This is a genomic window from Pseudomonas sp. BBP2017 (genome assembly GCF_003024385.1).
Classification (GTDB): Bacteria; Pseudomonadota; Gammaproteobacteria; order Pseudomonadales; family Pseudomonadaceae; genus Aquipseudomonas.
Map to the genome: position 1 here is coordinate 112,474 of NZ_PVZN01000010.1, position 56,529 is coordinate 169,002.

At 60.6% G+C, this 56,529-nt stretch carries 53 protein-coding genes, 1 other RNA gene and 1 pseudogene (2 of these 55 cut by a window edge); 39 read left to right on the forward strand and 16 right to left on the reverse strand.

Annotation, left to right across the window (positions count from 1 at the left end; all coding sequences use genetic code 11):
• Nucleotides 1-23, forward strand: the final stretch of a protein-coding gene (locus tag C6382_RS14305) for an ABC transporter substrate-binding protein (protein WP_107025072.1). Its footprint begins 751 nt before the window's first position; 23 of the gene's 774 nt are visible here — the last part of the coding sequence; its start codon lies off the left edge, out of view; its stop codon occupies nucleotides 21-23.
• 25 nt (nucleotides 24-48) lie between these two features.
• On the opposite strand, the gene C6382_RS14310 is transcribed toward C6382_RS14305, so the two are convergent.
• The 5 genes from C6382_RS14310 to C6382_RS14330 form a co-directional block, all read right to left on the reverse strand.
• Nucleotides 49-675 (reverse strand): transcriptional regulator, encoded by a 627-nt coding sequence (locus C6382_RS14310; protein WP_107025073.1) that lies wholly within the window; start codon nucleotides 673-675, stop codon nucleotides 49-51.
• 74 nt (nucleotides 676-749) lie between these two features.
• Nucleotides 750-1,880 carry an FAD-binding oxidoreductase gene (locus tag C6382_RS14315; protein WP_107025074.1) on the reverse strand — a complete coding sequence of 377 codons (1,131 nt, stop codon included), beginning with the start codon at nucleotides 1,878-1,880 and terminating at the stop codon, nucleotides 750-752.
• A gap of 10 nt (nucleotides 1,881-1,890) precedes the next feature.
• Nucleotides 1,891-2,841 (reverse strand): ornithine cyclodeaminase family protein, encoded by a 951-nt coding sequence (locus C6382_RS14320; RefSeq protein WP_107025075.1) that lies wholly within the window; start codon nucleotides 2,839-2,841, stop codon nucleotides 1,891-1,893.
• A 112-nt stretch (nucleotides 2,842-2,953) separates the two neighbouring features.
• Nucleotides 2,954-4,387: an ATP-dependent RNA helicase RhlB gene (gene rhlB, locus C6382_RS14325; RefSeq protein ID WP_371919622.1), complete on the reverse strand. Its 1,434-nt coding sequence runs from the start codon at nucleotides 4,385-4,387 to the stop codon at nucleotides 2,954-2,956.
• Nucleotides 4,388-4,489: 102 nt separating this feature from the next.
• The gene (locus C6382_RS14330) at nucleotides 4,490-5,146 is read right to left on the reverse strand and encodes an alpha/beta hydrolase (protein ID WP_107025077.1); all 657 of its coding nucleotides are present in this window, start codon (nucleotides 5,144-5,146) and stop codon (nucleotides 4,490-4,492) included.
• A 336-nt stretch (nucleotides 5,147-5,482) separates the two neighbouring features.
• Here C6382_RS14330 and C6382_RS14335 point away from each other — a divergent pair, with 336 nt between their 5' ends.
• From C6382_RS14335 to C6382_RS14350, 4 genes are all read left to right on the forward strand, one after another.
• Nucleotides 5,483-6,511 carry an amino acid ABC transporter substrate-binding protein gene (locus C6382_RS14335; RefSeq protein WP_038607138.1) on the forward strand — a complete coding sequence of 343 codons (1,029 nt, stop codon included), beginning with the start codon at nucleotides 5,483-5,485 and terminating at the stop codon, nucleotides 6,509-6,511.
• A 67-nt stretch (nucleotides 6,512-6,578) separates the two neighbouring features.
• Nucleotides 6,579-7,757, forward strand: coding sequence for an amino acid ABC transporter permease (locus C6382_RS14340; RefSeq protein ID WP_107025078.1), 1,179 nt, complete (start codon nucleotides 6,579-6,581; stop codon nucleotides 7,755-7,757).
• Between the two features lie 10 nt (nucleotides 7,758-7,767).
• A complete protein-coding gene (locus C6382_RS14345) occupies nucleotides 7,768-8,865 on the forward strand; it encodes an amino acid ABC transporter permease (RefSeq protein ID WP_107025079.1) in 1,098 nt (365 codons plus the stop codon).
• 10 nt (nucleotides 8,866-8,875) lie between these two features.
• Nucleotides 8,876-9,640 (forward strand): amino acid ABC transporter ATP-binding protein, encoded by a 765-nt coding sequence (locus C6382_RS14350; protein ID WP_107025080.1) that lies wholly within the window; start codon nucleotides 8,876-8,878, stop codon nucleotides 9,638-9,640.
• 76 nt (nucleotides 9,641-9,716) lie between these two features.
• On the opposite strand, the gene algW is transcribed toward C6382_RS14350, so the two are convergent.
• A complete protein-coding gene (algW, locus tag C6382_RS14355; RefSeq protein WP_107025081.1) occupies nucleotides 9,717-10,874 on the reverse strand; it encodes a Do family serine endopeptidase AlgW in 1,158 nt (385 codons plus the stop codon).
• Nucleotides 10,875-11,109: 235 nt separating this feature from the next.
• Between algW and C6382_RS14360 the strand changes: the two genes are divergently transcribed.
• From C6382_RS14360 to cysN, 3 genes are all read left to right on the forward strand, one after another.
• Nucleotides 11,110-11,868 (forward strand): Nif3-like dinuclear metal center hexameric protein, encoded by a 759-nt coding sequence (locus tag C6382_RS14360; protein WP_107025082.1) that lies wholly within the window; start codon nucleotides 11,110-11,112, stop codon nucleotides 11,866-11,868.
• Nucleotides 11,869-12,004: 136 nt separating this feature from the next.
• Nucleotides 12,005-12,922 carry a sulfate adenylyltransferase subunit CysD gene (gene cysD, locus C6382_RS14365; RefSeq protein ID WP_107025083.1) on the forward strand — a complete coding sequence of 306 codons (918 nt, stop codon included), beginning with the start codon at nucleotides 12,005-12,007 and terminating at the stop codon, nucleotides 12,920-12,922.
• Nucleotides 12,923-12,936: 14 nt separating this feature from the next.
• Nucleotides 12,937-14,838 (forward strand): sulfate adenylyltransferase subunit CysN, encoded by a 1,902-nt coding sequence (cysN, locus tag C6382_RS14370; RefSeq protein WP_107025084.1) that lies wholly within the window; start codon nucleotides 12,937-12,939, stop codon nucleotides 14,836-14,838.
• A gap of 59 nt (nucleotides 14,839-14,897) precedes the next feature.
• On the opposite strand, the gene C6382_RS14375 is transcribed toward cysN, so the two are convergent.
• Complete coding sequence (locus C6382_RS14375) at nucleotides 14,898-15,377, reverse strand: Lrp/AsnC family transcriptional regulator (RefSeq protein ID WP_107025085.1); 480 nt, start codon at nucleotides 15,375-15,377, stop codon at nucleotides 14,898-14,900.
• A gap of 127 nt (nucleotides 15,378-15,504) precedes the next feature.
• Here C6382_RS14375 and C6382_RS14380 point away from each other — a divergent pair, with 127 nt between their 5' ends.
• Both C6382_RS14380 and mdeB read left to right on the forward strand, forming a co-directional pair.
• Complete coding sequence (locus C6382_RS14380) at nucleotides 15,505-16,701, forward strand: methionine gamma-lyase (protein ID WP_107025086.1); 1,197 nt, start codon at nucleotides 15,505-15,507, stop codon at nucleotides 16,699-16,701.
• Between the two features lie 37 nt (nucleotides 16,702-16,738).
• On the forward strand, nucleotides 16,739-19,438 hold the full coding sequence (gene mdeB, locus C6382_RS14385; RefSeq protein WP_107025130.1) for an alpha-ketoglutarate dehydrogenase: 2,700 nt from the start codon (nucleotides 16,739-16,741) through the stop codon (nucleotides 19,436-19,438).
• Between the two features lie 47 nt (nucleotides 19,439-19,485).
• Here the strand turns inward: mdeB and C6382_RS14390 are convergent, their stop codons facing one another.
• A complete protein-coding gene (locus tag C6382_RS14390; protein ID WP_107025087.1) occupies nucleotides 19,486-19,923 on the reverse strand; it encodes a YhcB family protein in 438 nt (145 codons plus the stop codon).
• A gap of 135 nt (nucleotides 19,924-20,058) precedes the next feature.
• Here C6382_RS14390 and C6382_RS14395 point away from each other — a divergent pair.
• From C6382_RS14395 to zapE, 3 genes and pseudogenes are all read left to right on the forward strand, one after another.
• Nucleotides 20,059-20,697 (forward strand): annotated as a pseudogene (locus tag C6382_RS14395) (alpha/beta hydrolase); the annotation flags it as partial.
• 24 nt (nucleotides 20,698-20,721) lie between these two features.
• Nucleotides 20,722-22,071, forward strand: coding sequence for a tryptophan--tRNA ligase (locus tag C6382_RS14400; protein WP_107025089.1), 1,350 nt, complete (start codon nucleotides 20,722-20,724; stop codon nucleotides 22,069-22,071).
• 82 nt (nucleotides 22,072-22,153) lie between these two features.
• Nucleotides 22,154-23,248 (forward strand): cell division protein ZapE, encoded by a 1,095-nt coding sequence (gene zapE, locus C6382_RS14405; RefSeq protein WP_107025090.1) that lies wholly within the window; start codon nucleotides 22,154-22,156, stop codon nucleotides 23,246-23,248.
• 66 nt (nucleotides 23,249-23,314) lie between these two features.
• On the opposite strand, the gene C6382_RS14410 is transcribed toward zapE, so the two are convergent.
• Entirely contained in the window at nucleotides 23,315-24,211 is an 897-nt protein-coding gene (locus C6382_RS14410; protein ID WP_167335136.1) for a GlxA family transcriptional regulator, read from the reverse strand.
• 214 nt (nucleotides 24,212-24,425) lie between these two features.
• Nucleotides 24,426-25,466 carry an NADP(H)-dependent aldo-keto reductase gene (locus C6382_RS14415; RefSeq protein ID WP_107025091.1) on the reverse strand — a complete coding sequence of 347 codons (1,041 nt, stop codon included), beginning with the start codon at nucleotides 25,464-25,466 and terminating at the stop codon, nucleotides 24,426-24,428.
• A 251-nt stretch (nucleotides 25,467-25,717) separates the two neighbouring features.
• On the opposite strand from C6382_RS14415, the gene rplM reads away from it, so the two are divergent.
• The 7 genes from rplM to C6382_RS14450 all read left to right on the forward strand — a co-directional run bounded on the left by rplM (nucleotide 25,718) and on the right by C6382_RS14450 (nucleotide 30,584).
• Nucleotides 25,718-26,146, forward strand: coding sequence for a 50S ribosomal protein L13 (gene rplM / locus C6382_RS14420; protein WP_038607182.1), 429 nt, complete (start codon nucleotides 25,718-25,720; stop codon nucleotides 26,144-26,146).
• A 14-nt stretch (nucleotides 26,147-26,160) separates the two neighbouring features.
• Nucleotides 26,161-26,553, forward strand: a complete 393-nt coding sequence (rpsI, locus tag C6382_RS14425; RefSeq protein ID WP_028943271.1) for a 30S ribosomal protein S9 — start codon at nucleotides 26,161-26,163, stop codon at nucleotides 26,551-26,553.
• Between the two features lie 263 nt (nucleotides 26,554-26,816).
• Nucleotides 26,817-27,410, forward strand: a complete 594-nt coding sequence (gene petA / locus C6382_RS14430) for a ubiquinol-cytochrome c reductase iron-sulfur subunit (protein ID WP_107025092.1) — start codon at nucleotides 26,817-26,819, stop codon at nucleotides 27,408-27,410.
• Nucleotides 27,410-28,621 carry a cytochrome bc complex cytochrome b subunit gene (locus tag C6382_RS14435; protein ID WP_107025093.1) on the forward strand — a complete coding sequence of 404 codons (1,212 nt, stop codon included), beginning with the start codon at nucleotides 27,410-27,412 and terminating at the stop codon, nucleotides 28,619-28,621. The genes petA and C6382_RS14435 overlap by 1 nt, the downstream gene beginning before the upstream one ends.
• Entirely contained in the window at nucleotides 28,621-29,400 is a 780-nt protein-coding gene (locus tag C6382_RS14440; protein WP_107025094.1) for a cytochrome c1, read from the forward strand. Before C6382_RS14435 ends, C6382_RS14440 begins: the two co-directional genes overlap by 1 nt.
• A 117-nt stretch (nucleotides 29,401-29,517) precedes the next feature.
• Nucleotides 29,518-30,135, forward strand: coding sequence for a glutathione S-transferase N-terminal domain-containing protein (locus C6382_RS14445; protein ID WP_038607195.1), 618 nt, complete (start codon nucleotides 29,518-29,520; stop codon nucleotides 30,133-30,135).
• 17 nt (nucleotides 30,136-30,152) lie between these two features.
• Nucleotides 30,153-30,584 carry a ClpXP protease specificity-enhancing factor gene (locus C6382_RS14450; RefSeq protein ID WP_107025095.1) on the forward strand — a complete coding sequence of 144 codons (432 nt, stop codon included), beginning with the start codon at nucleotides 30,153-30,155 and terminating at the stop codon, nucleotides 30,582-30,584.
• 49 nt (nucleotides 30,585-30,633) lie between these two features.
• Here the strand turns inward: C6382_RS14450 and C6382_RS14455 are convergent, their stop codons facing one another.
• The 5 genes from C6382_RS14455 to C6382_RS14475 form a co-directional block, all read right to left on the reverse strand.
• Complete coding sequence (locus tag C6382_RS14455; protein ID WP_107025096.1) at nucleotides 30,634-30,852, reverse strand: YgdI/YgdR family lipoprotein; 219 nt, start codon at nucleotides 30,850-30,852, stop codon at nucleotides 30,634-30,636.
• Between the two features lie 26 nt (nucleotides 30,853-30,878).
• Nucleotides 30,879-31,457 (reverse strand): BON domain-containing protein, encoded by a 579-nt coding sequence (locus tag C6382_RS14460; RefSeq protein ID WP_107025097.1) that lies wholly within the window; start codon nucleotides 31,455-31,457, stop codon nucleotides 30,879-30,881.
• The gene (locus tag C6382_RS14465; RefSeq protein WP_026001179.1) at nucleotides 31,454-32,047 is read right to left on the reverse strand and encodes a phosphoheptose isomerase; all 594 of its coding nucleotides are present in this window, start codon (nucleotides 32,045-32,047) and stop codon (nucleotides 31,454-31,456) included. Before C6382_RS14465 ends, C6382_RS14460 begins: the two co-directional genes overlap by 4 nt.
• A gap of 134 nt (nucleotides 32,048-32,181) precedes the next feature.
• Nucleotides 32,182-32,553: a YraN family protein gene (locus C6382_RS14470; protein WP_107025098.1), complete on the reverse strand. Its 372-nt coding sequence runs from the start codon at nucleotides 32,551-32,553 to the stop codon at nucleotides 32,182-32,184.
• Entirely contained in the window at nucleotides 32,553-34,373 is a 1,821-nt protein-coding gene (locus tag C6382_RS14475) for a penicillin-binding protein activator (RefSeq protein WP_107025099.1), read from the reverse strand. Before C6382_RS14475 ends, C6382_RS14470 begins: the two co-directional genes overlap by 1 nt.
• 186 nt (nucleotides 34,374-34,559) lie before the next feature.
• Here C6382_RS14475 and rsmI point away from each other — a divergent pair, with 186 nt between their 5' ends.
• From rsmI to lpxC, 18 genes are all read left to right on the forward strand, one after another.
• Nucleotides 34,560-35,435, forward strand: coding sequence for a 16S rRNA (cytidine(1402)-2'-O)-methyltransferase (rsmI, locus tag C6382_RS14480; RefSeq protein ID WP_107025100.1), 876 nt, complete (start codon nucleotides 34,560-34,562; stop codon nucleotides 35,433-35,435).
• Nucleotides 35,436-35,502: 67 nt separating this feature from the next.
• Nucleotides 35,503-35,862, forward strand: an RNA gene (gene rnpB, locus C6382_RS14485) — RNase P RNA component class A.
• 310 nt (nucleotides 35,863-36,172) lie between these two features.
• Complete coding sequence (gene mraZ / locus C6382_RS14490) at nucleotides 36,173-36,628, forward strand: division/cell wall cluster transcriptional repressor MraZ (RefSeq protein WP_010220775.1); 456 nt, start codon at nucleotides 36,173-36,175, stop codon at nucleotides 36,626-36,628.
• The gene (rsmH, locus tag C6382_RS14495; RefSeq protein WP_371919623.1) at nucleotides 36,625-37,572 is read left to right on the forward strand and encodes a 16S rRNA (cytosine(1402)-N(4))-methyltransferase RsmH; all 948 of its coding nucleotides are present in this window, start codon (nucleotides 36,625-36,627) and stop codon (nucleotides 37,570-37,572) included. The genes mraZ and rsmH overlap by 4 nt, the downstream gene beginning before the upstream one ends.
• Complete coding sequence (ftsL, locus tag C6382_RS14500) at nucleotides 37,569-37,862, forward strand: cell division protein FtsL (RefSeq protein WP_107025101.1); 294 nt, start codon at nucleotides 37,569-37,571, stop codon at nucleotides 37,860-37,862. Before rsmH ends, ftsL begins: the two co-directional genes overlap by 4 nt.
• A complete protein-coding gene (locus C6382_RS14505) occupies nucleotides 37,862-39,595 on the forward strand; it encodes a penicillin-binding protein 2 (RefSeq protein WP_178082783.1) in 1,734 nt (577 codons plus the stop codon). Before ftsL ends, C6382_RS14505 begins: the two co-directional genes overlap by 1 nt.
• Nucleotides 39,595-41,058, forward strand: a complete 1,464-nt coding sequence (locus C6382_RS14510) for a UDP-N-acetylmuramoyl-L-alanyl-D-glutamate--2,6-diaminopimelate ligase (protein ID WP_107025103.1) — start codon at nucleotides 39,595-39,597, stop codon at nucleotides 41,056-41,058. Before C6382_RS14505 ends, C6382_RS14510 begins: the two co-directional genes overlap by 1 nt.
• Nucleotides 41,051-42,418, forward strand: coding sequence for a UDP-N-acetylmuramoyl-tripeptide--D-alanyl-D-alanine ligase (murF, locus tag C6382_RS14515; RefSeq protein WP_107025104.1), 1,368 nt, complete (start codon nucleotides 41,051-41,053; stop codon nucleotides 42,416-42,418). Before C6382_RS14510 ends, murF begins: the two co-directional genes overlap by 8 nt.
• On the forward strand, nucleotides 42,418-43,500 hold the full coding sequence (gene mraY / locus C6382_RS14520) for a phospho-N-acetylmuramoyl-pentapeptide-transferase (protein ID WP_107025105.1): 1,083 nt from the start codon (nucleotides 42,418-42,420) through the stop codon (nucleotides 43,498-43,500). The genes murF and mraY overlap by 1 nt, the downstream gene beginning before the upstream one ends.
• A gap of 6 nt (nucleotides 43,501-43,506) precedes the next feature.
• Entirely contained in the window at nucleotides 43,507-44,853 is a 1,347-nt protein-coding gene (gene murD, locus C6382_RS14525) for a UDP-N-acetylmuramoyl-L-alanine--D-glutamate ligase (protein ID WP_107025106.1), read from the forward strand.
• Nucleotides 44,850-46,064 (forward strand): putative lipid II flippase FtsW, encoded by a 1,215-nt coding sequence (gene ftsW / locus C6382_RS14530; protein WP_107025107.1) that lies wholly within the window; start codon nucleotides 44,850-44,852, stop codon nucleotides 46,062-46,064. Before murD ends, ftsW begins: the two co-directional genes overlap by 4 nt.
• The gene (gene murG / locus C6382_RS14535; RefSeq protein ID WP_107025108.1) at nucleotides 46,054-47,133 is read left to right on the forward strand and encodes an undecaprenyldiphospho-muramoylpentapeptide beta-N-acetylglucosaminyltransferase; all 1,080 of its coding nucleotides are present in this window, start codon (nucleotides 46,054-46,056) and stop codon (nucleotides 47,131-47,133) included. Before ftsW ends, murG begins: the two co-directional genes overlap by 11 nt.
• Complete coding sequence (gene murC / locus C6382_RS14540) at nucleotides 47,126-48,580, forward strand: UDP-N-acetylmuramate--L-alanine ligase (RefSeq protein WP_038607236.1); 1,455 nt, start codon at nucleotides 47,126-47,128, stop codon at nucleotides 48,578-48,580. The genes murG and murC overlap by 8 nt, the downstream gene beginning before the upstream one ends.
• Nucleotides 48,577-49,536 carry a D-alanine--D-alanine ligase gene (locus C6382_RS14545; RefSeq protein ID WP_107025109.1) on the forward strand — a complete coding sequence of 320 codons (960 nt, stop codon included), beginning with the start codon at nucleotides 48,577-48,579 and terminating at the stop codon, nucleotides 49,534-49,536. Before murC ends, C6382_RS14545 begins: the two co-directional genes overlap by 4 nt.
• 4 nt (nucleotides 49,537-49,540) lie before the next feature.
• A complete protein-coding gene (locus C6382_RS14550; protein ID WP_107025110.1) occupies nucleotides 49,541-50,410 on the forward strand; it encodes a cell division protein FtsQ/DivIB in 870 nt (289 codons plus the stop codon).
• Nucleotides 50,411-50,424: 14 nt separating this feature from the next.
• Nucleotides 50,425-51,678 (forward strand): cell division protein FtsA, encoded by a 1,254-nt coding sequence (ftsA, locus tag C6382_RS14555; protein ID WP_038607245.1) that lies wholly within the window; start codon nucleotides 50,425-50,427, stop codon nucleotides 51,676-51,678.
• A 56-nt stretch (nucleotides 51,679-51,734) separates the two neighbouring features.
• Entirely contained in the window at nucleotides 51,735-52,931 is a 1,197-nt protein-coding gene (gene ftsZ / locus C6382_RS14560) for a cell division protein FtsZ (RefSeq protein ID WP_038607246.1), read from the forward strand.
• 112 nt (nucleotides 52,932-53,043) lie between these two features.
• Nucleotides 53,044-53,955: a UDP-3-O-acyl-N-acetylglucosamine deacetylase gene (lpxC, locus tag C6382_RS14565; protein ID WP_028943297.1), complete on the forward strand. Its 912-nt coding sequence runs from the start codon at nucleotides 53,044-53,046 to the stop codon at nucleotides 53,953-53,955.
• A gap of 130 nt (nucleotides 53,956-54,085) precedes the next feature.
• Here the strand turns inward: lpxC and C6382_RS14570 are convergent, their stop codons facing one another.
• On the reverse strand, nucleotides 54,086-54,541 hold the full coding sequence (locus tag C6382_RS14570; RefSeq protein ID WP_107025111.1) for a DUF721 domain-containing protein: 456 nt from the start codon (nucleotides 54,539-54,541) through the stop codon (nucleotides 54,086-54,088).
• Nucleotides 54,542-54,826: 285 nt separating this feature from the next.
• On the opposite strand from C6382_RS14570, the gene secA reads away from it, so the two are divergent.
• Nucleotides 54,827-56,529 carry the 5' portion of a preprotein translocase subunit SecA gene (gene secA, locus C6382_RS14575; protein WP_107025112.1) on the forward strand. Its footprint extends 1,033 nt past the window's final position, so 1,703 of the gene's 2,736 nt are visible here — the first part of the coding sequence; it begins with the start codon at nucleotides 54,827-54,829; its stop codon lies off the right edge, out of view.

Sequence of the window (56,529 nt, forward strand, 5' to 3'; positions counted from 1 at the left end):
AGTCGGACATCTACGGCGATTGATCGCCACGCTCAGGGCCTGAAGCCTTCAGGCCTTGAGTTCCTTCAGGTGCTTGTAGACCGTCGCCCGCCCCATCCCCAGCACATTGGCCACGTAGTTGGCCGCACTCTTGCCCTTGAACGCCCCTTCGGCATGCAGGGCCAGAACCAGCTCGCGTTTATGTTCGCGGGTCAGCAGGTTCAGGCTCAACTGGCGCTGGCGTAGCCAGTTGTTGAGGAAGGTATTGATGCGCTCCTGCCAGTCGTCGCGAAACAGTGCATCAGGCTGCGGAATCAGCTTGCTCGGCGACAGGAACAGGTCCAGCGCGGCCTTGGCGTTTTCGAACAGGGAAATGTTCAGGTTGATGCACAGCACCGCCAGCGGCGTACCCGCTTCATTGCGCAGTACGGTGCTCAGCGAGCGAATCTTCTGCCCGTCCCAGTTGAGCTTCTCGTAGGGGCCGATGTTGGTTTCGTCGGTGCCTGTCTCGAGCAGGTCTTCCAGCGCTGCGTCATCACCAATCTCGCGTTTCGACAGGTTATTGGCGATGTAGTCGATCTTCTGGCTGCGCAGGTCGTGCAGCACCACCTCGGCGTGAGGGAAGAACAGGGTGGCAATGGCATCGGCGATGGCCCGGTAGTTGTCCAGGACAGGGTCGGGGCGAGGGGTCGACATTCAGGCAGGCTCCAGGCGGTGTCAGCGCCCTTGGCACAAGGGCGCTGCGAGTGTGCCGCAATCGCGGCGGTGCGTCATCCCTGCAGGCGGCGCGGGGATAGCATCGCGGCGTTCAGGCCAAAGCCCTTGAGGGCCTCGGGCAGGCCTTCGCCACGCACCAGGGCAGCGCTGGCCTGGCCCATGGCGGGTGAGGTCTGGATGCCATAGCCACCTTGCGCCGCGACCCAGAACAGGCCGGGCACTTGCCGGTCGAAACCGGCCACCAGATCACCGTCGGCAACGAAGCTGCGCAGGCCGGCCCAGGTGCGGGTCGGCCGACGAATGCTCAAGGTGGTGGCTTCTTCGATCTGGTAGATGCCCATGGCAATGTCCAACTCTTCGGCCTGCACGTCATGCGCTTCGACCGGGTCGGCGTTGGCTGGCGAGCCGAGTAGCATGCCGGCGTCGGGCTTCATGTAGAACGATTCGTCGAGACTGACCAGCATCGGCCAGGCGTGGCTGTCGACGCCTTCGGGGCCGGCGAAGATGAAGGCGGCGCGACGTTTGGGCTGCAGGCCAAGCGCTTGCGCACCGGCCAGTGCGCCGATCTGGTCGGCCCAGGCGCCAGCGGCGTTGATCAGCACCGGCGCGCTGAAGGTGCCACGGCTGGTTTGCACCTGCCAGAGACCGTCACTATCGCGGTTGAGTTGCTGGACTTCGCAATCGCTGTGCACTTCACCCTGTTGCCGACGGATACCGCGCAGGTAGCCTTGATGCAGAGCATCGGTGTCGATGTCGCTGGCGCTTGGGTCATAGAGTGCGCCATAAACTTTTTCGCGGCGCAGCACCGGCAGGCGAGCGCAGGCCTGGTCGGCGCTGAGCAGTTCGACCTCGGGGACACATGCCTTGGCACTTTGATACTGACGCTGCAGCTCCTCTGGATCGCCAGTGAGATCGACGGTCATTTCCCCGCGCGGGCTGAGCAGCGGGTGCTCGGCAAAGCCGGCAGGCGGGTGGTCGAAGAATTCCCGGCTGGCCAGGGTCAGGGCGCGCACCTGCGGGGTGCCGTAGGCCGCGGTGTAGAGTGCTGCCGAACGGCCGGTGGAGTGGTAGCCCGGCTGCGACTCGCGTTCGAGCAGCAACACCCTGCCGTGACCGGCCAGCCAGTAGCCGGTGGAAGCGCCAGCGATACCGGCGCCGATGATGATGAAGTCAGCCTGTTGCATGGAGATCTCCTCAGTCGGCGCGCTGCAGGCGGTACAGGGCGTTGGCCAGGGCGATGTCTTCCAGACCCAGGCCGATGGAACGGAAGAAGGCGTGGCGCTGGTAGGCCGGGGCAGGGGCCTGGTTGCTCAACAACTGCGCCAGATCGCCGACGATTACTTCGGGTTGCCAACCATATTGCTCAGCCGCGATGCGCATCTCCCCCGCGCTGCCTGGGGTGGTTACCCGGTAGTCGCAATACACATCCATGGCGCTGAGGCTGGCAGGCGGTACTTCATGGGCGCGTACGGCATTGGTGCTGATCGAGGTGATCAGGGCCGGTTTGCTCAAGGTGGCCGGGTCGATAACCGGGGTGGCCGACGAGGTGCAGAGCATGATCACGTCGGCATCCTCCAGCGCCTGGCCGAGGCTGTCGCTGAGTGTCAGGCGAGGATCGAGGTCAAGCAGCGACTGACGCTGCTCCATGCTCTGCTCGGCCAGGCTTGGCGAGTACAGACGAATGTCCTGCCACTCGCGCAGGCCGCGAACATAGTGCAGATGGGCACGGGCGATCGGGCCGCTACCGATCACCGTCAGGCGCCGGGCACTGGCGGCTGCCAGAACATCGACCGCCACCGCGGTGGTGGCGGCGGTACGCGCGGTGGTCAGTTCGCCTGCATCGCACAGCAGCAGCGGCTGGCCGCTGTCCATGGACATCAGCAGGGTCCAGGCGGTAACTAACGGGCCTTGCTCGCGGACGATGTAGGGCGAGGTTTTCACCCCGTAGACACGCTCTTGCGCCAGCACGCCGCCGTAGTTGATGAAATCACCCTGGCCAGCAGGGAACTCCACCAACTGTTGTGGCGGCTGCACAGCTTGCCCGGCCGCCAGGTCACGGAACAGATTGCGCAGGATCTTCGGGACATCCACCTGCTTTAGCAGTTGGCGAGCGAGCTGTTGGTCGATGACGAGAGGCGCGGACATACGAGACTCCAGATAAACTATTTTGTCTATTATGGACTATCTGTATATGTGGGCAATATCAACGGCATAAAAAAACGCAGCCAAAGCTGCGTTTTCAGGCGACCGTCAGTACTCAGTGATGCTTGCGCGGCACTGGCTTGAGCAGCTCGGTTGGCGGCATTTCGCAGCTGATCTTGCGACCCAGCAGCGCTTCGATGGCCGGCAGCTGGTAGGAGTCATCCTCGCCTGCGAAGCTGATCGACACACCGCTGGTGCCGGCACGGCCGGTACGACCGATACGGTGCACATAGTCGTCGGGATCTTCCGGCAGGGTGAAGTTGATCACATGGCTGATGCCGTCGATGTGGATACCGCGACCGGCGACGTCGGTCGCCACCAGCACGGTGATACGGCCTTCGCGGAAGTTTTCCAGGGTCTTGATGCGCTTGTGCTGAGGCACGTCACCTGACAGCTGGGCGGCGTTGACGCCATCGCGCACCAGGCGTTCTTCGATGCGCCGCACTTCATCCTTGCGGTTGGCGAAGACCATTACCCGTTCCCATTTGTTCTCGGTCACCAGGTTGTACAGCAGCTTGTACTTGTCGCTACCGGCCACGGCATAGACATGCTGCTCGACGGTTTCACTGGCAACGTTTTCCGGCTCGATCTCGACGATGGCAGGATCGGTGGTCCACTGCTTGGCAAGGTTCATCACGTCTTCGGTGAAGGTCGCGGAGAACAGCAGGGTCTGGCGTTCGCTCTTCGGCGGGGTCTGGCGGATGATCTGCCGTACCTGCGGGATGAAGCCCATGTCGAGCATGCGGTCGGCTTCGTCCAGTACCAGTACCTCGACCATGTCCAGGTGCGCTTCACCGCGCTGGTTGAAGTCCAGCAGACGGCCAGGGGTGGCGACCAGGATGTCGCAGTGGCGTGCTTCGAGGGCCTTGAGCTGCTTGTCGAAGTCCATGCCGCCAACGAAGGTCATCACGTTCAGACCGGTGTACTTGGTCAGCGCCGCGGCGTCTTTGGCGATCTGTACCACCAGCTCCCGGGTCGGGGCGATGATCAGTGCCCGTGGCTCGCCCATGTAGCGCTCTTTCGGCGGTGGGGTCTGCTGCAACTGGGTGATGATCGAGATCAGGAAGGCCGCGGTCTTGCCGGTGCCGGTCTGGGCGCGGCCAATGGCGTCCTTGCCGCGCAGGGTATAACCCAGCACTTGCGCCTGGATCGGCGTGCAATAAGGAAAGCCCAGGTCGTGGATCGCATGCATCAGCTCAGGCGAGAGCTTGAAGTCATGGAAGCGGGTCTTGCCTTCTTGCGGCTCGACCACGAAATCTTCCAGCTTCCAGGTGGAGGCTGCAGGTTTTGGCTTGCGCTCACGGCGCGGTTTGGGCTCGGCCGGCTTTTCGGCGCGTGCCGGCTTGGCGGCCTCGACTTCGGTTTTGAGCGGGGCGGCCGGGGCAGGGGCCTGGGGTACTGCGGGTGGCTGCTTCACAGGGGCAGCGCTTTCGGTGGCGAGTTGCTCAACCTCGCTCTTGCCGAACATCTTCTTGAGTGCTTTGAGCACGGTCATCTCATCAATTGGTTAAGGAATGTACGCCGGCCAGTGTAATGCAAGAAACGGGCGCGGCGTAGTGGATTGCACTGACAACTACAGGGAAGTTTTCATTTAGCGCAGGCGCTCGGTGAGCCAGACGGCGATATCGCGGATCTCCTCGTTCAGCACTTCGTGCTCCATCGGATATTCCTTCCACTCGGCGTCGACTCCCCAATGCTGGAGGTGCTCAAAGGCGGTACGGCCCATCGCTGGCAGCACCACGGAGTCATAAACACCGTGCAGGCACAGGGCTGGGGTGCGCTGCTGGCAAGCGCTCAGTTCGCGCTCCTGGGCAAAGGTCGGTGCATAGGTCGACAGGGCGATCACCCCGCCCAGGGCTTCTTGCCACTTTATATAAGCAGTGTGCAGCACTACCGCACCACCTTGGGAAAAGCCGGCGAGGATGATGCGGGCCAGGTCGATGCCCTTTGCCTGTTCGGCCTTGATCAGTTCGATCACCTGATCCGCCGAGGCCTGCAACTGATCTTCATCGATCGCCCGCGCCGGGGTCATGGCCTTGATGTCGTACCAGCTGGGCATTTCATAACCACCGTTGATGGTCACCGGACGGGTTGGCGCCTGGGGCATGACGAAGCGGGTGGTCAGCAGCACTTCCTGCAGGGCTTCAGCCACTGGCATGAAGTCGTAACGATCGGCCCCCAGGCCGTGCAACCAGATCACACAGGCGTCTGCTGTTTTTTGTGGTTCGAGGATCAACGGGTGGCTCATGACTGCTCCGAAAGTGTGCGCGCGCTCTTGTTTGCGTGCATGAAATGAAGGCGCGTCGGGTAAATCCGGGAAAAACCTGTCGCAACGTTGCAAGTTTTCCTATTGACGTTAACTGAAACGCTTTAGCCGCTCAGTGTGGTACGCGCTTTGCTATGAAATCCCTGATGCGAGGTTACACGTTTTGGACGGTAACACCCGTTAGCGGTCCCCAAGGCTGTCACAGAACAGCGCATTGCGCCAATTGACCCAAAAACAAGCCAACACGGGTCGGATGCGCCTCATAAGGGTGCGGTGCAATCCCGGCTCAACACAATAAGAGCAAGACTGGAGGTTTGAATGAAGATGTTGAAATCCACCCTTGCAGTGGTTACCGCTGCTACCGTACTCGGTATCAGTGGTATCGCACAGGCAGGTGCGACCCTGGACGCGGTACAGAAGAAGGGCTTCGTTCAGTGTGGCGTCAGTGACGGCTTGCCGGGCTTCTCGGTTCCGGATGCCAAGGGCAATATCGTCGGTATCGACGCAGACGTCTGCCGCGCAGTGGCCGCAGCTGTGTTCGGCGATGCCAAGAAGGTCAAGTTCAGCCAGCTCAACGCCAAGGAGCGTTTCACCGCGCTGCAGTCCGGCGAAGTTGACGTGCTGTCGCGTAACACCACCTGGACCAGCTCGCGTGACGCGGGCATGGGCCTGGTGTTCGCCGGTGTTACCTATTACGACGGTATCGGTTTCCTGGTCAACAAGAAGCTCGGCGTTTCCAGCGCCAAGGAGCTGGACGGTGCAACCATCTGCATCCAGGCCGGTACTACCACCGAACTCAACGTTTCCGACTATTTCCGCGCCAATGGCCTGAAGTACACCCCGATCACCTTCGACACCTCTGACGAAAGCGCCAAGTCGCTGGAGTCCGGTCGTTGCGACGTGCTGACTTCGGATAAGTCGCAGCTCTACGCACAGCGCTCCAAGCTGGCCGCCCCGGCCGACTACGTAGTGCTGCCGGAAACCATTTCCAAGGAACCGCTGGGCCCAGTGGTACGTAAAGGCGATGAAGAGTGGTTCAGCATCGTCAAGTGGACCCTGTTCGCCATGCTCAATGCCGAAGAAATGGGCATCAACTCGAAGAACGTCGAGGCAGAAGCCAAAGCCACCAAGAACCCTGACGTGGCCCGCATGCTCGGCGCCGACGGTGAGTACGGCAAGGACCTGAAGCTGCCGAAGGACTGGGTAGTGCAGATCGTCAAGCAGGTCGGTAACTACGGTGAAGTCTTCGAGAAGAACCTGGGCAAGGAAACCCCACTGCAAATCGACCGCGGCCTGAACGCTCTGTGGAACAACGGCGGCATCCAGTACGCGCCACCGGTGCGCTGACGGTTGCGGCCTGCGGCGGCACATGGCCGCCGCAGGCTGTTCGCATCCCTTCCTTGCGGGGCATTACATGCAAAATCAAATCGGCGCACCTAAGGGGCTTTCCCTTAACGATCCACGTGTGCGTGCGTGGCTATTCCAGATACTCACCATCGTCTTCGTGGTCGGCCTGGGCTGGTATCTGTTTCACAACACCCAGACCAACCTGCAACACCGCGGGATCACTTCGGGCTTCGACTTTCTCGAACGCAGTGCCGGCTTCGGTATTGCACAGCACCTGATCCCCTACACCGAGCAGGACAGTTATGCCCGGGTATTCGTCATCGGCTTGCTCAACACCCTGCTGGTGACCTTTATCGGCATCATCCTGGCGACCCTGCTGGGGTTCATCATCGGTGTGGCCCGGTTGTCACCGAACTGGATGATCAACAAGCTGGCCACTGTGTATGTCGAGACTTTCCGTAACATCCCACCGCTGTTGCAGATCCTGTTCTGGTACTTCGCGGTGTTCCTGACCCTGCCGGGACCGCGGGGCAGTATCAATATCAGCGACGCCTTCTTTATCAGCAACCGCGGCCTGAACATGCCCGGTGCCTCCATGGCCGAAGGATTCTGGCCATTCGTCATCAGCCTGGTGCTGGCTATCGTTGCCATTGTGGTGATGGTGCGCCTGGCCAACCGGCGCTTTGAGGCCACTGGCGAGCCGTTCCACAAGTTCTGGGTCGGATTGTTCCTGTTTTTCGGCATTCCAGCGCTCAGCGTGGTGCTGTCGGGTAGCCCGTTGCACTGGGAAATGCCGCAGCTCAAGGGGTTCAACTTCGTTGGTGGCTGGGTGCTGATCCCCGAGCTGCTGGCCCTGACCCTGGCCCTGACCATCTACACCGCAGCGTTCATCGCCGAGATCGTGCGTTCGGGTATTCGTTCGGTCAGCTATGGCCAGACCGAAGCGGCCCGCTCCCTGGGGCTGCGTGAAGGTCCGACCCTGCGCAAGGTGATCATTCCCCAGGCGCTGCGGGTGATCATTCCACCGTTGACCAGCCAGTACCTGAACTTGGCGAAGAACTCTTCGCTGGCGGCCGGTATCGGTTATCCGGAAATGGTCTCGTTGTTCGCCGGGACCGTGCTCAACCAGACCGGCCAGGCTATCGAGGTGATCGCCATCACCATGAGCGTCTACCTGGCCATCAGCATCAGCATTTCCCTGCTGATGAACTGGTACAACAAGCGCATTGCGCTGATCGAGCGGTGAGGACACGCGCATGACTACCCATGTTTTCAAACCTGATATGCCGCCACCGGTGAGAACCGTCGGCGTGCTGGCCTGGATGCGCGCCAACCTGTTCTCCAGCTGGCTCAACACCCTGCTCACGCTGTTTGCCCTGTACCTGGTGTGGCTGATCGTGCCGCCGCTGCTGCAGTGGTCGATCTTTGACGCCAACTGGGTCGGCACCACCCGCGCCGATTGCACCAAGGACGGCGCTTGCTGGGTGTTCATTCAGCAGCGTTTTGGCCAGTTCATGTACGGTTACTATCCGACTGAACTGCGATGGCGCGTCGACCTGACCGTGTGGCTGGCAGTGATCGGCGCAGCGCCGCTGTTCATCGCGCGTTTCCCGCACAAGGCGATCTACGGTCTGAGCTTCCTGGTGCTGTACCCGATCATCGCCTATACCCTGCTGCACGGCGGTTATCTGGGCCTGGCCACGGTGCCGACCAGCCAATGGGGCGGGCTGATGCTGACCCTGGTGATCGCCACTGTCGGTATCGTCGGCGCCTTGCCGCTGGGTATCCTGCTGGCGCTGGGGCGGCGTTCGAACATGCCGGCGGTGAAGGTGGTGTGCGTGACCTTCATCGAGTTCTGGCGCGGCGTACCGTTGATCACCGTGCTGTTCATGTCATCGGTCATGCTGCCGCTGTTCCTGCCTGAAGGCATGAGCTTCGACAAGCTGCTGCGGGCGATGATCGGGGTCATTCTGTTCCAGTCGGCGTATATCGCCGAAGTGGTGCGCGGTGGTCTGCAGGCCATCCCCAAAGGCCAGTATGAAGCCGCCGCGGCGATGGGCCTGGGTTACTGGCGCTCAATGGGCCTGGTGATCCTGCCGCAAGCCCTCAAGCTGGTGATTCCCGGCATCGTCAACACCTTCATTGCCCTGTTCAAGGACACGAGCCTGGTGATCATCATCGGCCTGTTCGACCTGCTCAACAGCGTCAAGCAAGCCGCTGCCGACCCGACCTGGCTGGGCATGGCGACCGAGGGCTATGTGTTTGCCGCCCTGGTTTTCTGGATTTTCTGTTTCGGTATGTCCCGCTACTCCATGCATCTGGAGCGCAAGCTGGACACAGGCCACAAGCGTTAGGAGTGTTCCCATGAGTGAAGCGATCAAACAGCCTGTGAGCCCTGAAGGCATTATTCAGATGCAGGGCGTGAACAAATGGTACGGCCAGTTCCACGTGCTCAAGGACATCAACCTGAATGTGCGCCAGGGCGAACGTATCGTCCTGTGCGGGCCGTCGGGCTCGGGCAAGTCCACCACCATCCGCTGCCTCAACCGCCTGGAAGAGCATCAGCAGGGCCGCATCGTGGTCGATGGCGTGGAGCTGACCAACGACCTCAAGCAGATCGAAGCGATCCGTCGTGAAGTCGGCATGGTGTTCCAGCATTTCAACCTGTTTCCGCACCTGACCATCTTGCAGAACTGCACCCTGGCGCCGATGTGGGTGCGCAAGATGCCCAAGCGCAAGGCCGAGGAAATCGCCATGCACTACCTGGAGCGGGTGCGGATTCCGGAGCAGGCCAACAAGTTCCCGGGGCAATTGTCCGGAGGTCAGCAGCAGCGGGTGGCGATTGCCCGTGCGCTGTGCATGAAGCCGAAGATCATGCTGTTCGACGAACCGACCTCGGCGCTCGATCCAGAGATGGTCAAGGAAGTGCTCGACACCATGGTCAGCCTGGCGGAAGACGGCATGACCATGCTTTGTGTGACCCACGAGATGGGCTTTGCCCGCACTGTGGCGAACCGGGTGATCTTCATGGACAAAGGCGAGATCGTTGAACAGGCGGCGCCGGACGACTTCTTCGACCGGCCGCAGAACGAGCGGACCAAGCTGTTCCTGAGTCAGATTCTGCACTGACATTATTGGGGCTGCTTCGCCCCCCATCGCCAGCACTGCTGGCGATGGGGGGCGAAGCAGCCCTGGTTTTAGCGGATCAGTTTTCTTCTTTAGCCACCGGTGTCGGCGGTGGACGCAAGCCGATTTCCGCGGTCAGCTTCAATTCCTTGCCGTTACGTATCACCTGGATCGCCACCTTGTCGTTGGGTTTGATCCGCGCCACCTGGTTCATCGAGCGACGACCATCTCCGGCCGGTTCGCCGTTGATGCTGAGAATCACATCACCCAGTTGCAGGCCGGCCTTTTGCGCCGGACCGTCGCGGAAAATCCCTGCCACCACGATCCCCGGACGCCCCTGCATGCCGAACGATTCGGCCAGCTCCTGGCTCAGCGGCTGCACTTCGATACCCAGCCAGCCACGAATGACCTGACCGTGCTCGATGATCGCCTTCATGACCTCCAGCGCCAGCTTGGTCGGGATTGCGAAGCCGATGCCTTGGGAACCGCCGGACTTGGAGAAGATCGCCGTGTTGATGCCGGTCAGGTTGCCGTTGGCGTCGACCAGCGCACCACCGGAATTGCCTGGGTTGATCGCCGCGTCGGTCTGGATGAAGTCTTCGTAGTTGTTCAGACCCAGCTGGTTGCGGCCGGTAGCACTGATGATACCCATGGTGACGGTCTGGCCGACACCGAAGGGGTTGCCGATGGCCAGGGCGACGTCGCCGATATGAATGTTGTCGGAGCGGCCAATGGTGATCGACGGCAGGTTCTTCAGGTCGATCTTGAGGACCGCAAGGTCAGTTTCCGGGTCGCTGCCGATGACCCGCGCCAGGGTTTCGCGGCCGTCCTTGAGCGCCACCACGATCTGGTCGGCACCGGAGGTCACATGGTTGTTGGTCAGCAAATAGCCTTCCGGGCTCATGATCACCGCCGAGCCCAGGCTTGACTCCCAGCGCCGCTGTTTGGGCAGGTTGTCGCCGAAGAAACGGCGGAACTGCGGGTCTTCGAACAGCGGGTGCGCGGTTTTGTTGACCACTTTTGTGGTGTACAGGTTGGCCACCGCTGGCGCGGCAATGCTCACGGCGTCGGCGTAGGACACCGGGCCCTGCATGATCCGCGTGGTTTGCGGTGCCTGCTGCAGGTTGACGTCCTGGCTGGGCAGGCCGACCCATTGTGGAAAGCGCTGGATGACCAGCAGGGCGATCAGCACGCCGACCAGCAGCGGCCAGGCAAAGTAACGCAAAGCCTTGAACATTGAGCGAATCCTGGGAGTGGGCAGAGGGCCGTTAAACTGCGTGGGAGCGAGCGCGCGCGATCATACTGCGACCGAAGCGGTGCAGGAACTGTTAAATCGCAGTCGAGCCGTGGCAACAGCGTGCAGGCCCCCAGGCAACCGCCGTCGGTTTCCCCAAACCCGGCGACGGCCCATAATGGCGGTCATTATACGGGGCCTTGCGCCGCGCTGAACTGCTGAATTGAGGAGTCTTTTCATGGCTGTTGCCCTGAGCACCCTGGTCGAGGAAGCTGAACGCTACCTTGGCAGCACAAAAATCCAGGATTACTGCCCCAATGGCCTGCAGGTTGAAGGGCGCCCGCAGGTGACCCGCATCGTCAGTGGCGTTACCGCCAGCCAGGCGTTGCTGGATGCGGCGGTCGAGGCCGAAGCCGACCTGGTGCTGGTGCACCACGGATATTTCTGGAAAGGCGAGAACCCGTGTATCACCGGGATGAAGCAGCGCCGGCTGAAAACCTTGTTGAAGAATGATCTGAGCTTGCTGGCCTATCACCTGCCGCTGGACCTGCACCCTGAAGTCGGCAACAACGTGCAGCTGGCTCGTCAGCTCGATATCACCGTCGAAGGCCCGCTGGACCCTGACGACCCGCGGGTGGTCGGCCTGGTCGGCTCGCTGGCCGAGCCCATGTCGGCGCGGGACTTCGCCCGCAAGGTGCAGGAGGTCATGGGTCGTGAGCCACTGGTGATCGAGGGCGAGCAGATCATCCGTCGGGTTGGCTGGTGTACCGGCGGCGGCCAGGGTTACATCGACCAGGCAATCGCCGCTGGTGTCGACCTGTTCCTCAGTGGTGAGGCGTCTGAGCAGACGTTCCACAGCGCCCGGGAGAACGGCATCAGTTTCATCGCCGCCGGCCACCATGCCACCGAGCGTTATGGCGTGCAGGCGCTGGGTGATTACCTGGCACGGCGTTTCGCCCTGGAGCACCTGTTTATCGACTGTCCGAACCCGATCTGAGACTAAAACGGCAGGGCATATTCTTATATTGTTTCGTTCTAGTCGGGCGCCTAAATAGAATCGGGCGCTGTGATAAAGTGACCCGCTCGAACACGGCCCGCTGGCCGTCCATAAGATCGTATTTCCGTGAGTAGCCATGGTCGACAAACTGACGCATTTGAAACAGTTGGAGGCGGAGAGCATCCACATCATTCGTGAGGTGGCCGCCGAGTTCGATAACCCGGTGATGCTGTACTCGATCGGCAAGGATTCGGCCGTGATGCTGCATCTGGCACGCAAAGCCTTCTTTCCGGGCAAATTGCCGTTTCCGGTGATGCATGTCGACACCCAGTGGAAATTCCAGGAGATGTACAGCTTCCGCGACAAGATGGTCGAGGAAATGGGCCTGGAGCTGATCACTCACGTGAACCCGGACGGCGTCGCCCAGGGCATCAACCCGTTCACCCATGGCAGTGCCAAGCACACCGACATCATGAAGACCGAGGGCCTCAAGCAGGCACTCGACAAGTACGGCTTCGATGCCGCCTTCGGTGGAGCCCGGCGCGACGAAGAGAAGTCGCGGGCCAAGGAACGCGTGTACTCGTTCCGCGACAGCAAGCACCGCTGGGACCCGAAAAACCAGCGCCCGGAGCTGTGGAACGTCTACAACGGCAAGGTCAACAAGGGCGAATCGATTCGCGTGTTCCCGCTGTCGAACTGGACCGAGCTGGACATCTGGCAGTACATCTACCTTGAAGGCATCCCGATCGTGCCGCTGTACTTCGCCGCCGAGCGCGATGTGATCGAGAAGAACGGCACCCTGATCATGATCGACGACGAGCGCATCCTCGAGCACCTATCGGAGGAAGAAAAAGCCCGTATCGTCAAAAAGAAAGTGCGCTTCCGTACCCTTGGCTGCTACCCATTGACGGGTGCGGTGGAGTCCGAGGCCGAAAGCCTCACCGACATCATCCAGGAAATGCTCCTGACCCGTACGTCCGAGCGTCAGGGCCGTGTCATCGACCATGATGGCGCAGGCTCGATGGAAGACAAAAAACGTCAAGGCTATTTCTAAGTTAGGGTCAGACCATGTCGCACCAATCTGAATTGATCAGCGAGGACATCCTCGCCTACCTGGCCCAGCACGAGCGTAAAGAACTGCTGCGCTTTTTAACCTGCGGCAACGTCGATGACGGCAAGAGCACCCTGATCGGGCGCCTGCTGCACGACTCGAAGATGATCTACGAAGACCATCTGGAAGCTATCACCCGCGATTCGAAGAAAGTCGGCACCACCGGTGACGACATCGACCTGGCGTTGCTGGTCGACGGCCTGCAGGCCGAGCGCGAGCAGGGCATCACAATCGATGTCGCGTACCGCTATTTCTCTACCGCCAAGCGCAAGTTCATCATTGCCGACACTCCTGGCCACGAGCAGTACACCCGCAACATGGCCACCGGTGCGTCCACCTGTGACCTGGCGATCATCCTCGTCGATGCCCGTTACGGCGTGCAGACCCAAACCCGTCGGCATAGTTACATCGCCTCGCTGTTGGGCATCAAGCACATCGTCGTGGCGGTGAACAAGATGGACCTCAAGGGCTTCGACGAGGGCGTGTTCGAGAGCATCAAGGCCGACTACCTGCAGTTTGCCGAAGCCATTAACATGGCCCCGAGCAGCCTGCACTTTGTGCCGATGTCGGCGCTCAAGGGCGATAACGTGGTCAACCGCAGCGAGCGTTCGCCGTGGTACACCGGCCCTGCGCTGATGGAAATCCTCGAAACCGTGGAAGTGGCAGCCGACCGCAACTTCACCGATCTGCGTTTCCCGGTGCAGTACGTCAATCGGCCGAACCTGAACTTCCGTGGCTTTGCCGGCACCCTGGCCAGCGGCGTGGTGCACAAGGGCGATGAAATCGTCGTGCTGCCGTCGGGCAAGAGCAGCCGGGTCAAGTCCATCGTCACCTTCGAAGGTGAGCTGGAAAACGCTGGCCCAGGCCAGGCCGTGACCCTGACCATGGAAGACGAGATCGACATCTCCCGTGGCGATCTGCTGGTACACGCCGACAACGTCCCGCCGGTGACCGATCAGTTCGACGCCATGCTGGTGTGGATGGCTGAAGAGCCAATGCTGCCGGGCAAGAAATACGACATCAAGCGCGCTACCAGCTACGTGCCGGGCTCGATTGCCAGCATCGCCCACAAAGTCGATGTGAACACCCTGGAGCAGGGCGCTACCAGTGCGTTGCAGCTCAATGAAATCGGCAAGGTCAAGGTCAGCCTCGACGCGCCGATCGCCTTGGACGGCTATGACAGCAACCGCACTACCGGTGCCTTTATCGTCATCGACCGCCTGACCAACGGCACTGTTGGTGCCGGCATGATCATCGCGCCGCCGGTCGTACCGCACGGCACCATCGGTCAGCACGGCAAACTGGCTCACGTCGACACCGCAGAGCGTGCCCTGCGTTTTGGCCAGCAGCCAGCCACCGTGTTGTTCAGCGGCCTGTCGGGCGCGGGCAAGAGCACCCTGGCCTACGCCGTTGAGCGCAAATTGTTCGACATGGGGCGCGCGGTTTATGTGCTTGATGGTCAGAACCTGCGTCACGACCTGAACAAAGGCCTGCCACAGGACCGCGCCGGACGTACCGAGAACTGGCGTCGTGCCGCCCATGTGGCACGTCAGTTCAACGAAGCCGGCCTGCTGACCCTGGCGGCCTTCGTTGCCCCGGATGCCGAAGGCCGTGAACAGGCCAAGGCGCTGATCGGCAAAGAGCGCTTGCTCACCGTTTACGTTCAGGCCTCGCCAATGGTCTGCCGCGAGCGTGACCCGCAAGGCCTGTACGCTGCCGGTGGTGACAACATCCCGGGTGAAAGCTTCCCGTATGACGTGCCGCTGGATGCTGATCTGGTGATCGATACCCAGAACGTCAGTCTGGAAGACAGCGTCAAGCAGGTGCTGGAGCTACTGCGCAAGCGTGGCGCGATCTAAGCACTGCGGATGAACAAGAAACCCCACCTTGGTGGGGTTTTTTGTTGTCCGCGATGCGGTCAAATATGCTTCTCCGACACCGGAATCACCCGCTTTTCCTTCACCGCCTTGAACGAGAAGCTCGAATAGATCTCCTTCACTCCCGGCAAAGTCTGTAACACCTCCCGGGCGAACTCACCGAACGACTCCAGATCCCGCGCCAGAATCTCCAGCAAAAAGTCATAGCGACCGGAGATATTGTGACAGGCGACTATCTCGGGAATCTCCATCAGCCGCTGCTCAAACGCCCGCGCCATTTCCTTGGAGTGCGAATCCATCATGATGCTGACGAATGCAGTGACGCCAAAGCCCAGGGCCTTGGGTGAAAGGATGGCTTGGTAGCCGGTGACGTAGCCGTTCTCTTCCAGCAATTTGACCCGCCGCCAGCACGGCGAGGTGGTCAGCGCGACTGTGTCGGCCAGTTCGGAAATGGTCAATCGCGCATTGTCCTGCAGAGCAGCCAGCAGGGCGCGGTCGGTACGGTCGATGGCGATAGGCATGATTTGCCCTCCGTGGCCTGAATTCATTGTTTTTTTGTTAATAACCACATTCGGCAGTGGTCATATTTGGAAAAAAATCAGCACCTCAGTGGCATAAGCTTATAACAAACCACAAGAGGCTGTTGTCATGAGCGGCTCCACCAAGGATTCAGGTTTTGCTACCCGTGCCATCCATCACGGCTACGACCCAATGAGCCACCAGGGCTCATTGGTTCCGCCGGTCTACCACACCGCAACCTTTGCGTTTCCCACCGTTGAGTACGGCGCCGCCTGCTTTGCCGGGGAAGAGGGCGGACATTTCTATACGCGTATATCTAACCCCACCCTGGCGTTGCTGGAAGCGCGAATGGCCTCGCTTGAAGGGGGGGAGGCCGGGCTGGCTCTGGCTTCGGGCATGGGCGCGATCACCGCTACCTTGTGGACCCTGCTGCGCCCGGGTGATGAGGTGTTGGTCGGGCGTACGTTGTACGGCTGCACCTTCGCCTTCCTGCACCATGGGATCGGCGAGTTCGGGGTCAAGGTCCGCCATGTCGACATGAGCGACCTGCAGGCGCTTGAGGCGGCGATCAGTGCGCAAACCAAGGTGATTTATTTCGAAACGCCGGCCAACCCGAACATGCAGATGGCCGATATCGCCGCAGTGGCAACACTTGCGCACAAGCACGCTATCACCGTGGTGGTCGATAACACCTACTGCACCCCGTACCTGCAGCGGCCGCTGGAGCTCGGCGCAGACCTGGCGGTGCATTCGGCGACCAAATACTTGAGCGGCCATGGTGATATTACCGCCGGCCTGGTGGTCGGACGCAAGGCGCTGGTGGACCGGGTTCGACTCGAAGGCCTCAAGGACATGACCGGTGCGGTTATGTCGCCCCAGGATGCCGCCTTGTTGATGCGCGGTATGAAGACCCTGAACCTGCGCATGGAGCGTCACTGCAGCAGCGCCCAGACCATTGCCGAGTACCTTGAGCAGCATCCGGCAGTGGAGCTGATCAACTATCCGGGCCTGCCAGGTTTCCCGCAATACGAGCTGGCTCAGCGGCAGATGCGTTTGCCCGGCGGCATGATCGCCTTCGAACTCAAAGGCGGGATCAGTGCCGGGCGACGCTTCATGAATGCCCTGCAACTGTTCTGCCGCGCCGTCAGTCTTGGCGATGCCGAATCCCTGGCTCAGCACCCGGCAAGCATGACTCATTCCAGCTATACCCCTGAGGAGCGTGCCCAGTACGGCATCTCGGAGGGATTGGTGCGGCTGTCGGTCGGGCTTGAGGATATCGACGACCTGCTGGCCGATATCGAGCAGGCACTGAAGGCCTGCGCCTGAAACCATCAAGGATGAGGTCAATGCTATGGTGGCCATGATGAGCCTTGTGCCAGGTGAAGGTGTACCGCGCCGCCTGGGAGATGATCCACAAGCTGACAGTGATCCGGGCGAAACCGCTGAGTGGCTCGACGCGCTGGATTCGACCCTGCAGCACTGTGGCCCTGAGCGTGCGCGCTTTCTGCTTGAGCAACTGCAGGCGCATGCCCGCGAATTGGGCCTGGAGCAAGGCGTCCAGGCCTTCTCGGCCTACCGCAATACCTTGTCAGTGGAGCAGCAGGGCGCCTACCCGGGCGATCTGGAGCTGGAAGAACGGATCACCAGCCTGCTGCGCTGGAACGCTCTGGCCATGGTGGTGCGGGCCAATCATGCCTATGGCGATCTGGGCGGGCATATCGCCAGCTATGCCTCGGCAGCGGAAATCTTCGAGGTCGGTTTCCAGCACTTCTTTCGTGGCGAGTCCGGCAGTGGGCCACGCAGCGCCGACCTGGTGTTTTTCCAGCCGCATTCAGCCCCGGGGATTTATGCCCGGGCGTTTATTGAAGGGCGGCTGAGTGAAGCGCAACTGGCCAGTTACCGGCAGGAGGTCGTGGGCAATGGTTTGTGCTCTTATCCACATCCCTGGCTGATGCCTGACTTCTGGCAGTTTCCTACCGGCTCCATGGGTATCGGCCCGATCAATGCGATCTACCAGGCGCGGTTCATGCGCTACCTGCACAACCGCCAACTGCTCGACACCCGCGCCCGGCATGTCTGGGGTGTGTTTGGCGATGGTGAGATGGACGAGCCGGAATCCATTGCCGGCCTGACCCTGGCCGCGCGCGAGCAGTTGGATAACCTCACCTTTGTGGTCAACTGCAACCTGCAGCGCCTGGACGGCCCGGTGCGCGGCAATGGTCAGATCATCCAGGAGCTTGAAGCGCTGTTTCACGGTGCTGGCTGGAACGTGATCAAGGTGCTCTGGGGCTCGGAGTGGGACGCGCTGTTTGCGCGGGACAGCGAACACGTTCTGCTGCGCCAGTTGGCGGCGACCCCGGATGGCCAGTTCCAGAACCTGGGTGCCAAAGATGGTACCTACAACCTCGAACACTTCTTCAGCCAGCAACCGGCCCTGCAGAAACTGGTCGAGCACATGAGCACCGAGGAGATCAATGCGCTCAAGCGGGGCGGCCACGATTTTCGCAAGTTGTACGCTGCATTTGCTGCGGCCAAGGCTTGCAAGGGCCGTCCGAGCGTAATTCTGGCCAAAACCAAGAAAGGTTATGGGATGAGTGCCGCTGGCGAGTCGAAGATGACTGCGCATCAAGCCAAGAAACTCGATGTTCAGGCCTTGCTGGCTTTCCGTGATCGCTTTCATCTGCCACTCAGCGACAGTCAGGTCGAGCAGTTGCAGTTCTATCGCCCGGCTGACGACAGCGCCGAAATGCGCTACCTGCGTGAGCGCCGCGCTACGCTCGGCGGGCCGTTGCCCGCACGGCGCAGCGAGGCGCGCCCGGTGCCGGTGCCCGCGCTGGAGGTTATGGGCAGCTTTGCCTTGCAGGCCGACGGTAAGGAAATGTCCACCACCATGGCGGCGGTACGCATGCTCAGTGCCTGGCTCAAAGCCCCGGAGCTGGGACCGCGAGTGGTGCCGATCGTCGCCGATGAGGCGCGGACCTTCGGCATGGCCAGCCTGTTTCGTCAGATTGGTATCTATTCACCCCAGGGACAGTGTTACGAGCCCGAGGATGCCGGTTCGTTGCTGTCTTACAAGGAGGCCCGTGACGGTCAGTTGCTGGAGGAGGGGATCGCCGAAGCCGGGGCGATTTCCTCCTGGGTGGCGGCGGCAACCTCTTACGCGGTGCACGGTGAGCCGATGCTGCCGGTATACATCTACTACTCGATGTTCGGTTTCCAGCGTGTCGGCGACCTGATCTGGGCCGCCGCCGACCAACGTGCCCGTGGTCTGTTGCTGGGGGCTACTGCCGGTCGTACGACCCTGGGCGGAGAAGGCTTGCAGCACCAGGACGGTTCGAGTCTGGTAATGGCCTCGATGGTGCCTAACTGCCGGGCCTGGGAGCCATGCTTTGCCGGTGAGCTGGCAGTGATACTCGAATATGCGGCGCGCCGCATGCTCAGCGAACAGCGCGACGAGTTCCATTACGTGGCGGTGATGAACGAAAACTATCCACAACCGTCCCTGCCAGCGCAGGTGCATGAAGAGGTGTTGCGCGGCATGTACCGCTATGTTGAACAGCAGGTGGCGGCGGCGCAGGGGCGCGTGCGTCTGCTGGGTTCCGGGGCGATCCTGCGCGAGGTCATCGCTGCCAGCGAGCTGCTGGCTCGCGATTGGCAGGTTGCGAGCGAGGTGTTCAGTGTCACCAGTTTCAGCGAACTGGCGCGTGAGGCGCGGGATATGGATCGCACCAGTCGCCTGGGTCAAGACGGCGCGGGTGTCAGTCACCTGCAGCGTTGCCTGCAAGGCAGTGAGCCGGTGATTGCTGCCAGCGATTATGTGCGTGCCTGGCCGCAGCTGATTGCCGAGTATGTGCAGGCGCCCTACGTGACCTTGGGGACTGATGGCTTTGGTCGCAGCGATACACGGCAGCAACTTAGGCGATTTTTCGAAGTCGATCGCTTCAGTATCGTGCTGGCCAGTTTGCACAGTCTGGTGCGCCAGGGAAGTGTGGAGCGGCAGGTGCTGGATCAGGCACTGGAGCGCTATGGGCGCGGCTCGGAGGCAGCACCCTGGTACTGCTGAAAAAATTGCAGAACTAAAAAAGCCCCGCCAATCGGCGGGGCTATTTGTCAGTTACGCTTGAGCCCGTAATGCTCATCGAGCATGCCCGGCGAGTTCGGCACTTTCGGTGCATAGTCGCGCGGCACTTCGGTGTCCTTGGGCGGTGTCAGGCGATCACGCGGGGCCTGTATGGCTTCCGAGTGCAGGGAGGCCAGCAGGCGCTGGCGGGTCAGTTCGTCCAGGGCCAGGCGGTTGGCGCCTTCGGCCAGGTGGTCCTGAACTTCCTGATAACTTTGGGTCAGTTTCTTGACCAGCGCAGCCGTACTGTTGAAGTGAGTAACCACCTCATTCTGGTAGCTGTCGAAGCGTTCCTGGATATCATCCAGCTGCCGCTGCGTGCTGCTCGGGGCGGCATTGGGCAGCAGGCGGGCGACCAGGAAACCAACGACAACGCCCACGACGAGGGCCAGGGTCGGCAACAACCAAACTAAGAGCGAGAGTTCCACGAGTCCTTCCTCTATAAACGGCTTTGCTTTACGTTAACGGCTCGGACCTGCGCTGTATACCGCGAACGATCGCAAATATCTCAGACAGAATCATTCAGCTAGACGAGTCGACCCTTTCCGAGGTCACGGAGTTTACCCTTGCTTATCCGCGAAACCCCCGTATTCATCGATGGCCCGGTCGGCCAACTGGAAGCCTTGTACCTTGATGTTGCCGACGCCCGTGGCGTGGTGTTGCTGTGTCACCCTAACCCGGTGCAGGGCGGGACCATGACCAACAAGGTGGTGTCGATGCTGCAGCGCACCGCCCGCGATGCCGGTTATATTACCCTGCGCTTCAACTACCGTGGCGTCGGCGCTAGCGCTGGCAGCCATGACATGGGTAGCGGTGAAGTGGATGATGCTCAGGCGGCAGCGACCTGGCTGCTGGAAAAACATCCACAGCTGCCCCTGACCCTGATGGGTTTTTCATTCGGCGGTTTCGTTGCGGCCAGCCTCGGTGGTCGCCTGGAAGCAAACGGTAGCGAACTCAAGCAGCTGTTCATGGTTGCGCCAGCGGTCATGCGCTTGCAGGATCACGACACCTTGCCACACGCCTGCGCGCTGAGCGTGATCCAGCCGGAAACCGACGAAGTGATCGATCCGCAGCTGGTCTACGACTGGTCCGACGCACTCGCACGCCCCCATGAGCTGCTGAAAGTGGCAGAATGCGGACACTTTTTCCATGGCAAGCTCACCGACCTCAAGGAACTGGTGCTGCCGCGCCTTTCGAATTGATACAAGCCTGATAAGCGATTACCCATGACTACGCGCATCCTTACCGGTATCACCACCACGGGCACGCCTCACCTGGGCAACTATGCCGGTGCCATCCGCCCGGCGATCCTCGCCAGCCGTGAGCCAGATGTCGACTCGTTCTACTTCCTGGCCGACTACCACGCCCTGATCAAATGCGATGACCCGCAGCGCATCCAACGCTCGCGTCTGGAAATCGCCGCGACCTGGCTGGCCGGTGGTCTGGACCCTGAACGTGTGACCTTCTATCGCCAGTCCGACATTCCAGAAATCCCCGAACTGACCTGGCTGCTGACCTGCGTGGCGGCCAAGGGTCTGCTCAATCGCGCGCATGCCTACAAGGCTTCGGTGGACAAGAACCTGGAAAACGGTGAAGACCCGGATGCCGGTATCAGCATGGGCCTGTACAGCTATCCGGTACTGATGGCCGCCGACATTCTGATGTTCAACGCCAACAAGGTACCGGTCGGCCGCGACCAGATCCAACACGTGGAAATGGCCCGTGATATCGGCCAGCGTTTCAACCATCTGTTCGGTCAGGGCAAGGAATTCTTTGCCATGCCGGAGGCGCTGATCGAAGAAAGCGTGGCCACTTTGCCGGGCCTGGATGGCCGCAAAATGTCCAAGAGCTACGACAACACCATTCCGTTGTTCACCAGCGCCAAAGACATGAAGGACACGATTTCGCGCATCGTCACCGACTCCCGCGCTCCGGGCGAAGCCAAGGACCCGGACAATTCGCACCTGTTCACCCTGTTCCAGGCCTTTGCCACCCCGGCACAAGCCGATGAGTTCCGCAGCGAGCTGCTGCAGGGGCTGGGTTGGGGCGAGGCCAAGCAGCGTTTGTTCCAGCTGCTCGATGGCCAGCTGAGCGAGCCGCGCGAGCGCTATCATCAACTGATCAGCCGCCCGGCAGACCTGGAAGACATCCTCCTGGCCGGTGCCCAGAAAGCCCGCAAAGTGGCCACTCCGTTCCTTGAGCAACTGCGTGAGGCCGTTGGTCTGCGCTCGTTCCGCAGCATTGAGCAGGGCACTGCCCAGGTCAAGAAGAAGGCCGCTAAGACTGCGCGCTTTGTCAGCTTCCGGGAAGACGACGGCAGTTTCCGCTTTCGCCTGCTGGCGGCCGACGGTGAACAACTGCTGCTGTCGCGCAACTTTGCCGATGGCAAGACCGCAGGCGCGGTGAGCAAGCAGCTGCAACTGGGCGGCGAGCTGGACGTACGCACTGAAGGCTTGGGCTTCAGCCTGTGGCTGGAAGGCGAGTGCGTTGCCGACGGACCGCAACTGGCAGACGAAGCTACGCGCGATGCGGCGATCGAGAGCCTGCGCGCCGCCTTGCAGCCGCAGCAGGACTGAACGGTCTGACGCAAGTCTGATTGCCATTATCCAGGGCCGTCGCTACAGTGACGGCCCGTTTTTGTTACCTTGCTAACGAATTATGACGCCCCTAGAACGATATCAAGCAGATCTGAAACGTCCCGAATTCTTCCATGATGCAGCGCAGGAAACTGCGGTGCGTCATCTGCAGCGCCTGTACGACGATCTGATCGCGGCGCAGAACAACAAGCCGGGAGTGTTCGGCAAGCTGTTCGGCAAGAAGGAGCAGGCACCGGTCAAGGGCTTGTACTTCTGGGGTGGGGTAGGACGCGGCAAGACTTATCTGGTCGATACGTTCTTCGAGGCACTGCCGTTCAAGCAGAAGGTGCGTACGCACTTCCACCGCTTCATGAAGCGCGTGCACGAAGAAATGAAAACCCTCAAGGGTGAGAAGAACCCGCTGACCATCATCGCCAAGCGTTTTTCCGATGAGGCGCGGGTGATCTGTTTCGACGAGTTTTTCGTCTCCGATATTACCGACGCGATGATCCTGGGCACGCTGATGGAGGAGCTGTTCAAAAACGGCGTAACCCTGGTGGCCACTTCCAACATCGTTCCGGATGGCCTGTACAAGGACGGCCTGCAGCGCGCGCGCTTCCTGCCAGCCATTGCCCTGATCAAGCAGAACACCGAGATTGTCAACGTCGACAGCGGCGTCGACTATCGTCTGCGTCATCTGGAACAAGCCGAGTTGTTCCACTTCCCGCTGGACGAGGCGGCTCACGAAAGCCTGCGCAAGAGCTTCCGTGCGCTGACGCCGGAGTGCGCCCAGTCGGTGGAAAACGACGTTCTGGTTGTCGAGAACCGCGAGATCCGTGCCTTGCGCACCTGTGACGACGTGGCCTGGTTCGACTTCCGCGAACTGTGCGACGGCCCGCGTAGCCAGAACGATTACATCGAACTGGGCAAGATTTTCCATGCCGTGCTGCTCAGCGACGTCGAGCAGATGAGTGTGGCCACTGATGACATCGCCCGGCGTTTCATCAACATGGTCGACGAGTTCTATGACCGCAATGTCAAACTGATCATCTCGGCTGAGGTTGAGCTCAAGGACCTGTATACCGGTGGCCGGTTGACCTTCGAATTCCAGCGCACCCTCAGCCGTTTGCTGGAAATGCAGTCTCACGAGTTCCTGGCGCGGGCGCACAAGCCTTGATCGATCGCGGGGCAAGCCCGCTCCTACCGATTCCGGTGGGAGCGGGCTTGCCCCGCGATAAGGCCCTCAAGCCTCCTGCATGAACTGCTGCCGATACTGGTTCGGCGACAACTCCGTGTGCTGTCTGAATAACCGCGCAAAGAAACTCGCATCGTCATAACCGACCTCATAGCTGATGGTCTTGATGCTCTTGCGCGTGCCTGACAACAAGCCCTTGGCCGTCTCTATCCGCAGTCGTTGCAGGTAGTGCAGCGGCTTGTCACCGGTCGCAGTCTGAAAACGGCGCATGAAGTTGCGGATGCTCATGCCATGGTTGCGCGCCACGTCTTCAAAGCGGAACTTGTCGGCAAAGTGCTCTTCGAGCCACTGCTGGATCTGCAGAATGATCAGGTCCTGGTGCAGTTTTTGCCCGCCAAAGCCCATGCGCCCCGGGGTGTAGTTGCGCTGCACCTCGTAAAGGATGTCGCGGGCGACCGCCTGGGCGACGTTGGCGCCGCAGAAGCGTTCGATCAGATAGATGTACAGATCGCAGGCCGAGGTGGTGCCGCCAGCGCAGTAGAGGTTGTCGGCGTCAGTCAGGTGCTTGTCCTGATTCAGGCTGACCTTGGGGAAGCGTTCGGCGAACTGGTTGAAGAAGCGCCAGTAAGTGGTCGCCTCCTTGCCATCGAGCAAACCGGACTCGGCCAGCCAGAACACGCCACTGGCCTCGCCGCAGAGCACGGCGCCGCGGGCGTGCTGCTCGCGCAGCCAGGGCAGGACCTGGGGGTAGCGCTGGCAGAGTGCGTCGAAGTCGTCCCAGAAGGCCGGCAGAATGATCACATCGGCTTGCTCCAGGCCACTGTCCACTGGCAGCAGGACGTCGCTGAAAGTCCGCACAGGCTGCCCGTCAGGGCTGACCAGGCGGGTCTCGAACATCGGTTGCAAGCCCAGGCCCAGCTGTTTGCCGTAGCGCAGGCTGGCCAAGTGGAAGAAGTCCTTGGCCTGCATCACTGTCGAAGCAAAGACGTTATCGATGGCCAGGATACTGACGCGCCGCAAGGACGCGGTGGGTTGGGTAAACATCATTTTCGTTATTCTTATAGGGTAGAGTGGTCAATCACCGGCTGGATCGTCTTATTTTTTGGCCGTTGTGTCTACCCTCGGTTCCCGCGCGATGCACGGGAACCGCTAGCGCGCCTCAGGGCGCCGGGTTGGGTTGGTCCTGATGAATGGCTTCGATACCTGCCAACAGCTCGTCAGAGAGCTTGAGGTCGAGGCTGGCGAGGTTGCTGTCGAGTTGTTCCAGGGTGGTGGCGCCGATGATGTTGCTGGTCACGAATGGCTGGCGGGTGACAAACGCCAGGGCCATTTGCGCCGGGTCCAGGCCGTGCTCGCGGGCCAGTTGCACATAGCGGCTGCAGGCGGCGACGGTCTGCGGGTTGGAATAGCGCGAGAAACGGCTGAACAGGGTCAGGCGGCCCTTGGCGGGACGCGCACCGTTCTCGTACTTGCCCGAGAGCATACCAAAGGCCAGTGGCGAGTAGGCCAGCAAGCCGCACTGCTCGCGGATGGCAATCTCCGCCAGGCCCACTTCGAAGCTGCGGTTGAGCAGGTTGTAAGGGTTCTGGATCGACACGGCGCGGCTCCAGCCCCGGCTTTCGGCCAGTTGCAGGAATTTCATGGTGCCCCAGGGCGTTTCGTTGGACAGGCCGATATGGCGGATCTTGCCGGCCTTGACCTGCTCGTCGAGTACTTCCAGGGTTTCTTCCAGCGGCGTGAAGTGATCCTGGGGCAGGTGCTGGTAACCCAGCTTGCCGAAGAAGTTGGTGCTGCGCTCGGGCCAGTGCAATTGGTAGAGGTCGATCCAGTCGGTCTGCAGGCGTTTGAGGCTGGCGTCCAGGGCAGCGACGATGTGCTGGCGGTTGTGCTTGAGCTGACCGTCGCGAATGTGGCTGATGCCATTGCCCGGGCCGGCCACCTTGCTGGCCAGAACCCACTCGGCACGATCACCGCGCGCCTTGAACCAGTTGCCGATGATGCGCTCGGTGGCGGCATAGGTTTCCGGGCGCGGCGGTACCGGGTACATCTCGGCGGTGTCGATGAAATTGATCCCGGCAGCCTTGGCGCGTTCGATCTGGGTGAACGCTTCGGCCTGCTCATTCTGCTCGCCCCAGGTCATGGTGCCCAGGCACAAAGCGCTGACGTTGAGGTCGGTGCGGCCCAGCTGGCGGTAGTCCATTGGCTTGTCCCTGACAAAAGAAGCATAAAAGCAGGTTGAATTTTTTTTCGCAATCTGGATAATTCAGCCCCTCTCCGTGTTGTGGGAGTGATGCCCCGCTTCATAGAAGAACCCTGCCGAATATTGGACGCGCTGACCCGAGCCCCCGATAGCGTCCGTGTGCGGCTGTGTCCTTGACTTGTCAAGGTGCGCACTATCCAGTAAGATCCGCCGTCTTATTTTCGCTTGGGCGGCCCCTGAGGCTATAAAGAATGAAAACTTTTACTGCTAAACCGGAAACAGTAAAACGCGACTGGTTCGTAGTTGACGCCGCTGGTCAGACCCTGGGTCGTCTGGCTACCGAAATCGCTAGCCGTCTGCGTGGCAAGCACAAACCAGAATACACTCCTCACGTTGACACCGGCGACTACATCGTCGTCATCAACGCCGAGCAGATCCGTGTCACTGGTGCCAAGACTTCGGACAAAATGTACTACTCCCACTCCGGCTTCCCGGGCGGTATCAAGGAAATCAACTTCGAGAAGTTGATCGCCAAGGCCCCAGAGCGCGTGATCGAGACCGCGGTTAAAGGCATGCTGCCTAAAAACCCACTGGGTCGCGACATGTACCGTAAGCTGAAAGTCTATGCGGGCGCTACTCACCCTCATACTGCTCAGCAGCCCCAAGAACTGAAGATTTAACGGAATAGTTCATTATGTCGGCGACTCAAAATTACGGCACTGGCCGTCGCAAGACCGCAACCGCTCGCGTTTTCCTGCGTCCAGGTACCGGTAACATCTCCATCAACAACCGTTCTCTGGACGTGTTCTTCGGTCGTGAAACCGCGCGCATGGTAGTACGCCAGCCGCTGGAACTGACCGAAACCACCGAGAAGTTCGACATCTACGTCACCGTTATCGGTGGTGGTGTCAGCGGCCAGGCCGGTGCAATCCGTCACGGTATCACCCGTGCACTGATGGACTACGACGAAACCCTGCGTGGCGCTCTGCGCAAAGCTGGCTTCGTTACCCGTGACGCTCGTGAAGTTGAGCGTAAGAAAGTGGGTCTGCGTAAAGCACGTAAGCGTCCTCAGTACTCCAAGCGTTAATTTCGCTTCGGCGTTCAAAAAAAGCCCGGTTCCTGGTGGAATCGGGCTTTTTTTATGTCTTGAATAACTATGCTGTTCTTTACTGTGACAACTTGCCGCATAGACGCAAGTCAAGAGCTACAAGGGATTGCGCCTTGGTTGCAGGCTAATCACCTTGTCAGAGAAGGGTCTTTTCATTACCATGCGGCAAATTTTTAGCAGTTCAGAAATTACTTAGTAGATGCCTGTTGTAACAGGCCATAAAGCTGATGGGAGAGGACTGAATGAGCAATGACGGCGTCAATGCAGGCCGGCGTCGCTTCCTCGTAGCAGCCACATCCGTGGTGGGTGCTGCAGGAGCGGTGGGGGCTGCGGTCCCGTTCGTGGGGTCATGGTTCCCCAGTGCCAAGGCGAAAGCCGCAGGTGCACCGGTGAAGGTCAATATCGCCAAGGTAGAGCCAGGTCAGCAGATGATTGCTGAATGGCGTGGCCAGCCGGTCTTCATCGTCCGTCGCACCGAAGAGATCCTCGGCAACCTCAAGAAGATCGCTGGCGACCTCTCCGACCCTGAATCCAAGGCATCGGTTCAACCCACCTACGTCAATCCGGAGAACCGTGCGATCAAGCCGGAGATCCTGGTGCTGGTCGGTCTGTGCACCCACCTGGGCTGCTCGCCAACCTTCCGTCCTGAAGTCGCCCCGGTCGATCTGGGCCCCAAGTGGGTTGGCGGTTACTTCTGCCCGTGCCACGGCTCGCACTACGACCTGGCTGGCCGCGTCTACAAGTCCCAGCCGGCGCCGCTCAATTTGCCAGTGCCGCCGCACTCTTATGAGTCGGACGACATCATTGTCGTCGGCGTCGATCAGGAGAACGCGTGATGAGTAAGTTCATGGACTGGGTTGACGCCCGCTTCCCCGCGACCAAGATGTGGGAAGACCATCTCAGCAAGTATTACGCACCGAAGAACTTCAACTTCTTCTACTTTTTCGGCTCCCTGGCACTGCTGGTGCTGGTTAACCAGATCGTCACCGGCGTCTGGCTGACCATGAGCTTCACGCCGTCGGCCGAAGAGGCGTTTGCTTCGGTCGAATACATCATGCGTGATGTCGAGTACGGCTGGATCCTGCGCTACCTGCACTCCACCGGCGCGTCGGCATTCTTCATTGTCGTCTACCTGCACATGTTCCGCGGTCTGCTGTACGGCTCGTACCAGAAACCGCGCGAACTGGTCTGGGTGTTCGGCATGCTGATCTACCTGGCACTGATGGCTGAAGCCTTCATGGGCTATCTGCTGCCATGGGGTCAGATGTCTTACTGGGGGGCCCAGGTGATCATCTCGCTGTTCGGTGCGATTCCGGTGATCGGCGATGACCTGACCCAGTGGATCCGTGGTGACTACCTGATCTCCGGCATCACCCTGAACCGCTTCTTCGCTCTGCACGTTGTGGCCCTGCCGATCGTGATCCTTGGCCTGGTGGTGCTGCACATCCTGGCGCTGCACGAAGTGGGTTCGAACAACCCTGATGGCGTCGATATCAAGAAGCTCAAGGACGAGAACGGTGTGCCGCTCGATGGCATTGCCTTCCATCCTTACTACACCGTGAAGGATATCGTCGGCGTCGTCGTGTTCCTCTTCGTGTTCTGTGCGGTGGTGTTCTTCTTCCCGGAAATGGGTGGTTACTTCCTGGAAAAACCGAACTTCGAGCAGGCTAACGCCTTCAAGACCCCTGAGCACATTGCTCCGGTCTGGTACTTCACTCCGTTCTACGCGATCCTGCGGGCGGTTCCGGACAAGCTCCTCGGCGTTATCGCCATGGGCGCTGCGATTGCCGTGCTGTTCGTCCTGCCATGGCTTGACCGCAGTCCGGTCAAGTCCATGCGCTACAAAGGCTGGATGAGCAAAGCGTGGCTGGTGGTGTTCTGCGTTTCGTTCGTGATCCTCGGTGTGCTCGGCGTGCTGGCGCCAACCCCGGGCCGTACGCTGCTGTCGCAGGTATGCACCTTCCTGTATTTCGCCTACTTCCTTCTGATGCCGTTCTACACCCGGCTTGAGAAGACCAAACCGGTTCCGGAAAGGGTGACTGGCTGATGAAAAAGCTATTTGCAGTATTGATTCTGGCAGTGATGCCCTCGTTGACCTTCGCGGCCGGAACCGGCGTGGTACTGGACAAGGTTGATATCGATCTGACCGACAAGGCCGCCATGCAGGATGGCGCACGCACCTTTGCCAACTATTGCATGGGTTGCCATAGCGCCAAGTTCCAGCGTTACGAGCGCGTTGCTGACGATCTGGGTATTCCTCACGAGCTGATGCTCGAGAAGCTGGTGTTCACTGGCGCCAAGATTGGCGACCACATGAAGATCGGCATGAAGCCTGAAGATGCCAAGACCTGGTTTGGTGCTGCGCCGCCTGACCTGACCCTAGTCGCGCGGGTGCGGGGCACTGACTGGCTGTATACTTACCTGCGCAGCTTCTACGAGGACAAGTCGCGTCCGTACGGGGTGAACAACAAGGTTTTCCCGAACGTCGGCATGCCTAACGTGCTGGTTGGCCTGCAAGGCAATCAGGTCATCGGCTGCAAACAGGTGCAGACTGTCGTCGATGGCAAGAAGCAATTCGACCCGCTGACCGGCTCGCCGTTGACCCATGAAGCGTGCGACCAGCTGACCGTGGAGCCGAAATCCGGTACCCTGACCGCAGAGCAGTTCGACGAGAAGGTCAAGAATCTTGTGACCTTCCTGGCCTACTCGGCCAACCCGGTCAAACTGGAAAGTCAGCGTATCGGCACCTACGTGCTGCTGTATCTGGCCTTCTTCTTCATATTCGCTTATCTGCTCAAGCGCGAATACTGGAAGGACGTGCACTGATCACGCAGTAGTTTCTGGTAGTTGAGCGCGCCCTGGGGGGCCTCTGGATAACGGAGGTTCCCGCAGGGCGCGTTTGCATTTGCAGCTTCTATAATTTCATCTGCGAGGAGGACCACTATGGGCGTGACCAACCGGTTAGCCTGCTACTCCGACCCCGCTGACCATTATTCTCATCGGGTGCGCATCGTTCTCGCCGAGAAGGGTGTCAGCGTCGAGATCATCAATGTCGATCCCGGACGCCTGCCGCCCAAGCTGGTCGAAGTGAACCCCTATGGCGGCGTGCCGACCCTGGTCGATCGCGACCTGGCGCTGTACGAGTCGACGGTGGTGATGGAATACCTCGACGAACGTTACCCGCATCCGCCACTGCTGCCGGTTTACCCTGTGGCGCGGGCCAACAGCCGGCTACTGATTCATCGTATCCAGCGCGACTGGTGTGCACTGGTTGACCTGATTCTCGATCCGCGCAGCAAGGAGGCCGCTCGTGTTCAGGCGCGCAAGGAGCTGCGCGAAAGCCTGACCGGTGTGTCGCCATTGTTTGCCGACAAACCTTGTTTCCTCAGCGAGGAGCAAAGTCTGGTTGATTGTTGTCTACTGCCCATACTCTGGCGCTTGCCAGTGTTGGGTATTGAACTGCCGCGGCCGGCCAAGCCGTTGCTCGATTACATGGAGCGACAGTTTGCCCGTGAAGCTTTCCAGGCAAGCCTGTCCGCTGCTGAACGTGAAATGCGCTAGGTTTTAAGGAGCTGTCGATGAACTCCAGTCGCCCCTATTTGGTACGTGCACTCTATGAGTGGATCGTGGATAACGACTGCACCCCGCATATGCTGGTCAACGCCGAGTACCCGAAGGTGCAGGTGCCCCAGGGCTTCGCCAGTGATGGCCAGATCGTCCTGAACATCTCGCCCAATGCCGTACGTCATCTGCATATGGATAACGATGCTGTGAGCTTCGAGGGGCGCTTTGGTGGGGTTGCCCATACCCTGTTCGTGCCTGCGGGCGCGATTCTTGGTATTTATGCTCGGGAGAATGGCCAGGGCATGGTCTTCGAGCTTGAGCCGCCAGTGCTTGAGGATGATGAATATGAAGAGGGCGACGGTGTCGAGCCGGACGATGACGGCCCGCCTGCCGGTGGACAGCCGCCGCGGCCAAGCGGGCGTCCGAGCCTGAAGGTGGTGAAGTAACAAAAAAGGCGATCCTGGTGGATCGCCTTTTTTGTGTGCGTCAGTTGGATTACAGATCGGTGATGGTGCGGATCTGGTCCTTGTTGACGCGGGTTACTTTGCCGTCCAGCTGTTCGAACTCATAGAAGCCGGAGCTGCGCTCGTAGCGAGGGGCGTCGACTGCCTGAAACTCGCGGCCGTCGTTGAGGGTGATCAGGCTAGGGCTGGAACAGCCGGCCAGGGTGGCGAAGGCGCCAATCAGCAGGGTTGGCAGCAGGCCGTTTTTCATGGGTACTTCCTTAGAAAGATAAAAAATCAGTCGATGTACTCGAACAACTTGACGATCTTCTGCACGCCCGACACGCCCTGCACCAGATTGGTGGCGCGGGTGGCTTCCTGCTGGGTCAGCAGGCCAAGCATGTAAACGATGCCGTTCTCGGTGATCACCTTGATGCGCGAACCGGGAATGTTGTTGTCGGTGAGCATCTGGGTCTTGATCTTGGTGGTCAGCCAGGCATCGTTGTTGCGCGCCAGGATCGAGGAGGGCGGCAGTACCTGCAGTTCGTTATGCACCTTTTTCACCCGCTGGACCTGACCAGCGGCCTGTTCGGCCAGGCTCTTGAGGTCGGCGCGCGGGGTTTGCCCGGCGAGCAGGACAATGCCGTTGAAGCTGCTGACAACAATGTGCGAGTTCTTGTCCAGGTCGGGACTTGCCTTGGCAACGTTGACCGAAACCTTGGTTTCGATCAGCGAGTCATCGATTTTGCTGCCGAAGGTGCGGGTGCCGCGGTCATCTTCAATCGGCGTGTCGCGGGTGGCGGTGAGGACCGAGCTGCAGCCGCTAAGGCTCAGGCACAGGGTCAGGGCCATCAGGCCGATGCGTTTAGGGGTCATTCTTCACTCCCGAACAATTGGCTGTCGATCAGATCGCAGAGGCAGTGGATCGCCAGCAGGTGGACTTCCTGGATACGTGCGGTGACGTTGGCCGGGACGCGAATCTCGACGTCTTCAGGCAGCAACAGTGAGGCCATGCCGCCACCATCGCGTCCGGTCAGAGCTACGACAATCATTTCGCGATCATGTGCGGCCTGGATCGCCTGAATTATGTTTGCCGAGTTACCGCTGGTCGAAATTGCCAGCAGAACGTCACCGGGTTGGCCCAGGGCGCGAATCTGCTTGGAGAAAATTTCGTTGTAGCTGTAGTCGTTGGCAATCGAGGTGATGGTCGAGCTATCGGTGGTCAGGGCGATGGCTGGCAGGCTCGGGCGCTCGCGTTCGAAGCGGTTGAGCAGTTCGGAAGAGAAGTGCTGGGCATCGCCGGCCGAGCCGCCGTTGCCGCAGGCGAGCATCTTGCCCTCGTTGAGCAGCGCGTTGACCATGACCTGACTGGCTTGCTCGATGTGCGGTGCAAGGACTTCCATCGCCTGTTGCTTGGTATTGATGCTGGCCTGGAAAAGCTGGCGAATTCGGGATTGCATGTCCATCAGTGAGACCTTAAGTAGGGCGGCTGGCCGGGCGTGTCGGGAGTGTACAGAAAAGCTCCCGGCACATGACTGTGCAGCCCGCGAAGCAAAGAGCAAAAAAGTTGTTGGGGTAAACGTGCAGGGTCAGGACGGGCTCAGCATCCAAAGGCGTCTTTCAGCCATTGCAGCGCTTGGCCCGAGTGGCCTCTGCCTTGCACGGCGATCACATCGAAACGGCAGGGATGGTTGGCCCAGCGTGTTTCCTTGTGCAGAAAAGACTCGGCGGCTAGTACCAGTTTGTCCTGCTTGCGCCCGTCGATACTACCGAGCGCGCCGCCAAAGTCCGCATGCAACCGATAGCGAACTTCGACGAATACTACTGTATCGCTGTCGAGCATGACCAGATCAAGCTCGCCGCGTTTGCATCGCCAGTTCTGCGCCAGCAGGCGCAGGCCTTGCCCTTGAAGGTACTCAAGGGCGTGCCGCTCGGCGGCCTGGCCTGCGTGTTGGCGTGAACTGTCGGGCATCAGCGTGGGGTGTCAGGCAGACGTATGATCTGCCCGCCAGAGAACTCGGCCCACGGCAGCTGACGTTCGATGCGCTGGTTCGGGTTCATGCTCAGGCTGCCGGAGAAGCCTTCGATACGGTTATCCGGTAGGGTCTTGAGCTGGCCCAGGCGTGGCGCCAGGCTGTAGGCGTCGATACCCATGGCGTACAGGCGGCCAAGGCTACCGTTGGCTTGCGGCCACTGGCTGACGACTTGCTGGCGCAGGGCGTTGTTGGTATCGAGCAGCCACGGGGTTTCGCAGAAGCGGATGCCGTTCATGTCGTTGTACTGGTTGACGTCACCGCTGGCGCTGTACAAATGTGAAGTGGCGTAGACCGGCACGTCACCGGCGTACTGGAAGTTCAGGGTCGGCTTGATCTGCTGGCCTTGCTGTGGGGTGGCGGCGAGGAAGATGAAATCGATGTCCTGACGACGCGACGGCTGTGCCGAGACGTTGCCGCCGACGGTATTCTGCAGGCTCTTGGCACGGCCTTCGCTCTGGCGCAGCTGGAACAGGTCAGCAATCTGCTGGGCCAATGCTACCGGTTGGTCGACGTGCTCGGCGGCGAGCAGGGTGCCGCCGTTGGCTTCCCAATCCTGACGGAATGCCTTGAGCACACGGTCGCCCCATTCGCCACGAGGGACCAAGGCAACGGCGCGAACCATGCCGTCGGCGCGGGCGCGACGCGACACTTCGCGGGCTTCGTCTTCGGCGGCCAGGCCAAACTGGAACAATTGTGCTGGGCCTTTCTGGCCGGCATCGCTGTAATTCAGGGCCAGGGTGGTGATCGGCAGCTGTGGGCGCGAAGCGAGTTGCTTGACCAGTGGTTTTTCCAGCGGGCCAACCACCAGTTGCACGCCAGCGGCCTGGGCCTGGCGATAGAAGTCATCCAGGGACGTCAGGCGCGAGCTATCGAACACTTCGACGGCGGGTGGCTTCTGTCCCGCTTGCTGGGCCTGGAAGTGCGCAGCCATGAAGCCATCGCGCAGGGCGCGGGCAACGCCGGCCAGCTGGCCTTCCTGTGGCAGCAGCAGGGCAATCTTGGTCAGCGGCTGGCTGGCCATTTCTTTGAGCTTGACCAGCGCCAGTGGCAGTTGCAGGGCTGCCGGGTGCTCAGGGTGCTGCTTGCGCCAGGTCTCGATCGCTGCCTGTTGCTGTTCCAGGGTGCCGGCGCTTTTTACTGTCAGGGCCAGGCTGGCCCAGCCAGCCAAGGGGTCGGCCCCGGTGCTGGCGCCTTGCAGTTGATCGCTGGGCAGGGCTGCAACCAGGTTCCAGATGGCATTCTGGTTGTCGCTGGCGGCGTTGCCGCTGAGCAGTGGCGCCAGTTCGACGCGGGCCTGCGCTGCGGCCAGGGTCTGGCCATTGGCTTCCAGTACGCTGGCCTGCACGCTGCGGGTGCGCCGTTGTTGTTCGTCCGGCAGTTCACCCAGGCGCGCGAGGCTTGGGTGGCTCAGGGCGGTCAGCGCGGCTTTGGGCTGGTTGCGGCTCATGGCCAGCTCGGCGCTCAGCGTGCTGGCGAAGATCTGTTGGGCCGGTTTGAGTTGCGCCACAGGCACTTGCTCGAGGATTCGCGCTGCGCGCACATTATCCTTTTGTTGGTGAGCCAGGTCGGCAGCGCTCAAGCGCAGCAGCGCGGCTTGTTCCGGTGTCTTGCTGGTGGTGGCCTGTTCAAGCAGTTGCTCAATGCTGGCGTCTGGGGTGCGCGGCAGTTCGCCGAGGCTCGACGAAGGCGAGCTGGCGCAGGCTGCCAGCAGGGCGGCGAGGCAAAGGGCTGTGAACAGCCGCAGGCAAGCGATCATGTAAGGGTCCTGTTACTCGATCAAATTAACTGGCAATTGTACCCAAGCACTGGCCGGGGCGCGATGTTGCTGGCGTTAATCCTTCAATATAGGTGGTGGAGCGCAGTGTGCGGGCGGTGCAGGTTACGCATTGTTGCCGTCAGTCGGGCTACAATGGCGCTTTGTTCAACACGACAGGTGTGTGCTGTGACTGATGTTCCAGGGGCTTCCCATTCCACTGCTGGCACGCTTTACGTGGTGGCCACGCCCATCGGCAACCTGGATGACATGAGCGCGCGGGCGCTGAAAGTGCTCAGCGATGTGGCCCTGATCGCTGCGGAAGACACGCGTCATTCCATTCGCTTGTTGCAACACTTCGGTATCAATACCCCCTTGGCGGCCTGTCACGAGCACAACGAACGAGAGGAGGGCAGCCGCTTTCTCACGCGTCTGCTGGCTGGCGATAACGTGGCGCTGATCTCCGATGCAGGTACGCCATTGATTTCCGACCCTGGCTACCATCTGGTGCGCCAGGCGCGTGCTGCGGGGGTCGCCGTGGTTCCGGTGCCCGGTGCCTGTGCTTTGATTGCCGCGCTGTCGGCTGCGGGGCTGCCGTCTGATCGCTTCATCTTTGAGGGCTTTCTGCCGGCCAAGGCGGTCGGACGCAAGGCGCGTCTGAGTCAGGTCAAGGAAGAACCGCGGACCTTGATCTTTTACGAGGCGCCGCATCGGATTCTCGAATGCCTGCAGGATATGGAGGCAGTGTTTGGTGCCGAGCGTCCCGCTTTGCTGGCGCGTGAGCTGACCAAGACCTTTGAAACCCTCAAGGGGTTGCCGCTGGGAGAACTGCGTGCGTTTGTCGAAGCCGACAGTAATCAGCAGCGCGGTGAATGTGTGGTGCTGGTAGCCGGCTGGACTGCGCCGGAAGATGAGCAGGCAGTAAGCAGCGAAGCCATGCGCGTGCTCGACCTGCTGCTGGCAGAGATGCCACTCAAGCGAGCGGCGGCCCTGGCAGCGGAAATTACCGGCGTGCGCAAGAATGTGTTGTATCAGGCGGCTCTGGAAAAACAGAAAGACAACTAGTGGCTTGGTGCTACGATTTGTTTTATCGCTTGTTCTTGAGCGTCTCTGCCGTTAACCTTTGCGGCGGAGAGTCGATCGGACAGTCGCTGCCTTCTTTTGTTCTGCAAAAGAGGGGGGAGGAAAGTCCGGGCTCCATAGGGCAGAGTGCCAGGTAACGCCTGGGAGGCGCGAGCCTACGGAAAGTGCCACAGAAAACAACCGCCTAAGCACTTCGGTGCCGGTAAGGGTGAAAAGGTGCGGTAAGAGCGCACCGCACGACTGGCAACAGTTCGTGGCTAGGTAAACCCCACTCGGAGCAAGACCAAATAGGGTTCCATATGGCGCGGCCCGCGTTGGAACCGGGTAGGTTGCTAGAGGCGTCCAGTGATGGCCGTCGTAGAGGAATGACTGTCCTCGACAAAACCCGGCTTACAGATCGACTCTCCACCTCATCCCCCTCCTGCTTGAATCGATAGCAGATGTGTCTTGGTAATACCAAAAAAATCTTACTCTTAATAAATCACTTTAAGTTCGGACTCTATTTGTCTGAATGAGTTTGATTTTTTCTGTCAGAAATTTCCCCGAATGGTCCTTTCATCTTCCTTTCCTGCGCTAAATCACCGATCTGTAAGGGATTTCCTTGTAGGCGCGCCTTGACGGTGTGGTGGGCGGATTCCTATAGTGTGCGCAAGTGGCAGAAAGTGGCATGAAGTGGGTTTTCTGATTACAAAAAAGCTGACAAGTGGGGAATCGCAGCCGTGTTCCGCGGAGCAAACGCTATCAACCTCGACGCAAAGGGCCGTCTCGCAATGCCGAGCCGGTACCGTGACGAGCTCGATTCGCGTAGTTCCGGGCAGTTGATCGTGACCATCGACGCAGTAGACCCCTGCTTGTGTGTATACCCGCTCGATGAGTGGGAGCTGATTGAGGCCAAGTTGCGCGCCTTGCCGTCATTGCGTGAAGAGAACCGTCGCCTGCAGCGTCTGCTGATCGGCAATGCGGTGGATCTGGAGCTTGATGGCAGTGGGCGTTTCCTGGTGCCTCCGCGTTTGCGCGAGTACGCCAAGCTCGACAAGAAGGCAATGCTGGTGGGGCAACTGAACAAATTTCAGCTGTGGGACGAGGACGCCTGGAACGCAGTTTCGGCAGCCGACCTTGCAGCTATCCAACAACCGGGCGCCATGCCTGATGAACTGCGTGATTTGATCCTGTGACTATAGATAGCGGCTTTAACCACATCACCGTACTGCTTGACGAAGCCGTCGAGGCTCTCGCCGTACGCGCCGGTGGCTGTTATCTGGATGGCACCTTCGGGCGCGGCGGGCACAGCCGGCTGATTCTCAGCAAGCTCGGGCCACAAGGAAAGTTGCTCGGTTTTGACAAAGATCCTCAAGCGATTGCCACCGGGCAAGCGCTGGCGGCCGAAGACGGCCGCTTTGTCATTGTGCAGCGCAGTTTTGCCGAGCTGGGCGATGAAGTTGCCCAGCGCGGCCTGGCCGGCAAGGTCAGCGGCATCCTGATGGACCTGGGCGTTTCTTCGCCACAGCTCGATGACCCGGAGCGCGGTTTCAGCTTTCTCAACGACGGTCCGCTGGATATGCGCATGGACCCGACGCGTGGTATCAGCGCTGCCGAGTTTATCGCCAGCGCCCCGGCCGAAGAAATCGCCAGGGTGTTCAAGGAATATGGCGAAGAGCGTTTTGCCAAGCGCATGGCCAATGCTGTCGTGGCGCGTCGCGAAATTCAGCCTTTTGAGCGCACCGCCGATCTGGCTGAAGTGCTCAAGGTTGCCAACCCTGCCTGGGAAAAGGGCAAGAACCCGGCGACCCGCGCCTTCCAGGGCCTGCGCATTCACGTTAACAATGAACTCGGCGACCTTGAGGCCGGCCTTGAAGCCGCGCTTGAAGCGTTGGAAGTCGGCGGGCGTCTGGTAGTGATCAGCTTCCACTCCCTGGAAGATCGCATCGTCAAACTGTTCATGCGCAAGCTGGTCAAGGGCGAATCCGATAACCTGCCGCGCAACCTGCCTGTGCAGCACAAGCATTTCGAACCGAAGATCAAGGTCCACGGCAAGGCCCAATTCGCCTCCGAAGCCGAACTCAAGGCCAACCCACGTTCGCGCAGTGCCGTTATGCGCGTTGCCGAGAAACTGCGGTGAGCCGCTTGTTCGCCAAGCCTTTGCCAGGCGGAAGCTTGCTGATGCTTTTGCTGTTCATTGCCGTGCTCGTTTCATCGGTGGCGGTATCGTACAGCGCGCACTGGAATCGTCAGTTGCTCAACACCCTGTACGGTGAGCTCAGCGAGCGCGACAAGGCCCAGGCCGAATGGGGTCGGTTGATTCTTGAACAAAGCACCTGGACGGCCCACAGCCGCATCGAGAACCTGGCCAGCGAACAGCTGCAGATGCGCATTCCGGCTGCCGATGAAGTGCGGATGGTGGCGCCATGATGAAGCTCGAAGGCGCTCTCTACCCGTGGCGGTTCCGCGTGGTCATCGCCTTGCTGGCGCTGATGGTCGGTGCGATTGCCTGGCGCATCATCGATCTGCAGGTAGTTGACCGTGACTTCCTCAAAGGTCAGGGCGATGCCCGCAGCCTGCGTCATATTCCGATTCCTGCGCACCGCGGACTCATCACTGACCGCAACGGTGAGCCGTTGGCCGTCAGTACTCCGGTCACCACCCTGTGGGCCAATCCCAAGGAAATGCAGGCATCCAAGGAGCGTTGGCCGGCACTGGCCGCCGCGCTCAAGCAAAGCCCACAGCAGCTGACCCAGCGCCTGGAACAACAGGCCAACAAAGAATTTATCTATCTGGTCCGTGGCCTGACCCCGGAGCAGGGGCAAGCAGTGCTTGATCTTAAGGTTCCCGGTGTCTACGGCATCGAGGAATTTCGACGTTTCTACCCGGCCGGCGATGTTGCCGCGCATATGGTCGGCTTTACCGACCTCGATGACCACGGTCGCGAAGGGGTCGAGCTGGCCTACGATGAGTGGCTGGCCGGCGTTCCCGGCAAGCGCCAGGTCATCAAGGACCGGCGTGGCCGGCTGATCAAAGACATCCAGGTAACCAAAAACGCCAAGGCCGGAAAGACCTTGGCGTTGTCCATCGACCTGCGCCTGCAATACCTGGCGACTCGCGAGCTGCGTAATGCGATTGCCGAACAGGAAGCCAAGGCCGGCAGTCTGGTGATTCTGGATGTGAAAACCGGTGAAGTGCTGGCCATGGTCAACCAGCCCACCTACAACCCCAACAACCGCCGCAGCATGTTCCCGGCCGCCATGCGTAACCGTGCGATCATCGACGTATTCGAGCCCGGCTCCACGGTCAAGCCGCTGTCCATGAGTGCTGCGCTGCAGAGTGGGCGCTGGAAGCCGACCGACAAGGTTGAAGTCTATCCGGGCACTTTGCAGCTGGGGCGTTACACCATTCGTGACGTGTCCAAGAGCGAAGGTCCGATCCTTGACCTGACCGGCATTCTGATCAACTCCAGTAACGTCGGCATGAGCAAGATCGCCTTCGATATCGGTGGCGAATCCATTTATCGGGTGATGTCCCAGCTCGGTCTGGGTCAGTACACCGGCCTGGGCTTCCCCGGTGAGCGGGTCGGTAACCTGCCGAACCACCGTGAGTGGCGCAAGGCGGAAACCGCCACGTTGTCCTACGGCTATGGCTTGTCGGTGACCGCGCTGCAGCTCGTTCATGCCTATGCTGCGCTGGCCAACGACGGCAAGATGGTGCCGTTGAGCATCCTCAAGGTCGACAAGACGCCAGAATTCACCCAGGTGGTACCGGTAGAAGTCGCCAAGACCATCCAGGGCATGGTTCAGCAGGTTATCGAAGCGCCGCGCGGCGTGTTCCGTGCCCAGGTGCCGTTCTATCACGTCGGTGGCAAGAGTGGTACGGCGCGTAAAGCCACGATCGGCTCCAAGGGGTACACCGAAAATTCCTATCGCTCGCTGTTCGCCGGTTTCGGCCCGATGAGCGACCCGCGTTATGCCGTGGTGGTGGTCATCGATGAGCCGAGCAAAGGCGGCTACTTTGGTGGCCTGGTTTCAGCGCCGGTCTTCAGCAAGGTCATGTCCGGCACGTTGCGGCTTATGAACATTCCGCCGGATAACCTTCCGCCGCCGGTTCCACAGCAGCAGGTTGATGCTGCGCCCGCCAAAGGAGGGCGCGGTTGATGACAATGCCATTGAGTAAGCTTTTCACCCAGGCCAGTAGCGATCCGTCGATTCGCGAGTTGACACTGGACAGCCGAAATGTGCGTCCGGGCGACCTGTTTCTGGCAGTCCCCGGTGCGCAGGTTGACGGTCGTGAGCACATTGCCGATGCGCTCAAGCGCGGCGCGGCAGCTGTTGCCTATGAAGCGCAAGGCGCGAGTGTGCTGCCGATTAGCAAAGTGCCACTGATTCCGGTCAAAGGCCTGATTGCCCAGTTGTCGGATATTGCCGGGCGCTTCTATGGCGAGCCGAGCCGTCAGCTGGATCTGGTCGGCGTCACCGGCACCAACGGCAAGACCAGCGTGACTCAACTGGTGGCCCAGGCCCTGGACAAACTCGGTCAGCGCTGCGGCCTGATCGGCACCCTGGGCACGGGGTTCTATGGCGAACTGCAAAGTGGCCGCCTGACCACGCCTGATCCGATCGCCGTGCAGGCGACCCTGAATGATCTGAAGAAGGGCGGGGCGAAAGCCGTCGCCATGGAGGTTTCTTCGCATGCCCTGGATCAGGGCCGGGTTGCGGCGCTGGAATTCGATATCGCGGTGATGACCAACCTGTCGCGCGATCACCTTGATTATCACGGCAGCATGCCGGCCTACGAAGACGCCAAGGCGCGTCTGTTCGCCTGGCCGAACCTGCGCTGCCGGGTAGTCAACCTGGATGATGACTTCGGTCGTCGCCTGGCAGGTAAGCATGCCAAGTCGCGTCTGATCAGCTACAGCCTTAAAGACAGCGGCGCTTCGCTGTACTGCCGCGAAGCGCATTTTGACGACGATGGTGTGCGTGCTGTGATCGTCACTGCCCAGGGCGAACGCACCCTGCGCAGCCGCCTGCTTGGCCGTTTCAACTTGAGCAATATGCTGGCGGCGGTCGGTACCCTGCTGGCGCTGGACTATGCGCTGGATGAAATTCTCAAGGTCACCCCGTTGCTGGAAGGGCCGATCGGCCGCATGCAGCGCCTGGGTGGTGGCAGCAAACCGCTGGTGGTGGTCGATTACGCCCACACCCCAGATGCGCTTGAGCAAGTACTTCAGGCCCTGCGCCCGCACGCCAAAGGCCAGTTGTTGTGCCTGTTCGGCTGCGGAGGTGATCGTGATCGCGGCAAGCGTCCATTGATGGCCGAAGTGGCCGAGCGTCTGGCTGACCGCGTGCTGGTCACCGATGACAACCCGCGTACAGAAGACCCGCAGCAGATCTTTGCCGACATCCGGCCAGGTTTTATCAAGGCCGATGCAGTCGAGTTCGTCGCCGGGCGCGGCGCGGCCATCGCCCAGCTGATTGCCAGTGCCGCTGTTGACGATGTCATCGTCCTGGCCGGCAAAGGCCACGAGGACTATCAGGAAATCAACGGTCAGCGTCACGACTTTTCCGACTTGGTTGAAGCCGAGAAAGCGCTCGCAGTCTGGGAGGCCCCTCATGCTTAAGCCATTGACCCTCAGCCAGTTGACCGCACCGCTGCAAGGCCGCCTGCTGGGTGCTGATGCCACCTTCAACGGCGTCAGCATCGACAGTCGCGCAATCATTGCCGGGCAACTGTTTGTCGCCTTGGCCGGGCCGCGTTTTGACGGTCACGATTACCTCAATGAAGTTCAGGCCAAGGGCGCCGTGGCGGCCTTGGTCGAGCGCGAAGTGCCGGGTAGCGACCTGCCGCAACTGCTGGTTGCCGATTGCCGACTGGCCTTGGGGCAACTCGGCGCGCTCAATCGTGTTGCGTTCGACAAGTCGGTCGCCGCCATTACCGGCTCCAGCGGCAAAACCACGGTCAAGGAAATGCTTGCCAGCATCCTGCGCACCCGTGGTCCAGTCCTGGCGACCCGCGGCAACCTGAACAACGACCTCGGTGCACCGCTGACCCTGCTTGAAATCGCCCCGGAGCATAGCGCGGCGGTCATCGAGCTGGGTGCCTCGCGCATTGGCGAGATCGCCTACACCGTTGGCCTGACCAAGCCGCAGGTGGCACTGATCAATAACGCCGGTACCGCGCATGTCGGCGAGTTCGGCGGCCCGGAGAAGATTGTCGAAGCCAAGGGCGAGATCCTCGAAGGTCTGGGTCAGGATGGCGTGGCTGTATTGAACCTTGATGACAAGGCCTTCGGCACCTGGAAACAGCGCGCCGGTAATCGTCCGCTGCTGACTTTCGCCCTGAACAACGCGGGCGCAGATTTCCATGCCGCTGACCTCGCCCAGGATGAGCGTGGTAGCCCGTCTTTCGACCTGCACAGTCCATTGGGTGTAGCGCGGGTCCAGCTCAATCTGCTCGGTACTCATAACGTCAGCAATGCACTGGCCGCCGCTGCCGCCGCACATGCCTTTGGTCTGACGCTGGACGGAATCGTCCAGGGCTTGAATGCCGTGCAACCCGTCAAGGGCCGAACTGTCGTACAGATGGCGCCGAGCGGCGTGCGGGTGATTGACGACACTTATAACGCAAACCCCACCTCCATGTGCGCTGCCGTTGATATACTCGCTGGCTTTTCCGGGCGCACCGTTCTGGTGCTCGGGGATATCGGCGAATTGGGCCAGTGGGCTGAGGAAGGGCATCGGCAGGTAGGCGACTACGCCAAAGATAAAGTTTCGGCGCTGTATGCGGTGGGGCCGAACATGGCTCACGCAGTGGCAGCGTTTGGCGCCAATGCCCGGCATTTCGCTAATCAAGCTGACCTGATCGACGCAGTTCGCGGCGAGCAGGCCACTAACACCACTATTTTGATCAAGGGTTCGCGCAGCGCTGCGATGGAAAACGTCGTGGCGGCTTTGTGCGGTTCCAGCGGGGAGAAACATTAATGCTGCTGCTGCTGGCTGAGTATCTGCAACAGTTCTACAAAGGCTTCGCGGTCTTTCAGTACCTGTCCCTGCGCGGGATTCTGGGTGTGCTGACCGCGTTGTCGCTGGCCCTGTGGTTGGGCCCCTGGATGATTCGTACCCTGCAGATTCGCCAGATCGGCCAAGCGGTTCGTAACGACGGCCCGCAATCGCACCTTTCCAAATCCGGTACCCCGACCATGGGCGGCGCCCTGATTCTCTCGGCTATCGGTATCAGCACCCTGCTGTGGGCTGACCTGACCAACCGTTATGTCTGGGTAGTACTGATCGTTACCTTGCTGTTCGGCGCCATCGGCTGGGTTGATGACTACCGCAAGGTGATCGAGAAGAACTCGCGTGGCCTGCCAAGCCGCTGGAAGTATTTCTGGCAGTCGGTGTTCGGCCTGGGTGCGGCGATCTTCCTGTATATGACTGCTCCGAGCAGCGTCGAGACCACGCTGATCGTGCCGATGCTCAAAGATGTCACTATCCCGCTGGGTATCGGTTTCGTGGTACTGACCTACTTCGTCATCGTCGGTTCGAGCAACGCGGTGAACCTGACCGATGGCCTCGATGGCCTGGCGATCATGCCAACGGTCATGGTCGGCGGTGCTCTGGGGATCTTCTGCTACCTGTCGGGCAACGTGAAATTCGCCGAGTACCTGCTGATTCCTTACGTGCCAGGCGCCGGTGAGCTGATCGTATTCTGCGGTGCACTGATCGGTGCCGGTCTGGGCTTCCTCTGGTTCAACACCTATCCGGCCCAGGTATTCATGGGCGACGTCGGTGCCCTGGCACTGGGCGCAGCGCTGGGCACCATCGCCGTCATCGTTCGCCAGGAAATCGTCCTGTTCATCATGGGCGGCGTGTTCGTCATGGAGACCCTGTCGGTAGTGATCCAGGTGGCCTCGTTCAAGCTCACCGGCAAGCGTGTGTTCCGCATGGCCCCGATCCACCACCACTTTGAACTCAAGGGTTGGCCCGAGCCGCGGGTGATCGTCCGTTTCTGGATTATTACCGTGATTCTGGTGCTGATCGGCCTTGCCACCCTGAAACTGAGGTAGAAACGCGTGTCACTGATCGCTTCTGACCACTTCCGCATCGTTGTCGGCCTCGGCAAGAGCGGCATGTCCCTGGTTCGCTTCCTGGCGAACCAGGGCGTTGCCTTTGCGGTCGCCGACACCCGTGAGCAACCACCGGAACTGGAAACCCTGCGCCGCGATTACCCGCAGGTGGAAGTACGCTGTGGCGAGCTGGATGTAGAGTTTCTCTGCCGCGCCGACGAGCTGTATGTCAGCCCGGGTCTGGCCCTGGCCACCCCGGCGCTGCAGCAAGCCGCTGCCCGTGGTGTGAAGCTGTCCGGTGATATCGAGCTGTTTGCCCGTAACGCCAAAGCGCCGATCATCGCCATCAGCGGTTCCAACGCGAAAAGTACGGTGACCACGCTGGTCGGCGAAATGGCGGTCGCGGCTGGTAAGCGCGTGGCTGTCGGCGGCAACCTCGGTACCCCGGCGCTGGACCTGCTCAGTGACGACGTTGAGCTGTATGTGATGGAGCTGTCGAGTTTCCAGCTGGAGACCACCGATCAGCTCAACGCTGAAGTCGCCACCGTGCTCAACGTCAGCGAAGATCACATGGACCGCTACAGCGGCCTGCCGGCCTATCACCTGGCCAAACACCGGATCTTCCGTGGTGCGCGGCAAGTGGTGGTCAATCGTCAGGACGCCCTGAGCCGTCCGTTGCTGGCCGAGAACCAGCCGGTGTGGACCTTCGGCCTGAACGTGCCTGACTTCAAGGCCTTTGGCCTGCGTGAAGAGAATGGCGAGAAGTATCTGGCGTTCGAGTTCCAGAACCTGATGCCGGTGCGCGAGCTGAAAATCCGTGGTTCGCACAACCAGTCCAACGCCCTGGCCGCACTGGCCCTGGGGCATGCGGTCGGCTTGCCGATGGACGCTATGCTGTCCAGCCTGCGCACCTTCGCCGGTCTGGCGCACCGTTGCCAGTGGCTTCGTGAGCGCGACGGCGTGAACTGGTACGACGACTCCAAGGCCACCAACGTCGGTGCTGCTCTGGCGGCTATCGAAGGTTTGGGTGCCGATATTGACGGCAAGCTGGTGCTGGTCGCTGGCGGTGATGGCAAAGGTGCAGATTTCAGCGCCCTGCGTGCGCCGGTAGCCGCGCATTGCCGCGCTGTAGTGCTGCTGGGTCGCGATGCCGAGCGCCTGGCTGAAGCGCTGGGTGACAGCGTGCCGCTGATCCGGGTGAAAACCCTCGATGAAGCCGTGCAGCAATGTGCCGAACTGGCCCGTCCTGGCGATGCCGTGCTGCTCTCGCCAGCTTGCGCCAGTCTCGATATGTTCAAGAATTTTGAAGAGCGTGGGCGTCTGTTTGCCCAGGCCGTAGGAGGGCTGGCATGATCTTCGGCATCATCAAGCCCTATCCGTCGCCACTGATCAGTGGTCGCGGCATCGACCTCGATTTCGCCATGCTCGCCGGTTGTCTGGCGCTGCTGGGCCTTGGCCTGGTGATGATCACTTCGGCGTCCTCGGAAGTGGCCGCTGCGCAGTCGGGCAACCCGCTGTATCACATGTTCCGCCACCTGGTGTACGTGGCCATTGGCGTATTCGCCTGCATCGTCACCATGATGGTGCCGATCGCCACTTGGCAGAAGATGGGCTTCACCATGCTGGTCGGCGCCTTTGGCTTGCTGGTGCTGGTACTGGTGCCAGGCATCGGCCGCGAAGTGAACGGTTCGATGCGCTGGATCGGTTTCAGCTTCTTTAACGTGCAGCCTTCGGAAATCGCCAAGGTCTTCGTGGTGATTTACCTGGCTGGTTACCTGGTCCGTCGTCAGACCGAGGTGCGCGAAAGCTGGATGGGCTTCTTCAAGCCGTTCATCGTCTTGCTGCCCATGGCCGGTCTGCTGCTGATGGAGCCGGACTTCGGTGCCACGGTAGTGATGATGGGCGCGGCCGCGGCGATGCTGTTCCTCGGCGGGGTAGGCCTGTTCCGCTTCAGCTTGATGGTGGTGCTGGCGGTGGGGGCGGTATTTGTCCTGGTTCAGGCCCAGCCTTACCGGATGGCGCGCCTGATTACCTTTACCGACCCCTGGTCCGACCAGTTCGGCTCCGGCTACCAGCTGACCCAGGCACTGATCGCTTTCGGGCGTGGTGAGTGGCTTGGCGTAGGTCTTGGCAACAGCGTGCAGAAGCAGTTCTACCTGCCTGAAGCACACACCGACTTCGTGTTTTCGGTACTGGCCGAAGAGCTGGGTGTTGTCGGCTCGCTGCTCACTGTGGCGCTGTTCGTCTTCGTCACGGTGCGTGCGTTGTATATCGGTTTGTGGGCTGAAAAAGCCAAGCAGTACTTTGCCGCCTATGTGGCCTTTGGCCTGGCGTTCCTGTGGATTGGCCAGTTCCTGATCAACATCGGCGTGAACGTCGGCCTGCTGCCGACCAAGGGCCTGACCCTGCCGTTCCTCAGCTACGGCGGTAGCTCGCTGGTAATCTGCTGCGCCTGTGTCGGGCTGTTGCTGCGGATCGAGTGGGAGAGTCGCACCCATTTAGGCAGCGAAGAACACGAATTCAATGAAAGCGACTTTGCCGAGGAGCCGAATCATGGCCGCTGACGGCAAGAATGTACTGATCATGGCTGGCGGCACCGGGGGCCACGTGTTCCCGGCATTGGCCTGTGCCCGTGAGTTCCAGGCGCGTGGTTACACCGTGCACTGGCTGGGCACTGCGCGTGGCATCGAGAACGAACTGGTGCCCCAGGGAGGTCTGCAGTTGCACCTGATTCAAGTCACCGGCCTGCGCGGCAAGGGCAAGCTGTCGCTGCTCAAGGCGCCATTCACCCTGGTCAAGGCTGTACTGCAGGCGCGGCGCATCATTGCCCAGCTCAAGCCGGTCTGCGTGATCGGTTTCGGTGGTTACGTGACTGGCCCAGGAGGCGTTGCCGCCCGGCTCTGTGGTGTACCTGTCGTGGTCCACGAGCAGAATGCCCGCGCCGGTACCGCCAATCGGCTGCTGGTGCCGTTGGCCGGCCGAGTCTGCGAAGCTTTCCCCGGTACTTTTGCCGCGTCGGACAAGTTGCGCACCACCGGCAATCCGGTGCGCAGCGAACTGTTCCTGGAAAACCCGCGCGAGCCTCTGGGTGCGCGTCGGCCACGCTTGTTGGTGCTTGGTGGAAGCCTGGGTGCCGAACCGTTGAACAAATTGCTGCCCCAAGCCTTGGCTCAGGTCGCCGCGGATATTCGTCCCGAAGTGTTCCACCAGGCAGGTAAACAGCACGACCAGATTACCGCCGAGCGCTATCGCGAGGCTGGAGTCGAGGCTCAGGTAGAGCCCTTTATCAAGGACATGGCCAAGGCATACGCCTGGGCCGATCTGGTGGTCTGCCGCGCAGGCGCGCTGACCGTCAGTGAGCTGGCTGCGGCCGGGTTGCCATCGATGCTGGTGCCATTGCCCCATGCCATCGACGATCACCAGACCCACAACGCCCATTATCTGGCCCGCGAAGGCGCTGCCTTCCTGATGCCACAAGCGACAACTGGCGCAGCGCAACTCGCTGAACGCCTGAACGAGGTGCTGATGCAACCGGAAAAACTCACCACCATGGCCGCCACTGCCCGGCGCCTGGCTAAACCTGCGGCCACCCGCACCGTGGTCGATATCTGTCTGGAGGTGGCCCATGGTTGAAAGCAAGAAAGCCATGCCACAGCCGGAAATGCGCCGTATCCGCCGCATCCACTTCGTCGGTATCGGCGGTGTAGGCATGTGCGGAATCGCCGAAGTGCTGCTGAACCTGGGCTATCAAGTCTCGGGCTCAGACCTCAAGACCTCGGCGGTTACCCAACGCCTGGAATCCTTCGGGGCGCAGATCTTCATCGGTCACCGCGCCGAAAACGCTGCGAGCGCCGATGTGCTGGTGGTTTCCAGTGCCATCAACCCGGCCAACCCGGAAGTCGCCACCGCCCTTGAGCGGCGTATTCCGGTGGTGCCGCGCGCCGAGATGCTCGCCGAGCTGATGCGCTACCGCCATGGCATCGCCGTTGCCGGTACCCATGGCAAAACTACCACCACCAGTCTGCTGGCCTCGGTGTTTGCCGCGGGTGGTCTGGACCCGACCTTCGTCATCGGTGGCCGTCTGAATGCAGCCGGCACCAATGCCCAGCTCGGCACCAGCCGCTACCTGATCGCCGAAGCCGACGAAAGCGACGCCAGCTTCCTGCACCTGCAGCCGCTGGTGGCCGTGGTCACCAACATCGACGCCGACCACATGGCGACCTACGAAGGCGACTTCAACAAGCTGAAGAAGACCTTCGTCGAGTTCCTGCACAACCTGCCGTTCTACGGCCTGGCCGTGATGTGCCTGGACGACCCGGTGGTGCGCGAGATCCTGCCGCAGGTCAAGCGCCCGGCGGTCACCTACGGTTTCAGCGAAGAAGCCGACGTGCGCGCGATCAATGTTCGCCAGTCGGGCATGCAGACCCACTTCACCGTGCTGCGTCGCGACCGCGAACCGCTGGACGTGTCGGTCAACATGCCGGGCAACCACAATGTGCTCAACGCCCTGGCGACCATCGCCATCGCCACCGACGAAGGCATCAGCGATGAAGCCATCGTCCAGGGCCTGTCCGGGTTCCAGGGGGTAGGGCGACGCTTCCAGGTCTACGGCGAACTGCCGGTAGACGGTGGCAGCGTGATGCTGGTCGACGATTACGGTCACCACCCGACCGAAGTGGCCGCAGTGATCAAGGCCGTACGCGGCGGCTGGCCGGAGCGCCGTCTGGTGATGGTCTATCAGCCGCACCGTTACAGCCGTACCCGCGACCTATACGACGATTTCGTCCAGGTCCTGGCTGACGCCAACGTCCTGCTGCTGATGGAAGTCTATCCGGCCGGCGAAGAGCCGATCCCTGGTGCCGACAGCCGTCAGCTGTGCCACAGCATCCGTCAGCGCGGTCAGCTCGACCCGATCTACATCGAGCGCGGCATCGAACTGGCGCCGCTGGTCAAGCCACTGCTGCGTGCCGGTGACATCCTGCTGTGTCAGGGCGCCGGTGATATCGGTGGCCTGGCCCCGCAATTACTCAAGAGTCCGTTGTTCGCTGGTGCCGTTGCCAGTCAGGGGAAGTCGAAATGACTGATAACGCATACACCACGTTGCACTCGACCATCGACCCGAAAGCCTTCGGCCGCGTAGCCGTGCTTTATGGTGGCAAGAGCGCCGAGCGCCCAGTGTCACTGAAGTCCGGTGCTGCTGTGATCGAAGCGCTGAGCAGCGCTGGTGTCGATGTGGTCGCCATCGATGTTGGCGATGACCTGCTCGATCGCCTGCAAAGCGAGAAGATCGACCGCGCCTTCATCATCCTCCACGGCCGTGGCGGTGAAGATGGCAGCATGCAGGGCCTGCTGGAGTGCCTGGGCATCCCTTACACCGGCAGTGGCATCCTCGCGTCGGCGCTGGCCATGGACAAGCTGCGGACCAAACAGGTCTGGCACAGCCTGGGCATTCCGACCCCGCGTCACGCCGTGCTCACCAGCGAAGCCGACTGTATTTCTGCAGGCGCGGAACTGGGCTTCCCTTTGATCGTCAAACCGGCCCATGAAGGTTCCAGTATCGGTATGGCGAAAGTGAACGGTGTCGACGAATTGATCGCCGCCTGGAAAGACGCCGCCACCTACGATTCGCAAGTGTTGGTCGAACAATGGATTCACGGTCCGGAGTTCACTGTTGCGACCCTGCGTGGTCAGGTATTGCCACCGATCGCGCTGGGCACACCGCACACCTTCTACGACTACGACGCCAAGTACCTGGCTTCCGATACCCAGTACCGGATTCCTTGTGGCTTGAGCGCGGAAAAGGAACAGGAACTGATCGACCTGACCGCCCGCGCCTGTGATGCCATCGGCATCGCTGGCTGGGGGCGGCTGGACGTCATGCAGGACGAGCAGGGCAATTTCTGGCTGCTCGAAGTCAACACCGCACCAGGCATGACGGATCACAGCCTGGTCCCTATGGCGGCACGTGCGGCCGGTCTGGATTTCCAGCAATTGGTGCTGGCAATCCTGGCGGCCAGCGTCGAGGCGCGAGGTTAAGCCCATGCAAGGCGCGATGTTACGTCATCAGCAACCCGCCACCGGCCGCAACAAGCCGGTGCCGCGTGGTGCCAGCCGGATGGTGGCCAAGGAGCCACTGTCGGCGCGCCTGCCCAAGGCCAATTTCAATGTCTTCAAGCGTCTGCTCTGGCCGGTGCTGCTGGTCGTCGCCGGATTCGGTGCTTATGAAGGCGCGCAACGCCTGATGCCGTACGCCGACCGGCCGATCACCAAGATCGCCGTGCAAGGTGACTTGAGTTACATCAGCCAGCAAGCGGTGCAGCAGCGAATCGCCCCGTATGTGGCGGCCAGCTTCTTCACAGTTGACCTGGCGAGCATGCGCGCCGAGCTGGAGAAGATGCCCTGGATCGCCCATGCCGAAGTACGCCGGGTGTGGCCGGACGAAGTGGTGATCCGCCTGGAAGAACAGTTGCCGGTGGCGCGTTGGGGCGAAGAAGCCTTGCTCAATAACCAGGGCCAGGCCTTCACCCCGCGCGAACTGGCCAACTACGAGCACCTGCCGCAGCTGTTTGGGCCGCAGCGGGCGCAGCAACAAGTGATGCAGCAATATCAGGTACTGAGCCAGATGTTGCGGCCAATGGGCTTTTCGATTGCCCGGCTGGAAGTGCGCGAGCGCGGCAGCTGGTTCCTGACCACTGGCGCCGGCAGCACCGGGCCAGGTATCGAACTGCTGCTGGGGCGCGACCATCTGGTGGAAAAAATGCGCCGTTTCATTGCCATTTACGACAAGACACTCAAAGAACAGATCACGAACATCGCCCGCATCGATCTGCGTTACGCCAATGGCCTGGCCGTTGGCTGGCGGGAACCGATTGCACCGACGACGGCCCAACCCGCCGTTGCGAAGAATTAGAGAGAGGCAGGACCATGGCAAATGCGCATAGCGGCAAAATGATCGTCGGGCTCGATATCGGTACCTCCAAGGTAGTGGCGCTGGTAGGCGAAGTCGCGGCCGACGGTACCCTGGAAATCGTCGGTATCGGCACCCACCCTTCGCGCGGACTGAAGAAGGGCGTGGTGGTCAATATCGAATCGACCGTGCAGTCGATCCAGCGCGCGGTAGAAGAAGCCCAGCTGATGGCCGGCTGCCGGATCCATTCGGCTTTCGTTGGCGTTGCCGGCAATCACATCCGCAGCCTGAACTCCCACGGTATCGTCGCGATTCGCGACCGTGAAGTCAGCGCGGCTGACCTCGAGCGCGTCCTCGATGCGGCTCAAGCGGTCGCCATTCCGGCCGACCAGCGGGTCCTGCACACCCTGCCGCAGGACTATGTGATCGACAACCAGGAAGGCGTGCGCGAGCCGTTGGGCATGTCCGGTGTGCGTCTGGAAGCCAAGGTCCACGTGGTCACCTGCGCAGTCAATGCCGCACAGAACATCGAGAAGTGTGTGCGCCGCTGTGGCCTGGAAATCGACGACATCATCCTCGAACAACTGGCCTCGGCCTACTCGGTGCTGACCGATGACGAGAAAGAGCTGGGCGTGTGCCTGGTGGACATCGGTGGTGGTACCACTGACATCGCCATCTTCACCGAAGGCGCGATCCGTCACACCGCGGTGATCCCGATTGCCGGCGATCAGGTGACCAATGACATCGCCATGGCCCTGCGCACCCCGACCCAGTACGCCGAAGAGATCAAGATCCGTTACGCCTGCGCCCTGGCCAAACTGGCCGGTGCCGGTGAAACCATCAAGGTGCCGAGCGTCGGTGATCGTCCGCCACGCGAACTGTCGCGCCAGGCCTTGGCCGAAGTGGTCGAACCGCGTTACGACGAGCTGTTCACCCTGATCCAGGCCGAGCTGCGTCGCAGCGGCTACGAGGACCTGGTGCCTGCGGGCATCGTCCTGACCGGCGGCACCGCGAAGATGGAAGGCGCGGTAGAGCTGGCCGAAGAGATTTTCCATATGCCGGTACGCCTGGGCGTGCCGCATAGCGTTCGGGGCCTGAGCGACGTGGTGCGCAACCCGATTTATTCCACCGGTGTGGGCCTGCTGACCTACGGCCTGCAGAAGCAGTCCGACGGCGTCAGCCTGACCGGTACCAGCAGCAACAACTATGGCGATGAACCAAAAGCTCCAGCGTTCGAGCGTTTCACACGCTGGGTCAAAGGCAACTTTTAAAGTTTCAAAGCAGTAGTAGTAGGCGCAAAAACTAGAGAACTGAAAGGAGAGGGAAAATGTTCGAGCTCGTAGACAACGTCCCGCAAAGTCCGGTCATCAAAGTGATCGGCGTCGGTGGCGGCGGTGGCAACGCCGTCAATCACATGGTCAAGAGCAACATCGAGGGCGTTGAGTTCATCTGCGCCAATACCGATGCTCAAGCGCTGAAAAACATCGGCGCGCGTACCATTTTGCAACTGGGTACCGGTGTCACCAAGGGACTGGGTGCCGGTGCCAATCCGGAAGTCGGCCGTCAGGCCGCGCTGGAAGACCGTGAGCGCATTGCCGAAGTACTGCAGGGCACCAACATGGTGTTCATCACCACCGGCATGGGCGGCGGAACCGGTACCGGTGCTGCGCCGATCATCGCCGAAGTGGCCAAGGAACTGGGTATCCTCACCGTTGCGGTGGTGACCCGTCCGTTCCCGTTCGAAGGCCGCAAGCGCATGCAGATCGCCGATGAAGGCATCCGTGCACTGGCCGACAGCGTCGACTCGCTGATCACCATTCCGAACGAAAAGCTGCTGACCATCCTCGGTAAAGACGCCAGCCTGCTGTCCGCTTTCGCCAAGGCTGACGACGTGCTGGCCGGTGCCGTTCGCGGTATCTCCGACATCATCAAGCGTCCGGGCATGATCAACGTCGACTTTGCCGACGTACGCACCGTGATGAGCGAAATGGGCATGGCGATGATGGGCACTGGCTGCGCCAGCGGTCCGAACCGTGCGCGTGAGGCGACTGAAGCGGCAATCCGCAACCCGCTGCTCGAAGACGTCAACCTGCAGGGCGCTCGCGGCATCCTGGTCAACATCACCGCAGGTCCTGACCTGTCACTGGGTGAGTACTCGGACGTCGGTAGCATCATCGAAGCCTTCGCTTCCGATCACGCCATGGTCAAGGTCGGTACCGTTATCGATCCGGACATGCGTGACGAGCTGCACGTGACCGTGGTTGCCACGGGCCTGGGCGCGAAGATCGAGAAGCCGGTCAAGGTCATCGACAACACCCTGCAGAGTGCTTCGATGCAGCAGCAGACTCCGGCTCCGGCCCCTGTGCGCAACGAACAGTCGTCGGTGAACTACCGTGATCTGGAGCGTCCGACCGTAATGCGCAATCAGGCGCATGCCGGTGCAGCCGCTGCTGCCAAGCTCAATCCGCAAGACGATCTGGACTATCTGGACATTCCAGCTTTCCTGCGTCGTCAGGCCGATTGATGAAATTTATCAGGGGTATAAGGGTGATTGGTGTTCAGCAAAGGCAGGGTCTGGTATTATCCTCAGCCTTTGTTGATACCAGTTCGCAATTTGCGCTGAAGCGGCCAATGCCATGATTAAACAACGCACCCTGAAGAATATTATCCGTGCCACAGGTGTCGGCCTGCACTCCGGGGAAAAGGTTTACCTGACCCTCAAACCTGCACCTGTGGATACCGGCATCGTATTTCGCCGTGCCGACCTCGACCCCGTGGTGGAAATTCCCGCCCGCGCGGCAAATGTCGGCGAGACCACCATGTCGACGACACTGGTCAATGGCGATACCAAGGTAGACACGGTTGAGCACTTGCTCTCGGCCATGGCTGGCCTGGGCATCGATAACGCCTACGTCGAGCTCTCCGCGTCCGAAGTGCCGATCATGGACGGTAGCGCAGGACCCTTCGTATTCCTGATTCAATCTGCCGGCCTGGAAGAACAGGACGCAGCCAAGAAATTCATCCGCATCCTGCGCGAAGTGACAGTGGAAGATGGCGACAAGCGCGCTACTTTCCTGCCGTTCGACGGATTCAAGGTGAGTTTCGAGATCGATTTCGATCACCCGGTGTTCCGTAACCGTACCCAAAGTGCCAGCGTGGACTTTTCCAGCACCTCGTTCGTGAAGGAAGTCAGCCGCGCCCGGACCTTCGGGTTCATGAGCGATATCGAGTACCTGCGCAAGCACAACCTCGCGCTTGGCGGCAGTGTGGAAAACGCCATCGTGGTCGACAAGGACGGCGTGCTCAATGAAGACGGCCTTCGTTACGAAGACGAATTCGTCAAGCACAAGATCCTCGACGCCATCGGCGACCTCTACCTGCTGGGCAACAGCCTGATCGGCGAGTTCAAGGGCTACAAGTCCGGGCACGCGCTGAACAACCAGCTGCTGCGCAAGCTGATCGAGGAAACAGATGCCTGGGAAGTGGTGACTTTCGAAGATGCCAGTACGGCACCGATCTCTTACATGCGTCCGGTTGCGGCAGTGTAAGTTCGAACACTCTCTCTAGTGATTAAGGCCACCCTCGGGTGGCCTTTTTTATTGGGCGGGGAACAACGGGTGGGGCTTGCCCCGCGATAGCAATCTGTCAGTCACATCGCGTCGCGGGGCAAGCCCGCTCCTACCCTTTGTCCCGTGCATGGCTGGCCAGGCGCTCCAGCGCCGCGCGCAGCTTGGGATCGGTGATTCCCTCTGCCGTCGCCTGGATGTTCTCGGCCGCCCGGCTGGAAAGATCGACGGTGTGCCCCGCAGCCCGGCTCTGAGTCGTTGGTGGCTGCACCTTGAAGAGGATCCGGGTCAGGCTGCTGAACGCCTCCAGCGTTTGCAGCTGGCGTTGCAGGCGTTTTTGCTGGTAGCGCAGACGGGTCGCCCAGTGGCCATCGGTGACGATCAGCAGCAGGGTACCTTCGCGCCAGGAGGCAATATGGCAATGTTCACGCGCAGCGGGTTGCAGCTGGCTGTCGAGCAGTTTTTGCAGTTGCGCCAGGCGCTGGGCCTGGCTGAACAGGGCTTTGAGCGGCCGGGCTTCGCGCAACAGTACAGCGGGCGCGCGAGCTGGCAAGGGGCGAAAAGCCATGAGGGGACACCTGAAGTTACAGTATCGGCATCTTATCAGATCCCCCGACCTGCGCCTTGTTCGGGTGTTTATGGAAAAAACTTCATGCTGCCCATGGGTTGAAGTTGTGGAAAAAGCCCTTATTGTAAAAAAGCCCCGTCAAAGCGCTGTGCCAGCATCGTGGACATCCGCCACTTTCCTCACCGTCGTTTCCGGGTAGAATGCTCGTTCGCATGCGGCCATAAGGGCTGCACGGGCGACTCACGGGGCCGCCCTCCATCCCTATGTGTGGAAGATCCTGTCGATATGTTTGCGCCTTTGTTAAAAAAACTTTTTGGAAGCAAGAACGAGCGTGAGGTGAAACGCCTGCTCAAGGCGGTGCAGACCGTCAATGCCTTCGAAGAGAAGATGGTCGCCCTCTCGGATGAACAGCTGCGCGCCAAGACCGCAGAGTTCAAAGAGCGCCTGGCCAAAGGCGAGACCCTCGATCAACTGCTGCCAGAGGCCTTCGCCGTCGCGCGTGAGGCGGGCAAGCGGGTCATGGGCATGCGCCACTTCGACGTCCAGTTGATCGGCGGCATGGCCTTGCACGAAGGCACTATCGCAGAAATGCGCACCGGTGAAGGCAAGACCTTGGTCGCAACCCTGGGCGTGTACCTCAATGCACTGTCCGGCAAGGGTGTGCACGTGGTTACGGTCAACGACTACCTGGCCCGCCGTGACGCCAACTGGATGCGTCCGCTGTATGAATTCCTCGGCCTGACTGTCGGCGTTGTCACGCCGTTCCAGCCGCCGGAAGAAAAACGCGCTGCCTATGCTGCCGACATCACCTACGGCACCAACAACGAATTCGGTTTCGACTACCTGCGCGACAACATGGCGTTCAGCCTGGAAGAGAAATTCCAGCGCGAGCTGAATTTCGCCGTGATCGACGAAGTCGACTCCATCCTGATCGACGAAGCGCGGACTCCGCTGATCATCTCCGGCCAGGCCGAAGACAGCTCCAAGCTGTACATCGAAATCAACAAACTGATCCCACGCCTCAAGCAGCATATCGAGGAAGTCGAGGGTGAAGTCACCCAGGAAGGCCACTACAAGATCGATGAGAAGAGCCGTCAGGTCGAACTCAACGAAGCTGGCCACCAGTTCATCGAAGAGATGCTCGCTCAGGTCGGCCTGCTGGCCGAAGGCGAGAGCCTCTACTCGGCGCATAACCTCGGCCTGCTGACTCACGTCTATGCCGGCCTGCGCGCGCACAAGCTGTTCCATCGCAACGTCGAGTACATCGTTCAGGACGGCCAGATCCTGCTGATTGACGAGCACACCGGCCGGACCATGCCGGGCCGCCGTCTGTCCGAAGGCCTGCACCAGGCCATCGAAGCGAAAGAAAACCTGAACATCCAGGCCGAAAGCCAGACCCTGGCATCGACCACCTTCCAGAACTACTTCCGTCTGTACAACAAGCTGTCCGGCATGACCGGTACTGCTGACACCGAAGCCTTCGAGTTCGCCCAGATCTATAACCTCAATGTTATGGTCATTCCGCCGAACAAGCCGCTGGCACGTAAGGACTACAACGACCTGGTGTACCTGACCGCGGAAGAGAAGTACGCCGCGATCATCGCCGACATCAAGGAAAGCATGACCCAGGGCCGTCCTGTCCTGGTCGGTACGGCGACTATCGAAACCTCCGAGCACATGTCCAACCTGCTGCAGAAGGAAGGCATCGATCACAAGGTACTGAACGCCAAGTACCACGAAAAAGAAGCCGAGATCATCGCCCAGGCCGGTCGTCCGGGCGCGTTGACCATCGCCACCAACATGGCCGGTCGTGGTACCGACATCCTCCTGGGTGGTAACTGGGAAGTGGAAGTCGCGGCCATGGAGAACCCGAGCCCCGAGCAGATCGCGCAGATCAAGGCCGACTGGCAGAAGCGTCACCAGCAGGTGATCGAATCCGGTGGCTTGCATGTGATCGCCTCCGAGCGCCATGAATCCCGCCGTATCGA

Bases quoted from the DNA above. Each gene is read 5' to 3' on its own strand.
- C6382_RS14310 (WP_107025073.1), bottom strand. From the start codon at position 675: ATGTCGACCCCTCGCCCCGACCCTGTCCTGGACAACTACCGGGCCATC.
- C6382_RS14315 (WP_107025074.1), bottom strand. From the start codon at position 1,880: ATGCAACAGGCTGACTTCATCATCATCGGCGCCGGTATCGCTGGCGCT.
- C6382_RS14320 (WP_107025075.1), bottom strand. From the start codon at position 2,841: ATGTCCGCGCCTCTCGTCATCGACCAACAGCTCGCTCGCCAACTGCTA.
- C6382_RS14330 (WP_107025077.1), bottom strand. From the start codon at position 5,146: ATGAGCCACCCGTTGATCCTCGAACCACAAAAAACAGCAGACGCCTGT.
- C6382_RS14335 (WP_038607138.1), top strand. From the start codon at position 5,483: ATGAAGATGTTGAAATCCACCCTTGCAGTGGTTACCGCTGCTACCGTA.
- C6382_RS14340 (WP_107025078.1), top strand. From the start codon at position 6,579: ATGCAAAATCAAATCGGCGCACCTAAGGGGCTTTCCCTTAACGATCCA.
- C6382_RS14345 (WP_107025079.1), top strand. From the start codon at position 7,768: ATGACTACCCATGTTTTCAAACCTGATATGCCGCCACCGGTGAGAACC.
- C6382_RS14350 (WP_107025080.1), top strand. From the start codon at position 8,876: ATGAGTGAAGCGATCAAACAGCCTGTGAGCCCTGAAGGCATTATTCAG.
- algW (WP_107025081.1), bottom strand. From the start codon at position 10,874: ATGTTCAAGGCTTTGCGTTACTTTGCCTGGCCGCTGCTGGTCGGCGTG.
- C6382_RS14360 (WP_107025082.1), top strand. From the start codon at position 11,110: ATGGCTGTTGCCCTGAGCACCCTGGTCGAGGAAGCTGAACGCTACCTT.
- cysD (WP_107025083.1), top strand. From the start codon at position 12,005: ATGGTCGACAAACTGACGCATTTGAAACAGTTGGAGGCGGAGAGCATC.
- cysN (WP_107025084.1), top strand. From the start codon at position 12,937: ATGTCGCACCAATCTGAATTGATCAGCGAGGACATCCTCGCCTACCTG.
- C6382_RS14375 (WP_107025085.1), bottom strand. From the start codon at position 15,377: ATGCCTATCGCCATCGACCGTACCGACCGCGCCCTGCTGGCTGCTCTG.
- C6382_RS14380 (WP_107025086.1), top strand. From the start codon at position 15,505: ATGAGCGGCTCCACCAAGGATTCAGGTTTTGCTACCCGTGCCATCCAT.
- mdeB (WP_107025130.1), top strand. From the start codon at position 16,739: ATGAGCCTTGTGCCAGGTGAAGGTGTACCGCGCCGCCTGGGAGATGAT.
- C6382_RS14400 (WP_107025089.1), top strand. From the start codon at position 20,722: ATGACTACGCGCATCCTTACCGGTATCACCACCACGGGCACGCCTCAC.
- zapE (WP_107025090.1), top strand. From the start codon at position 22,154: ATGACGCCCCTAGAACGATATCAAGCAGATCTGAAACGTCCCGAATTC.
- C6382_RS14415 (WP_107025091.1), bottom strand. From the start codon at position 25,466: ATGGACTACCGCCAGCTGGGCCGCACCGACCTCAACGTCAGCGCTTTG.
- rplM (WP_038607182.1), top strand. From the start codon at position 25,718: ATGAAAACTTTTACTGCTAAACCGGAAACAGTAAAACGCGACTGGTTC.
- rpsI (WP_028943271.1), top strand. From the start codon at position 26,161: ATGTCGGCGACTCAAAATTACGGCACTGGCCGTCGCAAGACCGCAACC.
- petA (WP_107025092.1), top strand. From the start codon at position 26,817: ATGAGCAATGACGGCGTCAATGCAGGCCGGCGTCGCTTCCTCGTAGCA.
- C6382_RS14435 (WP_107025093.1), top strand. From the start codon at position 27,410: ATGAGTAAGTTCATGGACTGGGTTGACGCCCGCTTCCCCGCGACCAAG.
- C6382_RS14440 (WP_107025094.1), top strand. From the start codon at position 28,621: ATGAAAAAGCTATTTGCAGTATTGATTCTGGCAGTGATGCCCTCGTTG.
- C6382_RS14445 (WP_038607195.1), top strand. From the start codon at position 29,518: ATGGGCGTGACCAACCGGTTAGCCTGCTACTCCGACCCCGCTGACCAT.
- C6382_RS14450 (WP_107025095.1), top strand. From the start codon at position 30,153: ATGAACTCCAGTCGCCCCTATTTGGTACGTGCACTCTATGAGTGGATC.
- C6382_RS14455 (WP_107025096.1), bottom strand. From the start codon at position 30,852: ATGAAAAACGGCCTGCTGCCAACCCTGCTGATTGGCGCCTTCGCCACC.
- C6382_RS14460 (WP_107025097.1), bottom strand. From the start codon at position 31,457: ATGACCCCTAAACGCATCGGCCTGATGGCCCTGACCCTGTGCCTGAGC.
- C6382_RS14465 (WP_026001179.1), bottom strand. From the start codon at position 32,047: ATGGACATGCAATCCCGAATTCGCCAGCTTTTCCAGGCCAGCATCAAT.
- C6382_RS14470 (WP_107025098.1), bottom strand. From the start codon at position 32,553: ATGCCCGACAGTTCACGCCAACACGCAGGCCAGGCCGCCGAGCGGCAC.
- C6382_RS14475 (WP_107025099.1), bottom strand. From the start codon at position 34,373: ATGATCGCTTGCCTGCGGCTGTTCACAGCCCTTTGCCTCGCCGCCCTG.
- C6382_RS14505 (WP_178082783.1), top strand. From the start codon at position 37,862: ATGAAGCTCGAAGGCGCTCTCTACCCGTGGCGGTTCCGCGTGGTCATC.
- C6382_RS14510 (WP_107025103.1), top strand. From the start codon at position 39,595: ATGACAATGCCATTGAGTAAGCTTTTCACCCAGGCCAGTAGCGATCCG.
- murF (WP_107025104.1), top strand. From the start codon at position 41,051: ATGCTTAAGCCATTGACCCTCAGCCAGTTGACCGCACCGCTGCAAGGC.
- mraY (WP_107025105.1), top strand. From the start codon at position 42,418: ATGCTGCTGCTGCTGGCTGAGTATCTGCAACAGTTCTACAAAGGCTTC.
- ftsW (WP_107025107.1), top strand. From the start codon at position 44,850: ATGATCTTCGGCATCATCAAGCCCTATCCGTCGCCACTGATCAGTGGT.
- murG (WP_107025108.1), top strand. From the start codon at position 46,054: ATGGCCGCTGACGGCAAGAATGTACTGATCATGGCTGGCGGCACCGGG.
- murC (WP_038607236.1), top strand. From the start codon at position 47,126: ATGGTTGAAAGCAAGAAAGCCATGCCACAGCCGGAAATGCGCCGTATC.
- C6382_RS14545 (WP_107025109.1), top strand. From the start codon at position 48,577: ATGACTGATAACGCATACACCACGTTGCACTCGACCATCGACCCGAAA.
- C6382_RS14550 (WP_107025110.1), top strand. From the start codon at position 49,541: ATGCAAGGCGCGATGTTACGTCATCAGCAACCCGCCACCGGCCGCAAC.
- ftsA (WP_038607245.1), top strand. From the start codon at position 50,425: ATGGCAAATGCGCATAGCGGCAAAATGATCGTCGGGCTCGATATCGGT.
- ftsZ (WP_038607246.1), top strand. From the start codon at position 51,735: ATGTTCGAGCTCGTAGACAACGTCCCGCAAAGTCCGGTCATCAAAGTG.
- lpxC (WP_028943297.1), top strand. From the start codon at position 53,044: ATGATTAAACAACGCACCCTGAAGAATATTATCCGTGCCACAGGTGTC.
- C6382_RS14570 (WP_107025111.1), bottom strand. From the start codon at position 54,541: ATGGCTTTTCGCCCCTTGCCAGCTCGCGCGCCCGCTGTACTGTTGCGC.